At 68.2% G+C, this 57,671-nt stretch carries 53 protein-coding genes and 2 tRNA genes (2 of these 55 only partly in view); 32 read left to right on the top strand and 23 right to left on the bottom strand.

Annotated features, from left to right (window positions below; genetic code table 11):
* A protein-coding gene (locus tag ACKTSN_RS23635) for an LppU/SCO3897 family protein (protein WP_409470945.1) crosses the window boundary here: on the top strand, positions 1-307 show its 3' portion. Its footprint begins 206 nt before the window's first position; only the last 307 of its 513 coding nucleotides appear in the window; the start codon falls outside the window, past its left edge; it ends in the stop codon at positions 305-307.
* Between the two features lie 162 nt (positions 308-469).
* Here ACKTSN_RS23635 and ACKTSN_RS23630 read toward each other — a convergent pair whose 3' ends face one another.
* A complete protein-coding gene (locus ACKTSN_RS23630) occupies positions 470-1,909 on the bottom strand; it encodes a CCA tRNA nucleotidyltransferase (protein ID WP_409470944.1) in 1,440 nt (479 codons plus the stop codon).
* 268 nt (positions 1,910-2,177) lie between these two features.
* Between ACKTSN_RS23630 and ACKTSN_RS23625 the strand changes: the two genes are divergently transcribed.
* The 7 genes from ACKTSN_RS23625 (at position 2,178) to trxA (ending at position 12,012) form a co-directional block, all read left to right on the top strand.
* On the top strand, positions 2,178-4,568 hold the full coding sequence (locus tag ACKTSN_RS23625) for a DUF6049 family protein (protein WP_409470943.1): 2,391 nt from the start codon (positions 2,178-2,180) through the stop codon (positions 4,566-4,568).
* 43 nt (positions 4,569-4,611) lie between these two features.
* Positions 4,612-6,945, top strand: a complete 2,334-nt coding sequence (murJ, locus tag ACKTSN_RS23620) for a murein biosynthesis integral membrane protein MurJ (protein ID WP_409470942.1) — start codon at positions 4,612-4,614, stop codon at positions 6,943-6,945.
* 139 nt (positions 6,946-7,084) lie between these two features.
* Complete coding sequence (locus tag ACKTSN_RS23615; RefSeq protein ID WP_409470941.1) at positions 7,085-8,809, top strand: protein kinase family protein; 1,725 nt, start codon at positions 7,085-7,087, stop codon at positions 8,807-8,809.
* A gap of 26 nt (positions 8,810-8,835) precedes the next feature.
* A complete protein-coding gene (gene sigM, locus ACKTSN_RS23610) occupies positions 8,836-9,561 on the top strand; it encodes an RNA polymerase sigma factor SigM (protein ID WP_409470940.1) in 726 nt (241 codons plus the stop codon).
* Complete coding sequence (locus ACKTSN_RS23605; protein WP_409470939.1) at positions 9,558-10,487, top strand: anti-sigma factor family protein; 930 nt, start codon at positions 9,558-9,560, stop codon at positions 10,485-10,487. Before sigM ends, ACKTSN_RS23605 begins: the two co-directional genes overlap by 4 nt.
* 181 nt (positions 10,488-10,668) lie before the next feature.
* A complete protein-coding gene (trxB, locus tag ACKTSN_RS23600) occupies positions 10,669-11,637 on the top strand; it encodes a thioredoxin-disulfide reductase (RefSeq protein WP_224737503.1) in 969 nt (322 codons plus the stop codon).
* A 42-nt stretch (positions 11,638-11,679) separates the two neighbouring features.
* Positions 11,680-12,012: a thioredoxin gene (trxA, locus tag ACKTSN_RS23595; protein WP_003991504.1), complete on the top strand. Its 333-nt coding sequence runs from the start codon at positions 11,680-11,682 to the stop codon at positions 12,010-12,012.
* 93 nt (positions 12,013-12,105) lie between these two features.
* Here the strand turns inward: trxA and ACKTSN_RS23590 are convergent, their stop codons facing one another.
* From ACKTSN_RS23590 to rpmH, 9 genes are all read right to left on the bottom strand, one after another.
* The gene (locus tag ACKTSN_RS23590) at positions 12,106-12,723 is read right to left on the bottom strand and encodes a GNAT family N-acetyltransferase (RefSeq protein WP_409470938.1); all 618 of its coding nucleotides are present in this window, start codon (positions 12,721-12,723) and stop codon (positions 12,106-12,108) included.
* A 325-nt stretch (positions 12,724-13,048) separates the two neighbouring features.
* Entirely contained in the window at positions 13,049-14,149 is a 1,101-nt protein-coding gene (locus ACKTSN_RS23585; protein WP_409470937.1) for a ParB/RepB/Spo0J family partition protein, read from the bottom strand.
* Positions 14,146-15,219, bottom strand: coding sequence for a ParA family protein (locus ACKTSN_RS23580; RefSeq protein WP_385510668.1), 1,074 nt, complete (start codon positions 15,217-15,219; stop codon positions 14,146-14,148). Before ACKTSN_RS23580 ends, ACKTSN_RS23585 begins: the two co-directional genes overlap by 4 nt.
* A gap of 375 nt (positions 15,220-15,594) precedes the next feature.
* On the bottom strand, positions 15,595-16,311 hold the full coding sequence (gene rsmG, locus ACKTSN_RS23575; protein ID WP_409470936.1) for a 16S rRNA (guanine(527)-N(7))-methyltransferase RsmG: 717 nt from the start codon (positions 16,309-16,311) through the stop codon (positions 15,595-15,597).
* A gap of 108 nt (positions 16,312-16,419) precedes the next feature.
* Positions 16,420-16,932 (bottom strand): protein jag, encoded by a 513-nt coding sequence (locus ACKTSN_RS23570; RefSeq protein WP_409470935.1) that lies wholly within the window; start codon positions 16,930-16,932, stop codon positions 16,420-16,422.
* 15 nt (positions 16,933-16,947) lie between these two features.
* Positions 16,948-18,234 carry a membrane protein insertase YidC gene (gene yidC, locus ACKTSN_RS23565; RefSeq protein ID WP_409470934.1) on the bottom strand — a complete coding sequence of 429 codons (1,287 nt, stop codon included), beginning with the start codon at positions 18,232-18,234 and terminating at the stop codon, positions 16,948-16,950.
* A 3-nt stretch (positions 18,235-18,237) separates the two neighbouring features.
* The gene (gene yidD / locus ACKTSN_RS23560) at positions 18,238-18,606 is read right to left on the bottom strand and encodes a membrane protein insertion efficiency factor YidD (RefSeq protein WP_224737497.1); all 369 of its coding nucleotides are present in this window, start codon (positions 18,604-18,606) and stop codon (positions 18,238-18,240) included.
* Entirely contained in the window at positions 18,603-18,974 is a 372-nt protein-coding gene (gene rnpA, locus ACKTSN_RS23555) for a ribonuclease P protein component (protein ID WP_129798843.1), read from the bottom strand. Before rnpA ends, yidD begins: the two co-directional genes overlap by 4 nt.
* 21 nt (positions 18,975-18,995) lie before the next feature.
* Positions 18,996-19,133 (bottom strand): 50S ribosomal protein L34, encoded by a 138-nt coding sequence (rpmH, locus tag ACKTSN_RS23550; RefSeq protein WP_003956500.1) that lies wholly within the window; start codon positions 19,131-19,133, stop codon positions 18,996-18,998.
* A gap of 375 nt (positions 19,134-19,508) precedes the next feature.
* Between rpmH and dnaA the strand changes: the two genes are divergently transcribed.
* The 9 genes from dnaA (at position 19,509) to ACKTSN_RS23505 (ending at position 32,313) form a co-directional block, all read left to right on the top strand.
* The gene (gene dnaA, locus ACKTSN_RS23545) at positions 19,509-21,428 is read left to right on the top strand and encodes a chromosomal replication initiator protein DnaA (protein ID WP_409470933.1); all 1,920 of its coding nucleotides are present in this window, start codon (positions 19,509-19,511) and stop codon (positions 21,426-21,428) included.
* A gap of 859 nt (positions 21,429-22,287) precedes the next feature.
* Positions 22,288-23,418, top strand: a complete 1,131-nt coding sequence (gene dnaN / locus ACKTSN_RS23540; protein WP_409470932.1) for a DNA polymerase III subunit beta — start codon at positions 22,288-22,290, stop codon at positions 23,416-23,418.
* Between the two features lie 189 nt (positions 23,419-23,607).
* Positions 23,608-24,483 (top strand): phosphogluconate dehydrogenase (NAD(+)-dependent, decarboxylating), encoded by an 876-nt coding sequence (gene gnd / locus ACKTSN_RS23535; protein ID WP_385510455.1) that lies wholly within the window; start codon positions 23,608-23,610, stop codon positions 24,481-24,483.
* Positions 24,484-24,522: 39 nt separating this feature from the next.
* A complete protein-coding gene (recF, locus tag ACKTSN_RS23530) occupies positions 24,523-25,644 on the top strand; it encodes a DNA replication/repair protein RecF (RefSeq protein WP_409470931.1) in 1,122 nt (373 codons plus the stop codon).
* On the top strand, positions 25,641-26,168 hold the full coding sequence (locus ACKTSN_RS23525; RefSeq protein ID WP_409470930.1) for a DUF721 domain-containing protein: 528 nt from the start codon (positions 25,641-25,643) through the stop codon (positions 26,166-26,168). Before recF ends, ACKTSN_RS23525 begins: the two co-directional genes overlap by 4 nt.
* 438 nt (positions 26,169-26,606) lie before the next feature.
* Positions 26,607-28,667 carry a DNA topoisomerase (ATP-hydrolyzing) subunit B gene (gene gyrB, locus ACKTSN_RS23520; RefSeq protein ID WP_409470929.1) on the top strand — a complete coding sequence of 687 codons (2,061 nt, stop codon included), beginning with the start codon at positions 26,607-26,609 and terminating at the stop codon, positions 28,665-28,667.
* A gap of 42 nt (positions 28,668-28,709) precedes the next feature.
* Positions 28,710-31,301, top strand: a complete 2,592-nt coding sequence (gene gyrA, locus ACKTSN_RS23515) for a DNA gyrase subunit A (protein ID WP_409470928.1) — start codon at positions 28,710-28,712, stop codon at positions 31,299-31,301.
* An 18-nt stretch (positions 31,302-31,319) separates the two neighbouring features.
* The gene (locus tag ACKTSN_RS23510; protein WP_409470927.1) at positions 31,320-32,114 is read left to right on the top strand and encodes a DUF3566 domain-containing protein; all 795 of its coding nucleotides are present in this window, start codon (positions 31,320-31,322) and stop codon (positions 32,112-32,114) included.
* A gap of 125 nt (positions 32,115-32,239) precedes the next feature.
* Positions 32,240-32,313 (top strand) — tRNA-Ile (locus ACKTSN_RS23505).
* Between the two features lie 157 nt (positions 32,314-32,470).
* Here the strand turns inward: ACKTSN_RS23505 and ACKTSN_RS23500 are convergent.
* Positions 32,471-32,815 carry a hypothetical protein gene (locus tag ACKTSN_RS23500; RefSeq protein WP_409470926.1) on the bottom strand — a complete coding sequence of 115 codons (345 nt, stop codon included), beginning with the start codon at positions 32,813-32,815 and terminating at the stop codon, positions 32,471-32,473.
* Positions 32,816-32,821: 6 nt separating this feature from the next.
* On the opposite strand from ACKTSN_RS23500, the gene ACKTSN_RS23495 reads away from it, so the two are divergent.
* Entirely contained in the window at positions 32,822-32,947 is a 126-nt protein-coding gene (locus ACKTSN_RS23495) for a hypothetical protein (protein WP_409470925.1), read from the top strand.
* A gap of 130 nt (positions 32,948-33,077) precedes the next feature.
* On the opposite strand, the gene ACKTSN_RS23490 is transcribed toward ACKTSN_RS23495, so the two are convergent.
* Positions 33,078-33,461, bottom strand: a complete 384-nt coding sequence (locus ACKTSN_RS23490) for a DUF6344 domain-containing protein (protein WP_409470924.1) — start codon at positions 33,459-33,461, stop codon at positions 33,078-33,080.
* A 300-nt stretch (positions 33,462-33,761) separates the two neighbouring features.
* On the opposite strand from ACKTSN_RS23490, the gene ACKTSN_RS23485 reads away from it, so the two are divergent.
* Together ACKTSN_RS23485 and ACKTSN_RS23480 are read left to right on the top strand one after the other, a co-directional pair.
* The gene (locus ACKTSN_RS23485; RefSeq protein ID WP_003999697.1) at positions 33,762-33,890 is read left to right on the top strand and encodes a DLW-39 family protein; all 129 of its coding nucleotides are present in this window, start codon (positions 33,762-33,764) and stop codon (positions 33,888-33,890) included.
* 235 nt (positions 33,891-34,125) lie between these two features.
* Positions 34,126-35,445 carry a hypothetical protein gene (locus ACKTSN_RS23480; protein ID WP_409470923.1) on the top strand — a complete coding sequence of 440 codons (1,320 nt, stop codon included), beginning with the start codon at positions 34,126-34,128 and terminating at the stop codon, positions 35,443-35,445.
* On the opposite strand, the gene ACKTSN_RS23475 is transcribed toward ACKTSN_RS23480, so the two are convergent.
* Both ACKTSN_RS23475 and ACKTSN_RS23470 read right to left on the bottom strand, forming a co-directional pair.
* Positions 35,446-37,086: a serine/threonine-protein kinase gene (locus ACKTSN_RS23475; protein ID WP_409470922.1), complete on the bottom strand. Its 1,641-nt coding sequence runs from the start codon at positions 37,084-37,086 to the stop codon at positions 35,446-35,448. It abuts the gene before it with no gap.
* Between the two features lie 160 nt (positions 37,087-37,246).
* A complete protein-coding gene (locus tag ACKTSN_RS23470; RefSeq protein ID WP_224734936.1) occupies positions 37,247-37,795 on the bottom strand; it encodes a helix-turn-helix domain-containing protein in 549 nt (182 codons plus the stop codon).
* Between the two features lie 183 nt (positions 37,796-37,978).
* Here ACKTSN_RS23470 and ACKTSN_RS23465 point away from each other — a divergent pair.
* Positions 37,979-38,051, top strand: a tRNA-Ala gene (locus ACKTSN_RS23465).
* A 654-nt stretch (positions 38,052-38,705) separates the two neighbouring features.
* Here the strand turns inward: ACKTSN_RS23465 and ACKTSN_RS23460 are convergent.
* Entirely contained in the window at positions 38,706-39,407 is a 702-nt protein-coding gene (locus ACKTSN_RS23460; protein WP_409470921.1) for a DUF5324 family protein, read from the bottom strand.
* A gap of 315 nt (positions 39,408-39,722) precedes the next feature.
* Between ACKTSN_RS23460 and ACKTSN_RS23455 the strand changes: the two genes are divergently transcribed.
* Positions 39,723-40,256, top strand: coding sequence for a peptidylprolyl isomerase (locus ACKTSN_RS23455; RefSeq protein ID WP_409470920.1), 534 nt, complete (start codon positions 39,723-39,725; stop codon positions 40,254-40,256).
* Positions 40,257-40,391: 135 nt separating this feature from the next.
* Positions 40,392-41,318: a rhomboid family intramembrane serine protease gene (locus ACKTSN_RS23450; protein WP_409470919.1), complete on the top strand. Its 927-nt coding sequence runs from the start codon at positions 40,392-40,394 to the stop codon at positions 41,316-41,318.
* 300 nt (positions 41,319-41,618) lie between these two features.
* Here ACKTSN_RS23450 and crgA read toward each other — a convergent pair whose 3' ends face one another.
* Positions 41,619-41,873: a cell division protein CrgA gene (crgA, locus tag ACKTSN_RS23445; RefSeq protein ID WP_129798863.1), complete on the bottom strand. Its 255-nt coding sequence runs from the start codon at positions 41,871-41,873 to the stop codon at positions 41,619-41,621.
* Positions 41,874-42,026: 153 nt separating this feature from the next.
* On the opposite strand from crgA, the gene ACKTSN_RS23440 reads away from it, so the two are divergent.
* The 6 genes from ACKTSN_RS23440 to ACKTSN_RS23415 are packed head-to-tail and all read left to right on the top strand — an operon-like array spanning position 42,027 to position 46,144.
* Positions 42,027-42,806 (top strand): DUF881 domain-containing protein, encoded by a 780-nt coding sequence (locus tag ACKTSN_RS23440; RefSeq protein ID WP_409470918.1) that lies wholly within the window; start codon positions 42,027-42,029, stop codon positions 42,804-42,806.
* A gap of 20 nt (positions 42,807-42,826) precedes the next feature.
* Complete coding sequence (locus ACKTSN_RS23435) at positions 42,827-43,513, top strand: class E sortase (RefSeq protein WP_409470917.1); 687 nt, start codon at positions 42,827-42,829, stop codon at positions 43,511-43,513.
* A 4-nt stretch (positions 43,514-43,517) separates the two neighbouring features.
* A complete protein-coding gene (locus ACKTSN_RS23430) occupies positions 43,518-43,727 on the top strand; it encodes a hypothetical protein (RefSeq protein WP_409470916.1) in 210 nt (69 codons plus the stop codon).
* Complete coding sequence (locus tag ACKTSN_RS23425) at positions 43,724-44,362, top strand: aminodeoxychorismate/anthranilate synthase component II (protein ID WP_409470915.1); 639 nt, start codon at positions 43,724-43,726, stop codon at positions 44,360-44,362. Before ACKTSN_RS23430 ends, ACKTSN_RS23425 begins: the two co-directional genes overlap by 4 nt.
* Positions 44,281-45,375 carry a class E sortase gene (locus ACKTSN_RS23420; protein WP_409474903.1) on the top strand — a complete coding sequence of 365 codons (1,095 nt, stop codon included), beginning with the start codon at positions 44,281-44,283 and terminating at the stop codon, positions 45,373-45,375. The genes ACKTSN_RS23425 and ACKTSN_RS23420 overlap by 82 nt, the downstream gene beginning before the upstream one ends.
* A gap of 19 nt (positions 45,376-45,394) precedes the next feature.
* Complete coding sequence (locus ACKTSN_RS23415; RefSeq protein ID WP_409470914.1) at positions 45,395-46,144, top strand: class E sortase; 750 nt, start codon at positions 45,395-45,397, stop codon at positions 46,142-46,144.
* Positions 46,145-46,231: 87 nt separating this feature from the next.
* Here the strand turns inward: ACKTSN_RS23415 and ACKTSN_RS23410 are convergent, their stop codons facing one another.
* Together ACKTSN_RS23410 and ACKTSN_RS23405 are read right to left on the bottom strand one after the other, a co-directional pair.
* Positions 46,232-47,263 carry a restriction endonuclease gene (locus ACKTSN_RS23410; protein ID WP_409470913.1) on the bottom strand — a complete coding sequence of 344 codons (1,032 nt, stop codon included), beginning with the start codon at positions 47,261-47,263 and terminating at the stop codon, positions 46,232-46,234.
* Between the two features lie 199 nt (positions 47,264-47,462).
* Entirely contained in the window at positions 47,463-47,669 is a 207-nt protein-coding gene (locus ACKTSN_RS23405) for a hypothetical protein (RefSeq protein ID WP_409470912.1), read from the bottom strand.
* A 699-nt stretch (positions 47,670-48,368) separates the two neighbouring features.
* Here ACKTSN_RS23405 and ACKTSN_RS23400 point away from each other — a divergent pair.
* The 3 genes from ACKTSN_RS23400 to ACKTSN_RS23390 all read left to right on the top strand — a co-directional run bounded on the left by ACKTSN_RS23400 (position 48,369) and on the right by ACKTSN_RS23390 (position 50,403).
* Positions 48,369-48,791 (top strand): hypothetical protein, encoded by a 423-nt coding sequence (locus ACKTSN_RS23400; RefSeq protein ID WP_409470911.1) that lies wholly within the window; start codon positions 48,369-48,371, stop codon positions 48,789-48,791.
* Between the two features lie 392 nt (positions 48,792-49,183).
* Positions 49,184-49,501 (top strand): transposase, encoded by a 318-nt coding sequence (locus ACKTSN_RS23395; RefSeq protein WP_409469760.1) that lies wholly within the window; start codon positions 49,184-49,186, stop codon positions 49,499-49,501.
* Positions 49,498-50,403, top strand: a complete 906-nt coding sequence (locus tag ACKTSN_RS23390; RefSeq protein ID WP_409469761.1) for an IS3 family transposase — start codon at positions 49,498-49,500, stop codon at positions 50,401-50,403. Before ACKTSN_RS23395 ends, ACKTSN_RS23390 begins: the two co-directional genes overlap by 4 nt.
* 30 nt (positions 50,404-50,433) lie before the next feature.
* Here the strand turns inward: ACKTSN_RS23390 and ACKTSN_RS23385 are convergent, their stop codons facing one another.
* The 5 genes from ACKTSN_RS23385 to ACKTSN_RS23365 all read right to left on the bottom strand — a co-directional run.
* A complete protein-coding gene (locus ACKTSN_RS23385; RefSeq protein WP_409470910.1) occupies positions 50,434-50,823 on the bottom strand; it encodes a hypothetical protein in 390 nt (129 codons plus the stop codon).
* 310 nt (positions 50,824-51,133) lie between these two features.
* Positions 51,134-53,116 (bottom strand): Stk1 family PASTA domain-containing Ser/Thr kinase, encoded by a 1,983-nt coding sequence (gene pknB / locus ACKTSN_RS23380; protein WP_409470909.1) that lies wholly within the window; start codon positions 53,114-53,116, stop codon positions 51,134-51,136.
* Between the two features lie 171 nt (positions 53,117-53,287).
* Positions 53,288-54,760, bottom strand: a complete 1,473-nt coding sequence (locus ACKTSN_RS23375; protein WP_409470908.1) for a penicillin-binding transpeptidase domain-containing protein — start codon at positions 54,758-54,760, stop codon at positions 53,288-53,290.
* Positions 54,757-56,205, bottom strand: a complete 1,449-nt coding sequence (locus tag ACKTSN_RS23370; RefSeq protein WP_409470907.1) for an FtsW/RodA/SpoVE family cell cycle protein — start codon at positions 56,203-56,205, stop codon at positions 54,757-54,759. The genes ACKTSN_RS23375 and ACKTSN_RS23370 overlap by 4 nt, the downstream gene beginning before the upstream one ends.
* Positions 56,206-56,232: 27 nt before the next feature.
* Positions 56,233-57,671: the 3' portion of a Stp1/IreP family PP2C-type Ser/Thr phosphatase gene (locus ACKTSN_RS23365; protein WP_409474902.1), read on the bottom strand. The gene runs 106 nt beyond the window's last position; the window shows 1,439 of its 1,545 coding nt (coding positions 107-1,545); the start codon falls outside the window, past its right edge; it ends in the stop codon at positions 56,233-56,235.

Raw genomic sequence — 57,671 nt, 5'->3', positions numbered from 1 at the left:
GATCAAGAACGTCGCCATCGTCATCGCCGTCCTGACCGCAGTCATCGGCGGTTGGATCGCGAGCCGGGACGACGCCGATCAGGCCGCGGTGGGCGACTGCCTCAAGTCCGCATCGTCGTCCTCGGACCGCATGGAGGTCGTGGACTGCACCTCCTCGGAGGCCGAGGTCAAGGTCCTCAAGAAGGTCCCCGGCCACTACACGGAGCTCACCGCCGAGACCGAGTGCCGCAAGGTTGACGAGGCCACTGGCTTCTACGCCGAGACGGGCGACGGGGAAGAATTCCTCCTGTGCCTCACTGAGGTCTGATCTGAAGCAGCCGGTTCCACGGAACGATGTTTCACGTGAAACATCGTCGGGACTGCCGCACGGCGCCGCATCAACACCACGATGCGGCGCCGTTTCCCGTAGGGCTCGTCCGCAAGGTTGCGGGGTCATGTTTCACGTGAAACATGACCCCGTTTCACCACCTCAGCCCTGCGCGGCCCACCACTCCTTGAGCGCCGCGACAGCCGCATCGTGCTCCATGGGCCCGTTCTCCAGGCGCAGTTCCAGCATGTGCTTGTAGGCGCGACCCACAGCAGGACCAGGCTTGATACCCAGGATCTCCATGATCTGGTTGCCGTCCAGGGCGGGCCGGATGGCGTCCAGTTCCTCCTGCTCCTGCAACTGGGCGATCCGCTTCTCCAGACCGTCGTACGCCCGCGACAGCGCCGCCGCCTTGCGCTTGTTCCGCGTCGTGCAGTCCGAGCGGGTCAGCTTGTGCAGACGGTCGAGAAGGTGCCCCGCGTCCCTTACGTAACGCCGGACCGCGGAGTCGGTCCACTCCCCGGTCCCGTAGCCGTGGAAGCGGAGGTGGAGCTCGACCAGGCGTGAGACGTCCTTCACCAGTTCGTTGGAGTACTTCAGGGCCGTCATGCGCTTCTTGGTCATCTTCGCCCCGACCACCTCGTGGTGGTGGAACGAGACCCGGCCGTCCTTCTCGAAGCGGCGGGTCCGCGGCTTGCCGATGTCGTGCAGCAGCGCAGCCAGGCGGAGGATCAGGTCCGGGCCGTTCTCCTCCAGCGCGATCGCCTGCTCCAGGACGATCAGGGTGTGGTCGTAGACGTCCTTGTGGCGGTGGTGCTCGTCACGCTCCAGCCGCAGCGCCGGCAGTTCCGGCAGCACATGATCGGCGATCCCGGTGTCGACCAGCAGAGCCAGCCCCTTGCGCGGGCGGGCGGAGAGGATCAGCTTGTTCAGCTCGTCCCGCACCCGCTCGGCCGAGACGATCTCGATGCGCCCGGCCATCTCCTTCATCGCCGCGACGACCTCGGGGGCCACCTCGAAATCGAGCTGGGCCGCGAAACGGGCCGCCCGCATCATCCGAAGCGGGTCGTCCGAGAAGGACTCCTCGGGCGTGCCCGGAGTGCGCAGGACCCGCGCCGCCAGATCGTCCCGCCCGCCGTACGGATCGATGAACTTGTTCTCCGGGAGCGCGACGGCCATCGCGTTCACGGTGAAGTCACGCCGGACGAGGTCCTCCTCGATGGAGTCGCCGTACGACACCTCGGGCTTGCGCGACGTCCGGTCGTACGCCTCAGACCGGTAGGTGGTCACCTCGATCTGGAAGCCGTCCTTCTGGGCACCGACCGTGCCGAAGGCGATGCCCACGTCCCACACGGAGTCCGCCCACGGCCGCACGATCTTCAGAACGTCCTCGGGGCGGGCGTCGGTTGTGAAGTCCAGGTCGTTGCCGAGCCGGCCCAGCAGCGCATCCCGGACCGAGCCGCCGACCAGGGCAAGTGAGAATCCCGTCTCCTGGAAGCGGCGGGCGAGGTCGTCGGCGACCGGGGCGACCCGCAGCGGCTCACTCACCGCGCGGTGCCGCACCTGGCTCAGGGCACTGGTGTCATCGTTGGCGTTCGGCACAACAGAAGAGGGTACGTGGCCCGGACGACCGCGAGCGCCTCGATTGATCGCACGCGAACACCACCGTCGATACGGGCACAAGGTCATCCCTCACGACGTACGCAGGCGTTCCTCTTGATACGCGCATTTATACGCGCACATACGGGACGCCGCCCCGCCTTCCCCGATCCTGTGAGCAGTCCGCGGCACTTCCCCTCAGCGCGCATCGTTACCATGCGTGGACGCACATTCCGACGACCACTGACGACGACGAGGGACGGACCAGCGCGTGGCCGAGGCGGCAGACTTCCAGGGGATGAGTCCCTCACCTGCCCGCCGGTGGATGAGGCGCACCGCGGCGCTGCTGGCCAGTGCGCCCCTGCTGGCGGGCCTGCTCCAGCTCCCCGCCGCCCCTGCCGCGGACGCCGCCGGACAGACCTCCGCGCGGGCTGCCTCCGGCTCCCGCACAGTGACCGTCGCCCTCGATTCGCTCAGCCCCAGCTCACCCACTGAGGGCGACACGCTGACCGTCTCCGGCACCGTGACCAACAACGGCAAGCAGGCGGTCACCGACGCCCATGTGGATCTGCGTGTGGGCCCCGAGCTGACCACCCGATCGGCGATCGACACCGCTGCCAAGCGCACCGGGTACGTACCAGGCGCCGACGGCACGGCGATCGGCGGCTCGTTCACGCAGGAGTTCGCCAAGCTGACTCCAGGCGTCGGCGAGCGCTTCAGCATTTCCGTACCGGTCGACGACCTGGACCTGGGCGGAAGCGGTGTCTACCAGCTCGGCGTCTCGCTGTCCGGCGAGACGGCCGCGCAGCCCTGGGAGCAGGTGCTGGGCATCGAGCGGACGTTCCTGCCGTGGCAGCCCGACGAAGCGGACACAAGGACGAGGACCACGGTCCTGTGGCCGCTGGTGTCCACCCCCCACATGACGGCGGAGACGGGTTCGAACGAACAGCAGACGCGGGTCTTCCGCGACGACGACCTGGCCAGGGAGATCTCCCCGGGCGGCCGTCTGGAGCAGCTCGTGTCGCTGGGCAGGGATCTCGACGTCACCTGGGTGATCGACCCGGACCTCCTGGCCTCCGTCGACGCGATGGCCCGCGGCTACCGCGTACAGGGCGAGGGCGACGCCACCGCGGCGGGCACGCACCAGGCGGCCGCCAAACAGTGGCTGGCCGATCTGCAGAAGGCGGTGGCCGACAAGGAGGTCGTCGCCCTGCCCTACGCCGACCCGGACCTGGCCTCCCTCGCCCACAACGGCACGAACGTCACCGGCTCGCTGAGCCGCCTCAAGGAGGCCACGGACGTCGTCGCCAACACGGTGGAGCCGATTCTCCACGTGAAGCCGAACACCGACTTCGCCTGGCCCGTCGACGGCGCCGTGGACCCGTCGATCGTCAAGGTCGCCACCTCCGCCGGCGCCGACAAGGTGATCGCCCGCAGCGACAGCCTGGAGGAGACCGACGGCCTGCCGTACACGCCCTCCGCGGCCCGTCCCATCGGCGGCGGCACGACGGCGGTGGTCGCGGACGCGCGGCTGTCGACAGCTTTCCAGGGCGACCTGACCAAGGCGTCCGCCAACACACTGGCCGTACAGAAGTTCCTCGCCCAGAGCCTCGCCCTCAACCTCCAGACGAATCAGCAGCGCAGCATCGTCATCGCCCCGCAGCGCATGCCGACCGCCAGCCAGGCCCGGGCCACGGCCGAAGCGGTCACGGCCCTGCAGGCCGGCACCTGGACGGAGGCCCAGGAGCTCACCGCGGCCGCCAAGGCCAAGCCGGACCCCGGCGCCACCACGAACGTGCCGTCGCCCTCCGACTACCCGTCCTCGCTGCGCAAGCAGGAACTGCCCCGCTCGGCCTTCGAACAGATCGCGCAGACGCAGGACAAGCTCGACAGCTTCAAGGTGATCCTCACCCAGCAGTCCCGGGTGGTGACCCCCTTCGGGCGGGCCATAAACCGCGAGATGTCCACGTCGTGGCGCGGCCTGGCCACCGAGGCCCGGGGTTACCGCGATGGCGTGGAGTCGTATCTCGACGACCTGTCCGAAGGGGTCACGCTGATCGACAAGTCGGAGACCAAACTCTCCGGCCGCAGTGCCATGATCCCGGTGACCGTGCAGAACAACCTGGTCCAGGGCGTCGACAACCTGGTCCTGCGGCTGACCTCGACCAGTCCGACCCGCCTCGAGATCGACGGCAAGGCCTATGACGAGCAGCCCGTCGCCGTCTCCGGCGGCCACAGCCAGTCCGTGAAGTTCACCACGTCCGCCAACGCCAACGGCCGGGTGACCGTCTACGCCCAGCTGTTCACGGAGGACGGCCATCCGTACGGGGCACCCGTCCGCTTCGACGTGAAGGTCACCGAGATCACGGCCACGGTGATGCTGGTCATCGGCGGCGGTGTCCTGCTGCTCGTCCTGGCCGGCTTCCGGATGTACACCCAGCGCAAGCGCGCGGCCGCCCACGAGGCCGACGGGGACGCCCCCGAGACCGCGGACGAGCCCGACGACGGTCCGCAGAACCCCGAAAGCCCCGAACACCGTCTCAAGGAGGAGTCGGGCACCCGGCCCGGGGCAGGCGCCCCGGAGCAGCCGAGTGACCCGACACCGGACACCTCAGCGGAAAGCGCCGACCCGTCCGGGACGGGTGAGAGAGTGGACCGTTGACATGTCGTGGCCGGTGGGCCCGGGACGATGAGGTGGGGTAACCATGAACGCGCCGTACGACGGTGACCGCGGCCAGGCCGCGGGCAGCTCGGGCCACCCCGAGGGCCCGCCGCCCGAGCACGGCCAGGCGCCGCCGCAGCACCCCGCGGACATGTACCTCCAGGACGCCTACGACCAGGACCCCTACCGGGACCGGGACCTCTCGGCCCAGGACCCGGTCGTCGAGGCGCTCTACGACCGCGCCGCACACCCCCCGCCGCCCCCCGGCACGTACCAGTCGCCGCAGCAGCTGTACGCCCAGCCGCCCCAGTCGCCGTACGCCCCCGACCCCCGCGTGTGGGCCCAGACCCCGCCGCCCGAGCCGGAGGGCCCCACCCAGTACCTGCCGTACGGCGACGATCCCCGCACGACCCAGTACGTCGGCGTCGACGACCTGGTCACCCAGGTCGGCGGCGAGCGCCACGAGCCGGACGCCTTCGCGCATCTTTTCCGGGACCAGCAGCAGGGCGGTGCCCATCCGTCGATGCAGCACCCCGGTGTGCCGGGTCCGAGCGCCGCGCCCCGCACGGACCAGGGGCCGGCGGGACAGTACAGCGGGCCCTACGCAGCAGCAGGGCCGTACGGCGGTACCCAGACGTCTCCGGAGCAGTACCAGGCACCTGCCGGGCAGTACGAAAAATCGGCCGATCAGTACCAGGCACCCACGTCCCCGCCCGCGGACGAGACGCCCGCAGCAGCGAAGAAGAGTGGACGTGCTGGAGGCCTGCTGAAGTCCAGCGCCGTCATGGCGGCGGGCACGATGGTGTCCCGTCTCACGGGGTTCGCCCGGTCGGCAATGATCGTTTCTGCGCTGGGACTCGGACTGCTGGGCGAGTCGTTCCAGGTCGCGTACCAGTTGCCGACAATGATCTACATCCTGACCGTCGGCGGCGGCCTCAACTCGGTCTTCGTACCCCAGCTCGTGCGCGCCATGAAGGAGGACGACGACGGCGGCGAGGCCTACGCCAACCGGCTGCTCACCCTGGTCATGGTGATCCTCGGTGGCCTCACCGTGCTCGCCATGTTCGGCGCCCCGCTCCTGGTCCGCGCCCTGTCGAACCCCCTCGCAACGGATCCCGCGGCCAATGAGACCGCCGTCACCTTCACCCGTTACTTCCTGCCTTCGATCTTCTTCATGGGCATCCACGTGGTGATGGGTCAGATCCTCAACGCCCGCGGCCGGTTCGGCGCGATGATGTGGACTCCGGTCCTGAACAACATCGTCATCATCGTGACGCTCGGCTTGTTCCTCTGGGTCTACGGCAGCGCGGCCGACTCTGGGATGACGGTCCAGAACATCCCCCCGGAGGGCGAGCGGCTCCTCGGTATTGGCATCCTCCTCGGCCTTGTCGTCCAGGCCCTCGCGATGATCCCGTATCTGCGCGAGACCGGGTTCAGGCTCCGCCTGCGCTTCGACTGGAAGGGCCACGGCCTCGGCAAGGCCGCGATGCTCGCCAAGTGGACGATCCTGTTCGTACTCGCCAACCAGGCGGGCGCGCTCGTCGTCACCCAGCTTGCCACCGCCGCGGTCTCCGACACCGGGATCCCCGGCACCGGCTTCAGTGCCTACGCCAATGCCCAGCTGATCTGGGGTCTCCCGCAGGCCATCATCACCGTCTCCCTGATGGCGGCCCTGCTGCCGCGCATCTCCCGCTCGGCCGCCGAGGACGACACGGGCGCCATCCGCGACGACATCTCCCAGGGGCTGCGCACCACGGCCGTCGCGATCGTGCCCATCGCCTTCGGCTTCCTCGCTCTCGGCGTCCCGATGTGCACGCTGATTTTCGGATCCTCCGGCACCAACTCGGCCACCAACATGGGCTACATGCTGATGGCCTTCGGCCTCGGCCTGATCCCGTACTCCGTGCAGTACGTCGTCCTGCGCGCGTTCTACGCGTACGAAGACACCCGCACGCCCTTCTACAACACAGTGATCGTGGCCGCGGTCAACGCCGGCGCCTCGGCCCTGTGCTTCTTCCTGATCCCGTCCCGCTGGGCCGTCGTAGGCATGGCCGCCTCCTACGGCCTCGCCTACGCGATCGGCGTCGGAGTCGCCTGGCGCCGACTGCGCAAGCGGCTGGGCGGTGACCTCGATGGCACCCGCGTGCTGCGCACGTACGCGCGGCTGAGCATCGCCTCGGTCCCCGCGGCGCTGTTGAGCGGTGCCGCCTGCTACGGCATCACGCAGGCCCTCGGCCAGGGCGTCGCCGGTTCCTTCGCCGCGCTGCTGGCCGGCGGTGCCATCCTGCTGGGCATCTTCTACGTCGCCGCCCGCCGCATGCGGATCGCGGAGCTGAACTCGCTCGTCGGCATGGTCCGCGGGCGTCTGGGTCGCTGAATCGGGGGGTACGCGCACAACCATCGTCCGCCACCGTGTGTCGTGCATAGCGGCGGACTGTGGGCACAATTGGTTTCGGCGTCGGACGGCGCGCAACGGAGTCGGCCGGCGCGCAACGAATGGGGAGGCAGGAACGACGGTGGCGGAACGGAGCACGGCTGCCGTCGACGTGGCAGACAACAGCGGCGATGAGCCGCTGACCGCCAAGGCGGACCAGTCCACGGCCGACGGGGTGGCCAACAACCGGGAGCGGGACACGGAGCGCGACGAGGCACAGGGGAGTAGCGGGGCCGAGGATCCGGGAACGAAAGCCTCGCCGCCCGAGCTGCACAGCGGCCACAAGCTCGCCAGACGCTACCGCCTCGAGGACTGCGTCACCCGTCTGGACGGTTTCAGCAGTTGGCGTGCGGTCGACGAGAAACTCCGCCGCGCCGTCGGCGTGCACGTGCTGCCCGCGGACCACTCCCGGGCCCGCTCCGTCCTGGCCGCAGCCCGTTCCTCCGCGCTGCTCGGCGACCCCCGCTTCGTGCAGGTCCTCGACGCCGTCGAGGAGAACGACCTCGTGTACGTCGTGCACGAATGGCTGCCGGACGCCACGGAGCTCGCCACGCTCCTCTCCTCCGGTCCCCTGGAGCCGCACGACGCCTACCAGATGGTCAGCCAGGTCTCCGCCGCCATGGCCGCCGCCCACCGTGAGGGTCTGGCCCACCTACGGCTGAACCCCAACGCCGTGCTGCGCACCTCCTCCGGGCAGTGGCGCATCCGCGGTCTCGCCGTGAACGCCGCGCTGCGCGGCATCAGTTCCGATACCCCGCAGCGCACCGACACGGAAGCCATCGGCGCCCTGCTCTACGCGTCGCTCACCCAGCGCTGGCCGTACGAGGACGACGCCTACGGACTGGCCGGGCTGCCCAAGGACGTCGGTCTCATCGCCCCCGACCAGGTGCGCGCCGGCGTCCACCGTGGCCTGTCGGAGCTCGCCATGCGCGCGCTCGCCAACGACGGCGCGACCGCCTCCCGGCACGAGTCCCCCTGCACGACGCCGGAGGAGCTGGTGAAGGCGATCGGCGAGATGCCCCGCATCCGTCCGCCGGAGCCCGCGTTCACCGCACCGCCGGAGTATCAGCGCACGACGTACCAGCAGGGCACGTACGGCCGCCAGACGTCCCACCCGAGCGCCACGCGGCCGGTACCCACCCCACCGCCCCCGCTTCAGAGCCGCACCGGCAAGGCACTGAAGTGGGCGGTGTCGGCCCTGCTGATCGCCGCGCTCGGGCTGGGTAGCTGGCAGCTCGCAGACGCCCTCATGGAGCGGGGCGGCACCTCGTCCGACGACACGAACCAGCCGCAGAACCCCGAGGGCAACGACAAGGACAAGAAGCCTGAGACACCGAAGCCGATCGCCATCCAGGGTGCTGAGGAGTACGTGGCCAAGGGCGGCTCCCAGCATCCCGCCGACGTGGACAAGACCTACGACGGCGACACGTCCACGGGCTGGCGGACCAGCAGCTACCTGGATGGACCGAAGATGGTGATAAAGCCCGGCGTCGGCATCGTCTACGACCTCGGCTCCACCAAGGAAGTATCCGCCGCTACGTTCTCGCTGCGGTACGGCGGCGACCACACAACGGTCGGGCTGTACGCCACCGACTCCCTGAGTTCCTCCACGCCGCTGAGTTCCATGACGAATCTCGGTACCACGACAACGAGCAGCACCTCCGCGAAGGTGACGGTCGACAAGCGGGTCAAGAGCCGGTACGTCCTGGTGTGGCTGACGGCGCTGCCGTACTCCGGTGACGATCCGGCCAACTACAGCAACCCGGGCTACAAGCAGGCCATCACCGAAGTGAAGTTCACGGGCTGACGTCTCACCGAAGGGGGAGGGGGCCGATGGCGGAAGGCGCCGGGTACGACGCGGTGAGCGATCGGGATCTGCTCGCCCGCCATGTGGAAGGCGACCCCGACGCCTTCGGTGAGCTCGTGCGGCGGCACCGCGACCGGCTCTGGGCGGTTGCGCTGCGGACGCTGGGGGACCGCGAGGAGGCCGCTGATGCGGTCCAGGACGCCCTTGTCTCCGCCTACCGGGCCGCCCACACCTTCCGCGGCCAGTCGGCCGTCACAACCTGGCTGCACCGGATCACGGTGAACGCCTGCCTCGACCGCGCCCGCAAGGCGGCCTCCCGCAAGACCTCGCCGGTGGACGACACCGAGCGGCTGGAGCAGTTGCTGGAGCCGCACGAGTCGGCGTCGGCCCCCGCCGAGCGAAACGACCTGCATCGCCAGCTCCTCGAAGCACTCGGCACGCTCCCGCCCGACCAGCGCGCCGCCCTCGTCCTCGTGGACATGCAGGGCTACCCGGTCGCCGAGGCCGCCCGCATGCTCGACGTCCCGACCGGGACGGTGAAGAGCCGCTGCGCACGCGGCAGAGCCAGACTCCTCCCGCTGCTCACCCATCTACGTCCGGAAAACGCCGGTCGCGGCGAAGAGCCGGCCGCGGGACGGAACCGGGCGCAGGGGACATCCGTCCCACCGGCAGCGGGACCGCACGGTGCGGGACCACGGAGTGCAGGGCCAAGCGATTCAGCTGCTGTGAAGGGCGGAGGTGGGCGAGCGTGACATCCACGACGGACACGGCCGGGCACCCGGACGTCACGGAGATCTCCGACCTCGCCGAAGGCCTGCTCCCCCCGAACCGGACCGCAGACGTACGACGGCATCTGGACGAGTGCGAACTCTGCGCTGATGTCTTCGCGTCGCTGGAAGAGATCCGGGGGCTGCTCGGCACACTGCCGGGTCCGCCGCGTATGCCCGCCGACGTCGCCGAACGGATCGACGCTGCTCTCGCCGCTGAGGCTCTCCTCAACGCCACCGCACCCGACGCGATGAGCGCCTCAGCACCCGTCGACGCGGCCCGCGCGACCTCCGACACGGACGACGGCACGCGTGTTTCACGTGAAACATCGGCAGCCACGGTTCGTCCCTCTGGCCACGCAGGCACCTCCACCACCGGTCCCGGGCGTAAGAACCGCAGGCGGGGCGGGCGCCGCAGGGTGGCTGTCCTGGGTGCGGTCTTCTCTGCCGCCGCTCTGGGGCTCGGTTCCGTCCTCGTGTCCTCGCTGACCGGGTCAGAGCCGGGCACCACGGCCCACGAGCAGCAGTCCGCCTCCACGGACACCTTCTCCGAGGGGAAGCTGGAGCAGCAGGTCGTGGATCTCCTCGCCAAGGGCCAGAGCTCCGGGAACGGCTCCCGCACTCCCGACGACTTCGGTGTGGAGTCCACCCCCAGCACCGACCGGAACCGCGTCCTTCAGCAGCCCACGGTCCGGGTCCCCGAGTGCGTCCAGCAGGGCATCGGACGCAGCGATGCCGCCCTGGCGACCGAGCCCGGAACCTATCAGGGCACGAGCGCCCTGCTCGTGGTCCTGCCCGACGCCTCGAACCCCGCGCGGGTCACGGCCTACGTCGTCGACGCGACCTGTGTGGATCAGTCGTCGTCCGCTACGGCCAAGGTTCTGCTGGAGCAGTCCTACACTCGCCCCTGAGGACACACCGTCTCCTCCTGTCGCCCGGCCTCTGCTCCCGCGGGTATCTCCTCGAGGGAGCACTCCGTGTGCCCGGGCACAGCGGGAATGCGCGCCCCTTAGGATCCGTTGGGTGGGGTGAGAGTTCTGAAAGGGGCTCCCCCCGGTCTAACGACGCAGTCCAGAGACGAGGAACCAAGCCGTGAGCGACGTCCGTAACGTGATCATCATCGGCTCCGGGCCCGCCGGCTACACGGCGGCGCTCTACACCGCGCGCGCGTCGCTGAAGCCACTGGTCTTCGAGGGTGCCGTCACCGCAGGTGGTGCGCTGATGAACACCACCGATGTGGAGAACTTCCCGGGCTTCCAGGACGGCATCATGGGCCCCGAGCTCATGGACAACATGCGCGCCCAGGCCGAGCGGTTCGGCGCCGAGCTCGTTCCGGACGACATCGTCTCCGTAGACCTGACCGGTGAGATCAAGACCGTCACCGACACCGCGGGCACGGTACACCGCGCGAAGGCCGTCATCGTCGCCACCGGCTCCCAGCACCGCAAGCTCGGCCTGCCCAACGAGGACGCGCTCTCCGGCCGCGGTGTCTCCTGGTGCGCCACCTGCGACGGCTTCTTCTTCAAGGACCAGGACATCGCCGTGATCGGCGGCGGCGACACCGCAATGGAGGAGGCCACCTTCCTCTCGCGCTTCGCCAAGTCCGTCACGGTCGTCCACCGCCGGGACACCCTGCGCGCCTCCAAGGCGATGCAGGAGCGCGCCTTCGCCGACCCGAAGATCTCGTTCGTCTGGGACAGCGAGGTCGCCGAGATCCAGGGCGATCAGAAGCTCTCCAGCCTGAAGCTGCGCAACGTCAAGACCGGCGAGCTGTCGGACCTCGCGGTGACCGGCCTGTTCATCGCGATCGGCCATGACCCGCGCACCGAGCTGTTCAAGGGCCAGCTGGACCTGGACGAGGAGGGCTACCTGAAGGTCGACGCGCCCTCCACCCGCACCAACCTGACGGGTGTCTTCGGCTCCGGTGACGTGGTCGACCATACCTACCGACAGGCGATCACGGCGGCTGGCACCGGCTGCTCCGCCGCCCTCGACGCCGAACGCTTCCTCGCCGCCCTCGCGGACGCGAAGAAGGCCGAGCCCGAGAAGACCTCTGTCTGAACCCTCAATCCGCCCCACGCACCAACCAGTTAGGAGCCCGCCGTGGCCGGCACCCTGAAGAATGTGACCGACGACTCCTTCGAGCAGGACGTCCTCAAGAGCGACAAGCCCGTACTGGTGGACTTCTGGGCCGCCTGGTGCGGTCCGTGCCGCCAGATCGCGCCGTCCCTCGAGGCGATCGCCGCCGAGTACGGTGACAAGATCGAGGTCGTCAAGCTGAACATCGACGAGAACCCGGGTACGGCCGCCAAGTACGGTGTCATGTCGATCCCGACCCTGAACGTCTACCAGGGCGGCGAGGTCGCCAAAACGATCGTCGGTGCCAAGCCGAAGGCCGCGATCGTCCGCGACCTCGAGGACTTCATCGCTGAGTGACGCTGTGCCGTCGAGCAGACGGCACCATGTTTCACGTGAAACACGAATGGGCCAGCCCGAGAGGGCTGGCCCATTCGTTTGATGCGCGGCGTTCTAGAGCGGCCTCAGGACTGGCTCCTTCTGCACCGCCCCCAGCAGCCGGTCCAGGGCCAGCTCCACGTCTTCCTTCCAGGAGAGCGTCGTGCGCAGCTCCAGCCTCATCCGCGGATACGTGGGATGGGAGCGGACGGTCTTGAAACCGACCGCGAGCAGATGATCAGCGGGCAGCACACAGGCGGGTTCCTTCCACTGTGCGTCCCCGAACGCCTCGATCGCTTTGAAGCCGCGCCGCAGAAGATCCTTGGCGACTGTCTGGACCATCACTCGGCCCAGCCCCTGCCCCTGGTAACCCGGCACGATGAACCCGGTCATCAACTGCACGGCGTCGGGCGAGACGGGGCTCGTGGGGAACGCCGTGGAACGGGGAGCATAGGCCGGAGGCGCGTAGAGCACAAAGCCCACCGGTACCTCATCGACATAGACGACCCGCCCGCAGGATCCCCAGTCCAACAGCACAGCGGAGATCCAGGCCTCCTTCTCCAGCGCGGACGTGCCCGCCTTTACCGCGGCCTCACCGCTGACTGGATCCAACTCCCAGAAGACGCACGTGCGACAGCGCTTGGGAAGGTCCGGAAGGTTGTCCAGCGTGAGCGGTACGAGCCGACGCCCCATGAAAGCTGTTCCTCGCTTCCTTCGCCCGCCGCATCGCGGGCGGCCGTCAGTGCGCTCCGTTCCCTGAGCAGGCTGCCGACGAACCCGCCGACCGCGCCCAGTCCCAGTCCCACACTCACCAGTCCGGTCCGGCTCATCGGTCGCATGACCCCGCCTCCCCTTAGAGCCTACTCCCAAGTGGATGCGCCATATCCGAACGCATCGTATCCACGATGCGATTCCATCGATACCGCCAAAAAGCAAAGCGCGGGCCGCGTTCCGGCACACACCGGACACGGCCCGCACTGATGGCACTGCTGGGCGGAAGCACCCCGCCACCCGAGGCTCAGTCCTCTGTCTCCTCGGAGTCGTCCTCCAGAAGGCTCTTCTGCAGGACTGGCCCCTCACCGGGCGCGAGCGAGCTGAGGATCCGCTCGAGGTCCTCCATGGAGGCGAACTCCACGGTGATCTTGCCCTTCTTCTGCCCCAGGTCGACCTTCACCCGCGTCTCGAAGCGGTCCGAAAGACGAGTGGCGAGGTCGGTCAGTGCCGGAGAGACCCGGGTCCCGGCCCGGGGGCCCTTGGAGCGCTGAGCCGCCTTGGGCCGCGATCCCATCAGGGTCACGATCTCCTCGACGGCACGCACCGAGAGCCCCTCGGCCACGATCCGGTGCGCCAGCCGGTCCTGCTCCTCCGAGTCCTCGACCGAGAGAAGGGCCCGCGCATGTCCAGCGGAGAGCACTCCGGCGGCCACCCGGCGCTGGACCGCCGGCGACAGCTTCAGCAGACGCAGCGTGTTGGAGACCTGCGGGCGGGACCGACCGATGCGGTCCGCCAACTGGTCATGCGTGCAGTTGAAGTCCTTCAGCAACTGGTCATAGGCGGCCGCCTCTTCGAGGGGGTTCAGCTGGGCCCGATGCAGATTCTCCAGCAGGGCGTCCAGGAGGAGCTTCTCGTCCTCCGTGGCCCGCACGATCGCCGGGATTGCCTCAAGTCCCGCCTCACGGCAGGCCCGCCAACGCCGCTCACCCATGATGAGCTCGTAGCGGTCGATGCCCAGCTGCCGTACGACGACCGGCTGGAGAAGTCCGACCTCCTTGATGGAGGTGACGAGCTCGTGCAGCGCATCCTCGTCGAAGACCTCACGCGGCTGCCGCGGGTTCGGCGTGATGAAGTCGAGGGGGATCTCAGCGAAGTGGGCGCCCATGGGAGGTGCAGGCGTCTCCACGGCGCCGCTCACCGACGGCTCCTCGGTTTCACGTGAAACAGGCGGCAGCGTGGCCACCTTCGCCGCGGCCACCCCGCGCTCATTGTTCAGCACCGGCACCGCCGTGGGGGACGTGGAAGCAGCGCCTCCCACCGCAGTCTGCGCCGGCGTCCTCTCGGTCGGGGCCGCAGGGATCAGCGCGCCGAGACCACGTCCCAGCCCTCTCCGTCGCTCGCTCACTGGATCCCCTCCACCATGCTCTGGTCGCTCTGAGCGCCGATATGGGCGTGCGTCCCGTCATAGCTGACGCCGACACCCTTCAGCGCGATTTCTCGTGCCGCCTCAAGATAGGAGAGGGCACCGCTCGATCCTGGATCATAAGTCAGTACCGTCTGCCCGTAGCTCGGCGCCTCGGAGATACGGACCGAGCGGGGAATGCTCGTCCGCAGCACCTCGTCGCCGAAGTGGTTGCGCACCTCGTCCGCGACCTGTGACGCAAGCCGCGTCCGACCGTCGTACATGGTGAGCAGGATCGTCGATACATGCAGCGAAGGGTTGAGGTGTCCCCGCACCAGGTCGACGTTGCGCAGCAGCTGACCCAGCCCCTCCAGCGCGTAGTACTCGCACTGGATCGGGATGAGGACCTCCTGGCCGGCCACCAGCGCGTTGACCGTGAGCAGACCGAGCGACGGCGGGCAGTCGATAAGGATGTAGTCCAGTGGCTGCTCGTAGGACTGGATCGCTCGCTGGAGACGGCTCTCCCGCGCCACCAGGGACACCAGCTCGATCTCCGCACCGGCGAGATCGATCGTGGCGGGCGCACAGAAGAGACCCTCGACATCGGGGACCGGCTGAACGACCTCCGAGAGCGGCTTGCTCTCGATCAACACGTCGTAGATGGAAGGAACTTCGGCGTGATGGTCGATCCCCAGAGCAGTGGACGCATTGCCCTGCGGGTCGAGGTCGATCACCAGGACACGGCCACCGTGCAGAGCCAGCGAAGCGGCCAGGTTGACGGTCGTCGTCGTCTTGCCCACCCCACCCTTCTGGTTGGCGACGACGATGACACGGGTCTGTTCGGGTCGCGGCAGACCCTCACCGGCCCGGCCCAGAGCCTCGACCGCCAGTTGGGCAGCACGACCGATGGGAGTGTCGTCCATCGGGGGCGGTGTTTCACGTGAAACATCCTCCCCCGGCGACTCGGTACGGGGACCGGGGACCGGATCGGTCATCGGTCCCGCGATGTTGGCGTCGGACCGCAAGGATTCACTCTCCTCGACTTCAGGCTCGCAATGAACAGAGCCTCCCATGTCTTCGGGGTCGCGAACCAGTGAGGCCTGTCGTTCTGTGGAGAAATCCACCTCTGTGGACAACTCCGTGCCCCTGGAGGGGGGCGGAGTGTCATCCGAATCGGGAGGAGCCTCCCCGCCCAGGGAACCGAGAGGCTTGCGGTCACGAGGTTCGGCCGCGGCGCGGCCGCGGCCGATGATGCCGTGGAGCAATGAGCGACGTTTCACGTGAAACACGATGCACAGCGGTCGGGGCCGGACCGTCGCGACACTCCGTCATGCATAGGCTTGGCAGCTTGTGTGGAGTACGTCTCGTCCTCAGGAGGGATCTGCAAGCACCTCAGGCGGACGGCACCACGGACCAGCACACGCTCCACGGCCCAGCACCCACCGATCTCAGCGCCGCCGCCGCGCCCGCCCCATACGTGCCGCCTTCGCACGCTTCGCCGCGAACCGCACACCGCCCGGGCTCTCCCCGACCTCCACACGCACGACCGTGGACATCGGATCCACCACACCCTCGCCGACATGCAGGATGGACGTCTGAACCGCACCGAGCTTACTCAGAGCAGTGGCCGCGCTCTTCAGCTCCTCCTCCGCGGTGTCGCCCTTGAGCGCGAGCATCTCGCCGTACGGGCGCAACAACGGAATCCCCCAGGTGGCCAGCCGATCCAGCGGGGCCACGGCCCGCGCCGTCACCACATGGACCGGCGGCAGCTTGCCCATGACCTCCTCGGCACGGCCACGCACGACGGTCACATGATCGAGGCCCAGCAGCTCCACGACCTCGGTCAGGAAGTTCGTTCGCCTGAGCAATGGCTCGAGGAGCGTGATCTTCAGGTCGTCCCGCACCAGCGCCAGGGGAATCCCAGGCAGACCGGCACCGGAGCCCACGTCGCACACAGTCACGCCCTCGGGGACGACCTCCGAGAGCACAGCGCAGTTCAGCAGATGCCGCTCCCAGAGACGGGGCACCTCACGCGGGCCGATGAGCCCACGCTGCACCCCGGCCTCGGCCAGGAGCTCGGCGTACCTCACCGCATCCGCAAAGCGCTCACCGAATACGTCGCGTGCCTGCTCGGGCGCAGGGGGGAGCTCCGCTGCCTCCATCACGGGGACCGTCCTTCCATACCGCAAAAGCGCACTGGGCGCTGACCACCAGGCTGACAAAGTTCGGCCCCGTCTGCGCAACAGACGGGGCCGGTGGAGCGTAGGAACCGATCAGGCGGGCAGCACGACGACGAAGCGCTCCGGCTCCTCGCCCTCGGATTCGCTGCGCAGACCTGCGGTCTTGACCGCGTCGTGGACGACCTTGCGCTCGAACGGCGTCATCGGCTTGAGCTTCACGGGCGAGCCGCTGCTCTTGGCCTCGGCGGCGGCCTTGGCGCCCAGCTCGGAGAGCTCGGAGCGCTTCTTGGCCCGGTAACCAGCGATGTCCAGCATCAGCCGGCTGCGATCGCCGGTCTCCCGGTGCACGGCCAGTCGCGTGAGCTCCTGAAGCGCCTCCAGCACCTCACCGTCCCGGCCAACCAGCTTCTGCAGGTCACGGCTCCCCGTGTCGCTGATGATCGAGACAGCAGCGCGGTCACCCTCGACGTCCATGTCGATATCGCCGTCGAGATCGGCGATGTCCAGCAGACCCTCGAGGTAGTCCGCCGCGATGTCGCCCTCCTGCTCCAGGCGGGTCAGGGTGTCTGCACCCTCGGCAGCGGCGGAGGTGGTGCCTTCCGTCACGGGATGGACTCCTTCTTACTTCTTGGACGAGGACTTGGGCCGCTGCGGACCCTTGCGCTGGCCGGACTGGGCCCGGCTGCGGGAACCGCCTCCGGACTTGGGATTCGCCTTCCCGGCGGACCCCGCCGGCTTGGCGTCCTCCGGATCACCCGACTTGCTCAGCGAGGTCGACGGCGAGGAGGTCTTCTCGGCGCCGCCGGCAGGCTTTGGTCCGCCGGACTGACGCTTGGACTTGGGCTGCCGCTTGGGCTGCTGCCGCCTGGGAGCGGTGATGGCCGGCGTACCGTCTTCGGTCACGATGGCCACGGGGGCCTCGCTCTTCACAACGGAGCCGTCGGCCTGGGCCGCGAGGCCCGCCTTGCTCAGTCCGTTGATGAACTTGCGCTCGTAGTCGTTGCGGTCGCGCCCCTTGGCCACGATGGCCTTCACGATGGCACGCTCACGCCGGTTGCGGGCCTTGCCGTGGTGCGTGACGTGCTTGTACAGGCGGTCCAGGTAGGCGGCCTGCGCCTTGGAACCCGGGGTCGGGTTGTTGCGGATGACGTACATCTGCTGGCCCATGGTCCACACGTTGGTGGTCAGCCAGTAGACGAGGACACCGACCGGGAAGTTGATGCCGAAGACGGCGAAGATGACGGGGAAGACGTACATCAGCATCTTCTGCTGCTGCATGAACGGCGTCTTCACCGAGGTGTCGACGTTCTTCGTCATCAACTGGCGCTGCGTGTAGAACTGCGACAGCGACATCAGGATGATCATGATGGCGGTGACGACCCGCACATCGGTGATCGAGGAGCCGAGCGCCTCGACCGTGCTCGAGCTGTCCGTGAACTTCGCAGCCAGCGGGGCACCGACGATGTGCGCCTTCTGCGCGCTCTGCAGCAGCCGCTCGTTGATCACGCCGATGGTGTCGTTCGACGCGATGCTGTTGAGCACGTGGTACAGGGCGAAGAAGAACGGCGACTGCGCCAGGATGGGAAGGCACGAGGAGAGCGGGTTGGTGCCCGTCTCCTTGTACAGCTTCATCATCTCTTCGGACTGACGCTGCTTGTCGCTCTTGTAGCGCTCCTGGATCTTCTTCATCTCGGGCTGGAGCGTCTGCATGGCCCGGGTCGCCTTGATCTGCTTCACGAAGAGCGGGATCAGGCAGATACGGATCAGGACCACCAGAGACACGATGGACAGGCCCCAGGCCCAGCCCGTGTCAGGGCCGAAGATCGCACCGTACAGCGAGTGGAACTGAACGATGACCCACGAAACGGGTGTGGTGATGAAGCTGAAGAGGCTGGCAATCGTGTCCACTAATCATGCTCCTTGGGCATGGGACGGGGTCTCTGCGGCCGGGCTCGAAGGAACGTTGCTCGAAGGAACATTCTCTTCGGTGGCCGTTTCGGCGGCGGAGGGCCCGCCCTTGCGTGCGCGCCATGCGTTGCGCAGCAGTTCGTGCCACCGCGGACGCTTGCGCGGCGGGACATGGTCCACACCACCCAGCGACCACGGATTGCAGCGCAGGATGCGCCAGGCCGTGAGTGCGGTGCCCTTGAGGGCACCGTGCCGGTCAATAGCCGTGTAGCCGTAGTGGGAACACGACGGGTAGTACTTGCACACCGGCCCGAGCAGCGGGCTGATGGTCCACTGGTACAGCTTGATCAGCGCCAGCAGCGGGTACTTCATCGCGCGCCCCCTCCCAGCAACCGCTGAAGAGCGGCATCCAGGTCTCGGGCCAGCTGTGCATGTTCAGCGTCACCCGCACCGGGCAGCGCTCGTACGACTACCAGGCTACCGGGGGGCAGCTGGTCGACTCGCTCACGCATCAGATGGCGAAGTCTGCGCTTGACTTTGTTGCGCACGACAGCGCCACCCACGGCCTTGCTCACGACGAAACCCGCACGCGTCGGGGGAGCGCTCTCCCCAGGCGCGTGCGGGTCCGTGGCACCGCTACGAAGGTGAACGACGAGAAGTGGGCGTCCAGCCCGGCGTCCTCGTCGAACAGCGGTCGCGAAGTCCTCGCGCCGCCTCAGCCGGTTCTCGGTGGGCAGCACGACGTCATGACCTGACCGGGATCAGGCGGACAGACGGGCGCGACCCTTGCTACGGCGGGACGCGAGAATCGCGCGGCCGGCACGGGTGCGCATACGCAGCCGGAAGCCGTGGGTCTTCGCGCGACGACGGTTGTTCGGCTGGAAGGTGCGCTTGCTCACTCGGGGGCTCCAGAAAGAAATCGGTGGTGGCGGGGTGCCGTCCTGGCTGTCACCGTGCGCCCACGAGTAGCTCGCGTTACGCCCGAGTGCACCGCTTTCCGATCACCTTGACGCGATCTGTGCCCATCGGAGGCAGGCGGCAGCAGCCATCGACAACTCGACCTGGTTACGGTACGCGGGGCTACGCCATCCGGTCAAACCGACGGCCACCGGGAGACACTATCCACAGGCTGGGGACAATAACTTGAACCACAGCGGTCGCCCTGACTACCGTGGCTGGACTCCGATTCGTTCCCTTATCCCTGCGGAACCCGACTTACATCCCGACCCGTCCCACAACCACACGTTCGTGGGACCCGTGAGAGAGCGTGCCCTGTGGCTGACGTACCTGCCGATCTTGCCGCAGTGTGGCCACGAGTTCTCGAGCAGCTTCTCGGTGAGGGCCGCGGGCAGGGCGTCGAGGCCAAGGACGAGCACTGGATCCGGCGCTGCCAGCCCCTCGCGCTGGTCGCCGACACCGCCCTGCTGGCCGTACCGAACGAGTTCGCGAAGGGCGTGCTCGAGGGCCGCCTCGCCCCGGTCGTGAGCGAGACGCTGAGCCGTGAGTGCGGCCGCCCGATCCGCATCGCGATCACCGTCGACGACTCCGCCGGCGAGACCCCGGCCCCGCCGGCGCCCCCCACCCAGCCCCAGCCGCGCTACGAGGAGCCGGAACTCCCCGCTCCGTCCGGCCAGTACGAGGGCTACGGCCGGCGCCGCTCCGAGCAGCGCCCCGGAACGTCCGGCGACCAGCTCCCCACGCCCCGCCCCGCCTACCCGGCGGAGTACCAGCGCCCCGAGCCGGGCGCCTGGCCACGGTCGGCGCAGGACGAGTACAGCTGGCAGCAGCCGCGGCTCGGCTTCCCGGAACGGGACCCCTATGCAACGCCGTCGCAGGACACGTACGGCTCACCGTCGCAGGACACCTACGGATCACCGTCCCGCGAGTCCTACGGCTCCCCGTCGCAGGACTCGTACGGATCGCCCTCGCAGGAGTACCGCCAGCAGGGCAGGGAGCGCCCGTCGTACGACCAGCAGCGCTCCGACTACGAGCCGTCACGCGGCGACTACGACCAGCGCGACGCCCGGCGGGAACTGCCCGAGCCGCAGGGCGGCGCCGGGCCCGCGCACCGCGGCCCGGCGGGCACCTCGCTGCCCGCGTCCAGTGGCGCGCCAGGCCCGCTGGCGGCGCAGCCCGCGCCGGCGACCGGCCCCGGTGAGCCGACCGCGCGGCTGAACCCGAAGTACCTCTTCGACACGTTCGTCATCGGCGCCTCGAACCGCTTCGCGCACGCGGCTGCGGTGGCCGTCGCCGAGGCGCCGGCCAAGGCGTACAACCCCCTGTTCATCTATGGGGAGTCGGGTCTCGGCAAGACGCACCTGCTGCACGCGATCGGACACTACGCGCGGAGCCTCTACCCGGGCACGCGTGTGCGGTACGTGAGCTCGGAGGAGTTCACCAACGAGTTCATCAACTCCATCCGCGACGGCAAGGGCGACAGCTTTCGCAAGCGGTACCGCGAGATGGACATCCTGCTCGTCGACGACATCCAGTTCCTCGCGGACAAGGAGTCGACGCAGGAGGAGTTCTTCCACACCTTCAACACACTCCACAACGACAACAAGCAGATCGTGCTCTCCAGCGACCGGCCGCCCAAGCAGCTGGTGACACTGGAGGACCGGTTGCGGAACCGTTTCGAGTGGGGCCTGATCACCGACGTCCAGCCGCCCGAGCTGGAGACGCGGATCGCGATTCTGCGCAAGAAGGCAGTACAGGAGCAGCTCAACGCCCCGCCGGAGGTACTGGAGTTCATCGCCTCGCGGATCTCGCGCAACATCCGCGAGCTGGAGGGCGCGCTGATCCGGGTGACGGCGTTCGCGTCGCTCAACCGGCAGCCGGTGGACCTGGGCCTGACGGAGATCGTCCTGAAGGACCTGATCCCCGGCGGCGAGGACACCGCCCCCGAGATCACCTCGACGGCCATCATGAGCGCGACCGCCGACTACTTCGGCCTCACGGTCGAGGACCTGTGCGGAACCTCGCGCGGACGCGCGCTGGTGACGGCCCGGCAGATCGCCATGTACCTGTGCCGCGAGCTGACGGACCTGTCCCTGCCGAAGATCGGCGCGCTGTTCGGCGGCCGCGACCACACAACGGTGATGCACGCCGACCGCAAGATCCGCAATCTGATGGCCGAGCGGCGCTCCATCTACAACCAGGTCACCGAACTGACGAACCGCATCAAGAACGGCTGACGACAGCCGTCCTACGCCTCTGAGGGCGCCCCGGGACGAGGTCCCCCGGGGCGCCCTTCGTCGTTCGCCGGCCACCCGCGGTTCGATTACGAGCCGAGTTACGGCCGCTCTCCACAGATTCGGTGACTTTCTGCCGTCCACATCCTGGGGACTGCGAAGTTGTCCAGATCGCGTCCACAGACAGACCTGTTGAAGAACCATCAGACCAGGTCAGGTGGTTGTGGATCGGTGGACGAAGGATCTCCACAGACTGTGGACAGGCAAGTGATCCACAGACTGTGCGCGGAGTTGTCCACCGGCAACCCACAGGCCGGGGCAGGTTGTCCCCAGTGACGCCTATCTTCTCCACAGCTCTGTCCACTGTTCGGCAACGCGACGCGCCTGGTCACCGGGCCGAGTGAAAGGCGTCACACAAAGCTGCCGGGTTGGGCTGTGGGAAACATGGGTAAAGCTGGGGACGGCGCTGGGGAGAACTCGCCCCACCCTGTGCATGGGGTGTGCAGAACTTTCCGTTCTCCACAGAAGCGCTCAGTTGTCCACTGCTCCCGCCCACAGGCCCCGTGGACAAAATTTCCGCCCTGAGCTGGGATAACGTAGTTATCCACGGTATCCACAGGCCCTACTACTACTCCCAACTAGAGAGAGCTGGGAATCCGTTTCGAAGAGGGCCCTGTGCACAACTCGCTCTTCGGCGCCCTGCTGCCCCTCGTCACGACTTGACCCCGAGAGGCACCTACTGTCAGTGCAGTGCGTCAGACTGTTCCCCGGTGTCCTTCCCGTCCCAGGGGCCTGCGACACCGAGACAGACGACGAAGCCAGGCAGGGCGAGAAGCGCCGGCAACAGCAGGAGGCGGCAACAGTGAAGATCCGGGTGGAACGCGACGTACTCGCGGAGGCAGTGGCCTGGGCAGCGCGCAGCCTTCCGGCCCGTCCGCCGGCGCCTGTCCTCGCCGGCCTGCTGCTGAAGGCCGAGGACGGCCAGCTGAGCCTGTCCAGCTTCGACTACGAGGTCTCCGCGCGCGTGTCGGTGGAGGCGGAGGTCGATGAGGAGGGCACGGTCCTCGTCTCGGGCCGACTGCTCGCCGACATCTCCCGCGCCCTCCCCAACCGGCCGGTGGAGATTTCCACAGACGGTGTACGGGCGACGGTGGTCTGCGGCTCCTCGCGCTTCACACTCCACACCCTGCCCGTGGAGGAGTACCCGGCGCTGCCGCAGATGCCGAACGCCACGGGCACGGTCCCCGGCGAGGTCTTCGCCGCCGCGGCCGCCCAGGTCGCCATCGCCGCCGGTCGTGACGACACGCTGCCCGTCCTCACCGGTGTGCGCATCGAGATCGAGGGCGACCGGGTCACCATGGCCTCGACCGACCGCTACCGCTTCGCGGTCCGCGAGTTCCTCTGGAAGCCGGAGAACCCGGACGCCTCTGCGGTCGCCTTGGTGCCCGCCAAGACGCTCCTGGACACGGCCAAGGCGCTGACCAGCGGCGACAGCGTGATCCTGGCGCTGTCCGGCTCGGGCGCGGGCGAGGGTCTGATCGGCTTCGAGGGCGCCGGTCGCCGTACGACGACCCGCCTCCTGGAGGGCGACCTCCCGAAGTACCGCACGCTGTTCCCGACCGAGTTCAACTCCGTCGCCGTGATCGAGACCGCGCCCTTCGTGGAAGCCGTCAAGCGTGTGGCCCTGGTCGCCGAGCGGAACACCCCTGTGCGGCTCAGCTTCGAGCAGGGCGTGCTCATCCTGGAGGCCGGCTCCAGCGACGACGCACAGGCTGTGGAACGGGTGGACGCCCAGCTGGAGGGCGATGACATCTCGATCGCCTTCAACCCGACGTTCCTGCTGGACGGACTGAGCGCCATCGACTCCCCGGTGGCCCAGCTGTCGTTCACGACGTCCACGAAGCCCGCGCTGCTCAGCGGCAAGCCGGCGCTGGATGCCGAGGCGGACGAGGCCTACAAGTACCTGATCATGCCGGTGCGCCTGAGCGGCTGACGCTGCCGACGGTTGTCCACAGGCTGTGAGGTCCGAGTGGACGACCGGGCCGCCCGTCCGTCGAAAGCCGCAGGTGAGGGGCTACGTATGAGCACGTATGCCCACAAGTGTGCGTGACAGTCCGGGTTTAGGCTCGGACATGGGTACGAAGGTGCCTCACACGCCACAGCAACCTAAGGAACACAACTGATGGAGCTCGGTCTCGTCGGCCTCGGCAAGATGGGTGGCAACATGCGCGAGCGGATCCGCCGCGCGGGCCACACCGTCGTCGGATACGACCGCAACCCGGACCTCGCGGATGTCCACAGCCTCGAAGAGCTCGTGGGCAAGCTGACGGGCCCGCGGGTCGTGTGGGTGATGGTCCCGGCCGGTGCACCCACCCAGTCGACCATCGACGAGCTCGCCGAGCTGCTGGAGCCCGGTGACGTCGTCGTGGACGGCGGGAACTCGCGCTGGACGGACGACGAGAAGCACGCCGAGGAGCTGGCCGCCAAGGGCATAGGCTTCGTCGACTGCGGTGTCTCCGGCGGCGTCTGGGGCCTGGAGAACGGCTATGCGCTGATGTACGGCGGCGACGCAGAGAACGTCGCCAAGGTGCAGCCGATCTTCGACGCGCTCAAGCCGAAGGGCGACTTCGGGTCGGTGCACGCCGGCAAGGTCGGCGCGGGCCACTTCGCGAAGATGGTCCACAACGGCATCGAGTACGCGATGATGCAGGCCTACGCCGAGGGCTGGGAGCTGCTGGAGAAGGTCGACTCCGTGACCGACGTCCGGGAGGTCTTCCGGTCCTGGCAGGAGGGCACTGTCATCCGATCCTGGCTGCTCGACCTTGCGGTCAACGCCCTCGACGAGGACGAGCACCTGGAGCAGCTCAAGGGTTATGCACAGGACTCCGGCGAGGGCCGCTGGACTGTGGAGGCCGCCATCGACAACGCCGTGCCGCTGCCCGCGATCACGGCTTCCCTCTTCGCGCGGTTCGCGTCGCGCCAGGAGGACTCTCCGCAGATGAAGATGATCGCGGCGCTGCGGAACCAGTTCGGCGGCCACGCGGTCGAGAAGAAGTAGCGAATAACACAGGACACCGGGGGAGGCCGGCGCACCACCATGCACGTCACGCATCTGTCGCTGGCCGACTTCCGCTCGTATGCCCGGGTCGAGGTCCCGCTCGACCCGGGCGTCACCGCCTTCGTCGGGCCCAATGGGCAGGGCAAGACGAATCTCGTCGAGGCCGTCGGCTACCTCGCCACTCTCGGCAGCCACCGGGTCGCCTCCGACGCCCCCCTCGTCCGCATGGGTGCCGACCGCGCGATCATCCGCGCGCAGGTCCGCCAGGGCGACCGGCAGCAGCTGGTGGAGCTGGAGCTGAACCCCGGCAAGGCCAACCGCGCCCGCATCAACAGGTCCTCGCAGGTCAGGCCCCGTGATGTGCTCGGCATCGTGCGCACCGTGATGTTCGCGCCCGAGGACCTCGCCCTGGTGAAGGGCGACCCCGGGGAGCGGCGCCGCTTCCTCGACGAGCTGATCACCGCCCGTTCGCCGCGCATGGCCGGCGTGCGCTCCGACTACGAGCGTGTCCTCAGGCAGCGGAACACGCTGCTGAAGTCGGCCGCGCTGGCCCGCCGACACGGGGGCCGCTCGATGGACCTGTCCACCCTCGACGTATGGGATCAGCACCTCGCGCGCGCGGGCGCCGAGCTGCTCGCCCAGCGCCTCGATCTGATCGCCGCGCTTCAGCCGCTCGCCGACAAGGCGTACGAGCAGCTGGCCCCCGGCGGCGGCCCGGTCGCCCTGGAGCACAAGGCGTCGTCTCCGGGCGACGCGCACACCCGCGAGGCCCTCTTCGAGCAGCTGATTGCCGCGCTCGCCGATGCCCGTAAGCAGGAGATCGAGCGGGGCGTCACCCTCGTAGGACCCCATCGGGACGATTTGATTCTCAAACTCGGTGAGCTGCCTGCCAAGGGGTACGCCTCCCATGGGGAGTCCTGGTCCTACGCGCTGGCACTGCGCCTCGCGTCGTACGACCTGCTGCGCGCCGAGGGCAACGAGCCTGTGCTGATCCTCGACGACGTCTTCGCGGAGCTGGACACCCGCCGCCGCGAGCGCCTGGCCGAGCTGGTTGCGCCCGGCGAGCAGGTGCTGGTGACGGCAGCAGTCGACGACGACGTACCGCATGTGCTGGCGGGGGCGCGGTACGCGGTGTCGGACGGGACGGTGGAGCGCGTATGAGCACCGATGAACCGGCACCCAAGGGGACCCCTTCCGGCGTCGACCTCGCGCGGGTCGCGCTGCGGGCGGCGAAGGAACAGGCACGCGCGCGTGGGGACGCGGCGCAGCAGAAGAAGCAGGCGCGGCGTGGCGGCCTGCGCTCCGGGGCGCGCGCCGACGGCCGCGACCCGATGGCGCTCGGCGCGGCGATCAACCGGCTGATCAGCGAGCGGGGCTGGGAGGCCCCGGCCGCGGTGGGCGGCGTGATGGGCCGCTGGCCGCAGATCGTCGGCGAGGACGTGGCCAAGCACTGCGTTCCGGAGAAATACGACGAGGATGAGCGGGTGCTGATCGTGCGCTGCGACTCCACGGCCTGGGCGACGAACCTGCGGCTGCTCGCGCCCGCGCTGGTCGCCCGCCTCAACGAGGACCTCGGGCACGGCGCGGTGAAGCAGATCAAGGTGTACGGGCCCGGCGGCCCCGCCCGCCGCTACGGCCCCTTGCGTGCGCCCGGCAGCACGGGCCCCGGCGACACCTACGGGTGAGCCGGCCGACCAGGTCTGCCGGGAGTGACCGACATCACGTCGGTGCCGTCGGCGGGGCGGTCGTACGTGCGTCGGTGTGACCGCGGGACGCCTACTGCCGCATGACCGGACACAGTTGCGAATATCGGCCTGCCCTCGGAGTAGCAAAGGGTTGACATCCGGAAGCGCTGAGTGCCTCTGTGAGCCTCTTGGAGCCCCCTTCCGCATATCGGGACCCGGCCGAGGATGGTTCAGGGCGGCACATGCGGACTCAGGTACCGGCAAACCCCCATCACTGTCGGCGCTACCGGTAGACTGGGAGACAATCCCGCCCCGATCGTGGGGACCGTCCGGGAAAAGCTGAGCAACGCTGAACAAGGCTTACCAACGCAACATGCCGCAGCCGCTCCGGCAACCCGCCGACGAGCCCGGCTCGTGCTGTGCCAGAAAGGGCGCTTCGTGGCCGATTCCGGCAACCCCAACGAGAACATCCCATCCACCGACGCCGGCGTGAACGCCGTGGCCAACGCCTCGAACGGCGAGGTCACGGCCTCGTACGACGCCAGCGCCATCACCGTCCTCGAGGGTCTGGACGCGGTCCGCAAGCGACCCGGTATGTACATCGGCTCGACCGGTGAGCGCGGACTGCACCACCTTGTGCAGGAGGTCGTCGACAACTCCGTCGACGAGGCGCTGGCCGGGCACGCGGACACCATCGATGTCACGATCCTCGCCGACGGCGGGGTGCGGGTCGTCGACAACGGCCGTGGCATCCCGGTGGGCATCGTTCCCTCCGAAGGCAAGCCGGCCGTCGAGGTCGTGCTGACCGTGCTGCACGCGGGCGGCAAGTTCGGCGGCGGCGGCTACGCGGTCTCCGGTGGTCTGCACGGTGTCGGCGTCTCGGTCGTGAACGCCCTGTCGAGCAAGGTCTCCGTCGAGGTCAAGACCGACGGCTACCGCTGGACGCAGGACTACAAGATGGGCGTCCCGACCGCCCCGCTCGTCAAGCACGAGGCCACGGAGGAGACCGGCACGTCGGTGACCTTCTGGGCCGACCCGGACATCTTCGAGACCACCGACTACTCCTTCGAGACGCTCTCGCGGCGCTTCCAGGAGATGGCGTTCCTCAACAAGGGTTTGACGATCAAACTCACTGACGAGCGCGAGTCGGCCAAGGCCACGGCCGGTGCGGACGAGGCGGGCGCGGACGAGAAGGCCGAGCCCAAGACGGTCGCGTACCACTACGAGGGCGGCATCGTCGACTTCGTGACGTACCTCAACTCCCGCAAGGGAGATGTGGTGCACCCGTCGGTCATCGACCTCGAGGCGGAGGACAAGGAGAAGAACCTGTCCGTCGAGGTCGCGATGCAGTGGAACAACGGCTACACCGAGGGCGTGTACTCGTTCGCCAACATCATCCACACCCACGAGGGCGGTACCCACGAAGAGGGCTTCCGCGCCGCGCTGACCTCGCTCATCAACAAGTACGCGCGCGACAAGAAGCTGCTGCGGGAGAAGGACGACAACCTCACGGGTGACGACATCCGCGAGGGTCTGACGGCGATCATCTCGGTCAAGCTGAGCGAGCCCCAGTTCGAGGGCCAGACCAAGACCAAGCTGGGCAACACGGAGGCGAAGACCTTCGTCCAGAAGGTGGTCTACGAGCACCTCAACGACTGGCTGGACCGCAATCCGAACGAGGGCGCGGACATCGTCCGCAAGGGCATCCAGGCGGCCACCGCGCGCGTGGCGGCCCGCAAGGCCCGCGACCTGACCCGCCGCAAGGGGCTGCTGGAGAGCGCGTCGCTGCCGGGCAAGCTGTCGGACTGCCAGTCGAACGACCCCATCAAGTGCGAGATCTTCATCGTCGAGGGTGACTCCGCCGGCGGCTCGGCCAAGTCCGGCCGCAACCCGGAGTACCAGGCGATCCTCCCGATCCGAGGCAAGATCCTCAACGTCGAGAAGGCGCGGATCGACAAGATCCTGCAGAACCAGGAGATCCAGGCGTTGATCTCCGCCTTCGGCACCGGGGTCCACGAGGACTTCGACATCGAGAAGCTCCGCTACCACAAGATCATCCTCATGGCGGACGCCGACGTCGACGGCCAGCACATCAACACCCTGCTGCTGACCTTCCTGTTCCGCTTCATGCGGCCGCTGGTCGAGGCGGGCCATGTGTTCCTGTCCCGTCCCCCGCTCTACAAGATCAAGTGGGGCCGGGAGGACATCGAGTACGCGTACTCCGACCGCGAGCGCGACGCGCTGCTGGAGATGGGCCGCCAGCGTGGCAAGCGGATCAGGGAGGACTCGATCCAGCGCTTCAAGGGTCTCGGCGAGATGAACGCCGAGGAGCTGCGCATCACCACGATGGACCAGGAGCACCGCGTCCTCGGCCAGGTCACCCTGGACGACGCCGCCCAGGCCGACGAGCTGTTCTCGGTCCTGATGGGCGAGGACGTCGAGGCGCGCCGCCAGTTCATCCAGCGCAACGCCAAGGACGTCCGCTTCCTCGACATCTGAGTCGGTCTCAGCTGACCGCACCAGGAAGGATCTTCACCAGCTATGGCCGACGAGAACACTCCAGTCACGCCTGAAGAAGAGGGCCTGACCCTCCGCGTCGAGCCCGTCGGGCTCGAGACGGAGATGCAGCGCTCCTACCTCGACTACGCGATGTCCGTCATCGTCTCCCGCGCGCTGCCGGACGTCCGGGACGGCCTCAAGCCCGTCCACCGCCGCGTCCTGTACGCGATGTACGACGGCGGCTACCGCCCCGAGCGCGGCTTCTACAAGTGCGCGCGTGTCGTGGGCGACGTCATGGGCAACTACCACCCCCACGGCGACAGCTCCATCTACGACGCGCTGGTCCGCCTGGCCCAGCCGTGGGCGATGCGCATGCCGCTCGTCGACTCCAACGGCAACTTCGGCTCCCCGGGCAACGACCCGGCGGCGGCCATGCGCTACACCGAGTGCAAGATGGCGCCGCTGTCGATGGAGATGGTCCGCGACATCGACGAGGAGACCGTCGACTTCACGGACAACTACGACGGCCGCTCCCAGGAGCCGACCGTCCTGCCCGCCCGTTTCCCGAACCTGCTGATCAACGGCTCGGCCGGTATCGCGGTCGGCATGGCCACCAACATCCCGCCGCACAACCTGCGCGAGGTCGCGGCCGGCGCCCAGTGGTACCTGGAGCACCCGGAGGCCAGCCACGAGGAGCTGCTGGACGCGCTCATCGAGCGCATCAAGGGCCCCGATTTCCCGACCGGCGCCCTTGTGGTGGGCCGTAAGGGCATCGAGGAGGCCTACCGCACCGGCCGCGGCTCGATCACCATGCGCGCGGTCGTCGAGGTAGAGGAGATCCAGGGCCGCCAGTGCCTGGTGGTCACGGAGCTGCCGTATCAGGTCAACCCCGACAACCTCGCGCAGAAGATCGCCGACCTGGTGAAGGACGGCAAGATCGGCGGCATCGCGGACGTCCGCGACGAGACGAGCTCCCGCACGGGCCAGCGCCTTGTCATCGTCCTGAAGCGGGACGCGGTCGCCAAGGTCGTACTGAACAACCTCTACAAGCACACCGACCTGCAGACGAACTTCGGCGCCAACATGCTGGCGCTGGTCGACGGAGTGCCGCGCACGCTGTCCCTGGACGCGTTCATCCGCCACTGGGTGACGCACCAGATCGAGGTCATCGTCCGCCGTACGCGCTTCAGGCTGCGCAAGGCCGAGGAGCGGGCGCACATCCTGCGCGGTCTGCTGAAGGCGCTGGACGCCATCGACGAGGTCATCGCGCTGATCCGGGCCAGTGACACGGTCGAGATCGCGCGTACCGGCCTGATGGAGCTCCTGGAGATCGACGAGATCCAGGCCAACGCCATCCTCGAGATGCAGCTGCGCCGACTGGCCGCCCTGGAGCGCCAGAAGATCGTCCAGGAGCACGACGAGCTCCAGGCGAAGATCAACGAATACAACGAGATCCTCGCCTCGCCGATCCGCCAGCGCGGCATCGTCAGCGAGGAACTCGCCGCGATCGTCGAGAAGTACGGCGACGACCGCAAGACCCAGCTGATCCCCTACGACGGTGACATGTCCATCGAGGACCTCATCGCCGAGGAGGACATCGTCGTCACGGTCACGCGCGGCGGTTACGTCAAGCGGACCAAGACGGACGACTACCGGGCGCAGAAGCGCGGCGGAAAGGGCGTACGCGGTACGAAGCTGAAGGAAGACGACATCGTCGACCACTTCTTCGTCTCGACGACCCACCACTGGCTGCTGTTCTTCACCAACAAGGGCCGGGTGTACCGGGCCAAGGCCTACGAGCTGCCGGACGCCGGCCGGGACGCGCGCGGCCAGCATGTCGCCAACCTGCTGGCCTTCCAGCCGGACGAGGCGATCGCCGAGATCCTCGCGATCCGCGACTACGAGGCGGCGCCGTATCTGGTCCTGGCCACGAAGGCCGGTCTGGTCAAGAAGACGCCGCTGAAGGATTACGATTCGCCTCGCTCCGGCGGCGTGATTGCGATCAACCTCCGTGAAAAGGAGGACGGTTCCGATGACGAACTGATCGGAGCCGAACTCGTGTCGCCCGACGACGATCTGCTGCTGATCAGCAAGAAGGCGCAGTCGATCAGGTTCACCGCGACGGACGAGTCGCTGCGCCCCATGGGCCGCGCGACCTCGGGTGTCAAGGGCATGAGTTTCCGTGCGGGAGACGAACTGCTCTCGATGAATGTTGTTCGACCCGGTACGTTCGTGTTCACTGCCACCGACGGCGGGTACGCGAAGCGGACCGCTGTTGACGAGTACCGCGTCCAGGGTCGCGGCGGCCTCGGCATCAAGGCCGCCAAGATCGTCGAGGACCGTGGATCGCTCGTCGGCGCGCTGGTGGTCGAGGAGACCGACGAGATCCTCGCCATCACGCTGTCCGGCGGTGTGATTCGCACGCGAGTCAACGAGGTCAGGGAGACGGGCCGTGACACCATGGGCGTCCAACTGATCAATCTGGGCAAGCGCGATGCCGTGGTCGGTATCGCACGTAACGCCGAGGCGGGACGTGAGGCGGAGGAGGTTGACGGCGCCATTGCCGTCGACGAGACCGTCGAAGGTGCCGCGACCACCGGCACGGACGAGGGTGAGGCGCCCTCGGCCGAGTAGCACGAGGAGTGAGTCAGCGTGAGCGGAGCCACGGGCGCCGGATCTGCCGGTATCCCTGCCGGTACCTCGACCGGTACGGAAACGGACGGCGGCGGCCGTGGCTCCGCCGCGCCTGCGACGGACTCCCACACGACCAACCTGCAGGCGATCAAACCCCACGCGACCGACTCGCACTCGCCTGACACTCATGGATCCCAGGGGGGAACTGTGACGGACACCCGAGGCCCGCAGACCCAGCAGTACGCGGCTGGAGCGGGCTCGGCCGCTCCGGGCGCCCAGCCGCCGGCCCAGTCGGCCGGGGCACAGCAGGCGGCGTCCCCGCTCCCCGGGGAGCGCCAGCCTCAGCAACCCACCGGGCCCTACCACCCGCCGCAGGCGTACCAGACGCCCGCTCCCGCCGACGCGGTACGACGCCCGCGCACCGGCGCACGCACCACACCCCGGGTCCGCAAAGCCCGGCTGCGGGTGGCCAAGGCCGACCCGTGGTCCGTGATGAAGGTCAGCTTCCTGCTCTCCATCGCGCTGGGCATCTGCACGATCGTCGCGTCCGCCGTGCTGTGGATGGTCATGGACGCGATGGGCGTGTTCTCGACCGTCGGCGGCACGATCTCCGAGGCGACCGGCTCGAACGAGTCCAACGGCTTCGACCTGCAGGCGTTCCTGTCGCTGCCCAACGTCCTGCTGTTCGCCACGATCATCGCGGTCATCGACGTCGTCCTGGCGACGGCCCTCGCGACACTCGGCGCGTTCATCTACAACCTCTCCGCGGGCTTCGTCGGCGGAGTGGAGCTGACACTGGCCGAGGACGAGTGAGGCCGGACGAGCCGGTTCGTTGACGGGCCGCTTCAAACCTCCACCGATTATCGATTTTGGGACTGCCCCGGTCGTGCGCTAATCTTCAGGAGTCAGCGCGCGGGACACACACCGCAAAGCGCGGCGGGGCTATAGCTCAGTTGGTTAGAGCGCATCCCTGATAAGGATGAGGCCACAGGTTCAAATCCTGTTAGCCCCACAGACACAGAACGAAGGCAGAGGGCGTCTCCCCAGGTGGGAGGCGCCCTCTCCATGTTTTCGGTCGGTCGTCACGGAGCCGTCCGTGATGCGCCCGCGCTCGGCGACGCGAAGAGCGGGCACCTCCAGGGGAAGCGCCCGCTCCTGGCCGACGAGGGTCAGGCGACCAGCTGGGGTTCCTGCGGGGCGGTGGCCTCCGTCGGCTGCTGCGGCTTGCGGTCGCGCATCACCAGCGTGGCCAGGACGGCGGCGGCCAGGACGCCGATCGCGCTGAGTGTGAAGGTGGTGGTCATCGAGGCGGTGAAGGCCTCGCGGGCGGTGCCGATCAGGGCGCTGTCGGTGGTGGCCAGGGCGCCGGTGATGGACTGCCTGGCCTGCTCGGGGGCGTCGGCCGGCATCTCGGCGGCATAGCCGCTGGTGAGGAGGGAGCCGAGGATGGCGATGCCGAGGGCGGTGCCGGCCTGCTGGATGGTGTCGTTGCGGGCCGAGCCGACGCCCGCCACGACCACTTGGCAGCCGCGCAGGACGACGCCGTCGTCGCCACCACCGATCCCGTCGCCCTGCGCGACGCCAAGTTCTCGTGCGGCCTGGAGGTCGTCCTCGACGGGCTGGCGCTACGGCTGCCGGATGCCTGACCGGCGGATCCGCCCGAGACGGGCGCGGAACGCGTGAAGGCCCGGCCACTGATCCAGTGGCCGGGCCTCGTCATGAGGGCGGTGTACGCAGGTTCGCCGTGACGACAGGGTTGACGGAGTCCAGAGGAACTCAGGTGAAGGGGACTGATGAGAGAGGGAGCGTGACGGGATCGTCCGGGGCCGACGTCCGGGAGCCGCAGTCGCCGGCCGTCGGATCAGCGCCGGTCTGGTCCGTGTCCGTCTTTGTGAGCGGGCGGTGGCGGCAGGTCGGGGCCTTGCCGTGTGCCTCGGCCTGGATGCGCTGTTTCATCGTGGGGGGCAGGGCCGTGGCGTGGGGCCGGGCCCAGCGGGACATCGTCGGCGCCGTGTTGGGTCGTGCGGTGCTGTTGCGCGAAGCCTCGGTCTGCGGTACCGCCGCGCCGGCGGTCGTCGTGGCGAGTCCGAGCGCCGTGCACAGCGCGAGGAAGGCGGTGATGATGACGTTCCACAGCTTCATGACCTTGTTCCGGGCCATGGCCCCTCACTTTCGGGTTGGGCGATTTGCGTACTTTGCCCATCATGTGTATGAGGCTCGGGAAGTGGTGGACCGACGCCCGTGGCGCAGCGATCTTCAGATCAACACCACCCGGATGGTCGCAAGAGGCCCGAAAAATGCGGGGGTGTGAGCACCGTCAGATCGGAGCGGCGCCGTCCGCGCGGAGTGGGCTGCGCCGCCGGGGAGTTGGGGCCCGGCGCAGGTCACCGATCGATATCGGGCGGTGTGTATAGTCGGGCGCCAGAGGTCCCCTACGTCAAGGAAAGACGAGGTCGCGCGGTGAAGAAGCTTCTCCTGGTCGCACTGGCCGCCATCGGCGGGCTCCTCGTGTACCGCCAGATCCAGGCGGATCGCGCCGAGCAGGATCTGTGGACGGAGGCGACTGACTCCGTGCCCACGGGTTCGTGAGTACCGACATCCGATACTGAACAGACCCCGGCCGCCTTTGCGGTCGGGGTTTTGCGTGTCCGCGGACTGTTTTTGGTACGGACGCTCTCGGTACGGACGCTCTCTGGCACGGGCGGTTCCGTCGTGGGCTTTCGGACGCTCGTACGGATTGCGCCGATGAGCCGTGGCCTTGCGGGGCAGGATGGGCCAGGGTACGGACGGTTCGATGATTCGGCACTTCCAGGGGTGGCGCGTGATGGGGCGACGTACGGCAGGGTCTGAGGCGTACCGGCGCCGTTTTCCGTCGGCACGTGCGCGTGCCGCCCTCCTCGCGGCGACGGTGGTGACGGCGGCCGCCCTGCCCGGTCCCACGGCGATGGCTGACGGTACGGTGAGCGGCACCGCCTACGCCTTCGCCGAGGACGCCCGGTCCGTACCGGGCGCCACGGGCACCACGGACGCCGCACGTCTCCAGCCCGGCAGGACGTACAAGAGCACCCTGCCGAGCAGCGGAAAGGCCTACTACCGCCTCGCACTCGATGCCACCTCGAACACGTACGTCTCCGCCACCGCCGTACCCGCCCCGGACGCCACCGTCTCCGCCGTGGAGGGGATCAAGGTGACGGTGCAGGAGACGGACGGCAGCTCCTGCTCTTTCGACACGACGACCTTCGGCGCCGGCCGCAGCCCGCACCCGATCGCCGCCTGGGGCGCGCGCGAGTCCGGCACAAGCCGGTGCCAGGCCGAGGGCATGTACTACGTGGTCGTCGAGCGCGTCGGTGCGAAGGACCCCGCGCCGGCTGCCTGGGACTTGGAGCTGGCCGTGGTCGAGGAGCCGGGCCTTGCACAGCCCGATGCCACCAGGGCACCGCTGGCCTGGGACTCCGCCACGCCCGCGCCGCCCACCGACGAGCCCGAACGGCGGCCGGGCGGCGCCGGCTTCGCCACGGCGACCTCGCTGGACCAGGGCGTCTGGACCGACGACATCGAACCCGGACAGACCCTCTTCTACGAGGTTCCGGTCGACTGGGGCCAGCAGCTGTACGCCACCGCCGAACTCGGCACCGCCGGTTCCGGTTCCGGTTACGTGGTCGGAGCGCTCGACGTGTCCCTCTACAACCCCGCGCGCGGGCCGGTCGAGGACGCGGGCGTCGGTTACGACGGGAAACAGCGATCGGCCGCACTCGATCCGCTTCCGCCGGTCGCACACGCCAACCGCCACTCCTTCACGGACCGGGTGGCCGGCATGCGGTTCGCCGGTTCGTACTACCTCGTGGCGCATCTCTCCGCGAAGGTGGCCGAGGACTTCGGCGACGGTCCGTTCAGGCTGACGTTGCGCGTACGGGTGGCGGGGACGGCGCAGGAAGGGCCCGCCTATGCCGGGCAGTCCGTGCCGGACGACGTCTTCGAGGTCACAGGCCAGGATCGTGGAGCTGCCGGCTCCGGCGGTGCGGCGGGCGGCGACGCCGCGATGACGGCGCTCGCGGCGGGCGGGATCGGCGGCGGCACGGTGATTCTGGTGGGGCTCGGGGTCTGGACGGCGGTGGCGCGGCGGAGGGCCGGCCTTGCCGGGTAGTCAGACCTGGGTCAACGCCCAGAAACCCACAGCGTAGCAGGCCAGGGCCAGCAGGACCAGGGGGACCGCCACCTTCGCGGGCGGGCCGGGGCGGCGTCGGCTGGGTTGGCGGTGGCCGGGGTGGCGGCGGCTGGAGTGAGGGGCGCTCGGCTGGGGGCCGCTCGGGCTGCCGGTGAGCGGGTGGTGGGCGGGCTGGTCGGCAGGGTGCCGCGAAATTGGTGGTGCGGAGGGTGGAACCTGCGCGTCCTGAGCGGTGTACGAAGCAGTAGAGGCGTCAGCGCGCTGGGGCATCGCCGGGGGCGGTGCCGGAGTGGGGTACAGCGGTGCTTGCGGCTGGGGGGAGGACAGCACGTGCGTGGTCTCGTGAGGGGAGGTGAGGAAAGGTTGCTGTGGAGGCAGCTGTGGCTCTGGCTGTTGCTGTGCTTGTGGAGGCCGCTGATGCTGTGGCTGTGGTGTGCCCTGCCGTGCCGGTGCGGGTGCCTCTGCGGACCGGGCCTCGGGGGCGGTCGCCCGAGGGGAGCCGACCGTGGGCTGCGGAGGCGGGAGGTGAAAGCTGCCGGTGTCCGACATGCTGGCCGGCTGCGAAGGAGTGGAGGGCTGCTGACGGGGATCCGCGACCACGTCCTCCCCGCGCGCCCCAGAACGTACGGAGCCCGTGCCGGACCGCGAGGACACCGAGTCGGCTGCGTTCCCGGCGCCCGGAGGGACTGCCCCGATTCCGGACCCCGCACCCGCCGGCGTGCGCGTCCCGGACGCCGAAGCGAGTGGCCCCGCGGGCCCGAACCCCGAGGGAAGCGGCCCGAGTTGGTCGAAGATCTCGATCTGCTCGTCGTCGGGGCCGGGGTCGGGCAGGAGCTCGGCTGCCGAAGCGAGCGCCTTGCGCGCACCCGTGGCGGTGCGGAAGCGGGCCTGCGGGTCCGGCTGCAGCAGTGTGGCCACGACCTGCCACAACGGCTCCGGAATGCCCGTGGGCGCACTCGGAGTCCCGTGCGCCGCGAAGTACTGCACGAGCGCCTTGGCGTCCGGCTTGGCGCCCTCCAGCAGATACAGCGCGACCAGTCCCACGGCGAACAGATCCGCCGGGAAGTCCGGCTCGGCACCCATCATTTGCTCCGGCGCCAGATACCCCGGCGTTCCCACCACGAGGTTGGTCTCGGTCAGCCGGGGCTCGCCCAGCCGCATCGCGATGCCGAAGTCGGACAGGCGCAGCTTGGGCCTGCCCGTGCCGGTGGCTTCCAGCAGCACGTTGGCGGGCTTGATGTCCCGGTGGACGACGTCCTCGGCGTGCACCGCGGCCAGCCCCGACAGGAGCTGGTCGAGGAGGGTGCAGACGAAGGACGGCGGCAGAGGGCCGTAGTCCCCGACGAGATGGACCAGCGAACCGCCGGTAACCAGATCCATGGTGAACAGGACCTTGTCGTCGTCGGCGGCCCAACTGGCCGGCGCGAGAACATGGGGGTGATCGATCCTCAGCGCCTGTTCGCGTACGAAGCGCAACAGCGAGTGCGCGTCGCTCTGCTGCAGGACCTTGGCGGCCACATAGCGGCGTCGGCGGTGGTCCCAGGCGCGCCAGACGGCGCCGACTCCTCCGCGCCCGATCGGGTCGACCAGTTCGTACCGTCCGGCGAAGACCTCACCCATCGCTGTGCGCCGCTCCTCCCCTTACGATCCCAGGGCTTCCCCCTTGCCTGCCCCTCGACGAGTGATACGACCCCTCTCGCGACCTCTCCTCGCGCCGCTCTCACGGCCGCCATGCACAGGCCCGACTGCCGCACCCCCATGCGGCGACCGGGCCGTGCGGTCAGCTCTGGTGGGCCTGGTAGTGCGCGACGGCGTCGGAGGTGCGGCCCGCGCCGTACACCCGGAGGAACTCTGCCAGTTCCGGATGGGTCGGGGCGAGGGTGTCCGCGGCCTCGATGATGTCTCCCGCGGCCGCCACCGAACGCAGCAGCGACTGGATCTCGCGGACCACCCGCTTGACCGTGGGCGCTCCCGAGCTGTTCGTCGTCTGTGTGCTGTTGCTGAGCACCGAGCCCCCCTGCGACTTCTTGATCTCCTCCATCCGATCGGTGGCCTCCGCCGCGCTCACACTGCCGTCCGCCACCTGTGCGGCCAGGTCCTGCAGCAACTGCACCCGCTGGACCACGGCAGGGTTTCCGATCTTCGCCCGCTGACCGCTCATCAGCTGGGACAGCATCGGCGCGGACAGTCCCAGCACCCCCGCGAGACGAGCCTGGTTGAGTCCAAGATCGTCTATGAGCTTACGGAAGAGCGCCCCCAGCGGCTCCCCATACCAGTTCCGCTGCAGTTCCCGCGCTCTTGCGGTGGCTTCCTGCTGTGCGGCGTCCATTGCGTCTCCCCATCGCTTTCCCCAAAACCGCGGTTCGCTGTAGCGAACCACGCCGAGCATCTTACGGAGAGTGGTCGTTCACGGGGACCCCCCAATCTTTTTGCGAGATACCGGGGGTCACCCGCTACTCTGGTCTGCGGCGCCCGCCGGTACGCGGTTCTTCCGGCCGGACGTCTCCCTTCCGGGGCCTTAGCTCAGTTGGTAGAGCGCTGTCTTTGCATGGCAGATGTCAGGGGTTCGACTCCCCTAGGCTCCACTGGTAAATGCCCTCTGACCTGCGGAAACGCGGTTTCAGGGGGCATTTTTCGTGTGTCGGGACACGCGGAACACACGTGTGCGCACGGGGAGCGGCAGCGGCGCCTCGAAGCACGCCGACCGGATCGGTCAGGCTTCCGCGCGTCCCGCTTCAGCCCAGGCGGACGCACCCCGGCCCTCGACGTCGCGGACTCTGCCAGTCTGTGGGACGTCGACCTGCCCGACCCGGCCCAGGCGCTGCGGCCGGCGGATGACGGATCCGGCGTGGCGGACCCGGCTGAGCCACTCACGCCGGGGGATCGGTGCCCCGGTGGATGTCCCAGCTCAACTGTTGACGGCCGGTGCACCTGCGACAGCTCATTGCAGGCGCAACCGGACTCATCCTCGTGCGCAGGGATGAACGGTGCCCCCACGCTTCGGACGCACGGTGCCGTTCTTGGCATTCAGCGCCGCAGCTCGCGCATGTGACAGGTGGGGTACGGCTGTGCCACGTGATCGTCAACCAAGTGCAATAGCAAGCAAGTTACGGCCGTACGGCGCAGGGCGCGCGCCGCTCGCCGGTTTCCCGTGAAACGCCGTTCCACAGGAAGCATCCGCGTGAATCATCACCGTGGGGCGGGAGACCCACGAGTCTCCCGCCCCACGGTCAGGCGGCTCAGCCACGGTCCTCGCGGTCCGCGGCCTCCTCCTCGGCCTCCTTGGCCTGCACCTCGGGATCGAGCACGGACTGTCCGCTGCCGTCCACCGACGTGAGCCGGCCCGACTCGGAGACCTCGGTCGCGGCGGGCGGCTCGACCAGCCAGTCGGGGTTGGCCTGCTTGTCCCACCACTTCCAGGCGGCGAAAGCGCCGCCCGCGAGAACGCCGAGAACCGCCAGCACCTTCATGGCACGGCCGGCCTTGGCCCGCCGTTCATGCTTGCGGACCAGCTTGTGAATCTCCTCGGCCGAGACCTGGCCACGCAGCGCGGCCAGCGCGGCGGCACCACGCGACGCCGCCTCGTCCTTGACGGGCCCGGCCGCGGCCACTGCCTGCTCGATCCTCGGCCGGGAGTAGCCGGCAGCCTGCCGGGCAGCCATACGGGTACGGAAAGCGGCCTCGTGGGCGGCGTGGTCCACCCTCGGCGGCACATGCGAACGGGCCTGTTCCAGGCGCGGCGCGAGATGCGACTCGTACTGGACGCGGGCCTGCCCGGCGGCCTGCGACACCCTGGGCGCGAGCCGTACGCGTGCCTCATGTGCGTAGTGCGCGGCCCGGTCCTTCGCCGTGTCGGCGTACGGCGCCACCACTTCCGCGGCGTGCAGCACGCTGTCCTTCGCCGAGCCGGTCGCGGCGCGCACGCTGTCGATGCGGGTCACGGGTTCCTCCTCCTCGGTGGCGTACGTATTTCGACTTTCCACCCTTTTGCGGATCATGCCTGCCCCAGCATGACGTGGCATGTGAGGGCGGGCATCCGGGTCATGGTCGGCGCGCAATAGCGGATGAATACGGCAACAGGAGCTTGTCATCGACAATGCCACGGATCGCCGCTCCGCGCTCCCGCCACGGAACGACTCATCGGGAAATCTGCAAGCCCTCCGCCCGGATTCCCGCCCGAAACAGCACGTCGGGCGACGTACGGCGCAGGCCGTGCGAGGATCGTGGAGTCACAGGAAGACAACGGAAGGCAGATCGTGGCTGAGCAGCTTTACGCCACCCTGAAGACCAACCACGGCGACATCCAGGTTCGGCTCTTCCCGAACCATGCGCCGATCACGGTCAAGAACTTCGTCGAGCTCGCCAAGGGCGAGCGTGAGTGGACCCACCCGGCCACGGGCCAGAAGTCCACGGACAAGCTGTACGACGGCACGGTCTTCCACCGGGTCATCAGCGGCTTCATGATCCAGGGCGGCGACCCGCTGGGCAACGGCACGGGCGGCCCCGGTTACCAGTTCGCGGACGAGTTCCACCCGGACCTGCAGTTCGACAAGCCCTACCTGCTGGCGATGGCCAACGCCGGCCCGGGCACCAACGGCTCGCAGTTCTTCATCACCGTCGCCCCGACGGCCTGGCTGAACCGCAAGCACACCATCTTCGGCGAGGTCACGGACGCGGCCAGCCAGAAGGTCGTCGACTCGATCGCGAGCGCCCAGACCAACCCGCGCACCGACCGCCCCCTCAACGACGTCGTCATCGAGTCGGTCGTCGTGGAGACCCGCGAGGGCTGAGCCGGAAGGCCCGCGAGGACCGAGTCGGAGGACCCGCAAGAGCCGAGTCCGAGACCTCCCGTAGGGAACCAAACGCCCCGCTCGTCCGTAAAGAGAGCGGGGCGTTTCTGTCGGACTCGACGATGAGGGGACCTCATGGACCAGGCGCCAGGCAGCCCGAACGGCCCGCACAACCACGGCCCGGACAACCAGGGTCCGCAGGGCGCCGCCAGCACGCCCGTCTGCTACCGCCACCCCGGCCGCGAGACCGGCGTGCGCTGCACCCGCTGCGAACGCCCGATCTGCCCCGACTGCATGGTCAGCGCCTCCGTCGGCTTCCAGTGCCCCGCATGCGTCCGCGACGCCTCCGGTACCGGACACGCGCCGGGCGCCTCCCGCCCCCGCACCATCGCAGGCGGCACCGTCGTCGCCGACCCTCGACTCCTCACCAAGATCCTCATCGGAATCAACCTCGCGGTATTCATCGCCGGCCGGGCCGAACCATCCCTCCTCAACCACATCGTTCTCATCGGCGAATGGCCACCAGCGCCCTGGGGACCGACAGAGGGCGTCGCAGAGGGCGAGTGGTACCGCCTGTTCACCTCGATGTTCACCCACGAAGCCATCTGGCACATCGGCTTCAACATGCTCAGCCTCTGGTGGCTCGGCGGCCCCCTCGAAGCCGCCCTCGGCCGCGCCCGCTACCTCACGCTCTACCTCGTCTCGGGCCTCGCCGGCAGCGCCCTGACCTATCTGCTGGAAGCCCCGACGACGGCCTCGCTCGGTGCCTCGGGTGCGATTTTCGGCCTCTTCGGCGCGACAGCCGTGCTCATGCGCCGGCTCAACTACGACATGCGCCCGGTCATCGCCCTGCTCGCGATCAACCTGATCTTCACGTTCAGCCCGGGCTTCGACATCGCCTGGCAGGCCCACATCGGCGGACTCGCCGCCGGCCTGGTCATCGGCTACGCCATGGTCCACGCCCCGCGCGAACGCCGGGCACTGGTCCAGTACGGCACCTGTGCCCTGGCCCTGGCGGTCGTGGTGGGGATAACGCTGCTGCGGACCGCCCAGCTCAGCTGAGCCGGGCGGTTATCCACTGAGCTGTCAAGTTGTCCACAGTGCGTGGTGAATCTTGTGCACGCTGTGTGGGAACAACTGCGCCCTCTGTCGGTGACCCGCGTTTCCGCAGGTCAGACAGGGGATGAACAAGGTTTCGGGGATGGTGTGGCTAACGTACCGGTGTCAACGTCCGATGCGTTATCCACAGATCGTCGTCTTTTCCCCAGGTTGGCTGTGGAAATTCTCACGGCTGTGGATAACTCAGCGGATAGCCGTGGGCAGAGCTGTGTTCACCGCCCGCTCGCCTGGTCTTCGACCGGCCTACTTCCACTGGGTGGAGACGCCGAATCCGGCCGCGATGAAGCCGAAGCCCACCACGATGTTCCAGTTGCCCAGGGAGTCGATCGGCAGTGAACCGTCGGTCACATAGAAGACGACGATCCAGGCCAGCCCGATGAGGAACATGGCGAGCATGACCGGTGCGACCCAGGCGCGGCTGTTCAGCTTGATGCTGGTCGCCTGCTTCGACGGCGGCGGCGTGTAGTCGGCCTTCTTGCGGATACGTGACTTCGGCACGAGGGTCTCTCCTGTCGATGCGCTGCGTGGCCGCGCAGGGAACTGGGTCGGGCTCGGGGCAACGTCCGGGGGCGTGTGCAAAGGGGCTCAGAGCGCTCCCCCGGGCGTCCGTTAGCGTAGTGCTTCCGTGGCGCCGAAGGAGATAAGGGTACGTTGAGCAATTCTGCCGACTCCCCCGGGACGGGATCCAGCCCTGCCCGCCGGTGGGCTTTCCGGCCCGTGCGGCTGCTCACGGTGGGCGTCTTCGCTCTCGCGGGGCTCATTTTCTTCACCAGTTTCCATACGGCCAAAGGCACCAATATCCGTACGGATGCGTCTCTGCTGAAGCTCTCCGACCTGATTGAGGAGCGCAGCCGTAACAACGGCGAACTGGACGAGTCCAACGCGGCTCTGCGTGAGGACGTCGAGTCCCTCGCCGAGCGCGACGACGGCAGCACCAAGGCGGAGGACGACAAGCTCGCCGCCTTGGAGAAGAACGCGGGTACTCAGAAGCTCACTGGTGAGGCACTCACGGTGACGCTCGACGACGCTCCGCCGAACGCCACCGCCAAGCTCCCCGGTTATCCGGAGCCGCAGCCCGACTACCTGGTCATTCACCAGCAGGACCTGCAAGCCGTGGTGAACGCCCTGTGGGAGGGCGGCGCCGAGGGGGTCAAGGTCATGGACCAGCGGCTGATCTCCACCAGCGCGGTGCGCTGTGTGGGCAACACCCTGATCCTCCAGGGCCGGGTCTACTCACCGCCGTACAAGATCACGGCGGTCGGCAACCCGGAGAAGCTGCAGCAGGCGCTTTCGGCGTCGCCGGCGATCCAGAACTACATGGTGTACGTCAATGTCTACGGTCTGGGCTGGAAAGTGGAGGAGAACGGGACGGTGACTCTGTCCGGCTACTCGGGCACAGTGGACCTGCACTACGCGAAGCCCGTGGAGTAAGCGCCGCTCAGGAGCCGCCGGTGCGCGTGATCGTCAGGACCGTCAGCGAACTGTGCATCACCGTCGGCACTGTGATCGTGCTCTTTGTCGTCTATGTGCTGTTCTGGACCGGCGTGAAGGCCGACAACGTCATGGACGACGAGATCGACCGGCTCCAGGAGCAGTGGTCGCAGGGGGCCGTGCAGCCGGGCGCAGCCCCCGGCGCCTCCGCGAGCCCCCCGAAGCCGGCGACGTACGAGAACGGGAAACCGTTCGCGATCATGTACATCCCGCGTCTTGGTTTCACGTGGAACAAGCCCGTGCTCGAGGGCACCGCCACCGACACCCTGAAGAAGGGCCTCGGTCACTACGCCGGCACCGCGCAGCTCGGTCAGAAGGGGAACTTTTCGGTGGCGGGTCACCGGCGCACGTACGGTGATCCCTTCAAGGATTTCCCCCGGCTGCGTCGCGGCGACGCGGTGGTGCTGACCGATGGGGCGACCTGGTTCACGTACCGGATCGGCAAGGGGCCGTACAAGACGGTGCCCACGGATGTGGCGGTGATCGACCCCGTGCCCCGCTCGTCCGGGTACACGCGTGCGGGCCGCTATCTGACCTTGACGACCTGCGAACCGGAGTGGGGTCACAGCCACCGGTTGATCGTCTGGGCGCATCTCGATTCCACCCAGCCTGTGGAGGCCGGGAAACCAGCGGCCCTGCGCCGTTAGTCTGGTGCAGTACGGCGTAAGTCTGGTGCCGTGGTGCGACGGAAGGGACGGCATGTACGGCTGGATCTGGCGGCATCTGCCGGGGAACGCGTGGGTCAAGGCGCTGATCTCGCTGGCATTGATCCTGGCCGTGGTCTACGTCCTGTTCCAGTACGTCTTTCCGTGGGCCGAACCGCTGCTTCCCTTCAACGATGTGACGGTGGACAACCAGTGAGCGCGCGCATTCTCGTCGTCGACAACTACGACAGCTTCGTCTTCAACCTGGTGCAGTACCTGTACCAGCTGGGTGCCGAGTGCGAGGTCCTGCGCAACGACGAGGTCTCGACCGCGCACGCCGATGACGGTTTCGACGGTGTGCTGCTGTCGCCCGGTCCCGGCGCCCCCGAACAGGCGGGTGTCTGTATCGACATGGTCCGGCACTGTGCGGCCGGCGGGGTGCCCGTCTTCGGTGTCTGCCTCGGTATGCAGTCCATGCAGGTGGCGTACGGCGGTGTGGTGGACCGTGCGCCGGAGTTGCTGCACGGCAAGACGTCGCTCGTCGAGCACGAGGGCAAGGGCGTCTTCGCGGGTCTGCCCTCGCCGTTCACGGCGACTCGCTACCACTCTCTCGCCGCCGAGCCGGTCACTGTGCCGGCCGAGTTGGAGGTCACCGCGCGGACGCACGACGGCATCATCATGGGCCTGAGACACCGTGGACTCCCGGTCGAGGGTGTGCAGTTCCATCCCGAGTCGGTGTTGACCGAGCACGGTCACCGGATGCTGGCCAACTGGCTGGTGGAGTGCGGCGACCACGGCGCGGTGGCGAGGTCGGCGGGGCTCGCCCCGGTGGTGGGCAGGGCCACGGCGTGACCGCGGCGCCCGGTACGGACTGGTACGGCACGGAGGGGTATCCCCCGTCCCAGGAGCCGTATCAGGCGCCGTACGAGCCTCCCGTCGACGAGGAGACCGTCGCGCTGCGGATACCCGAGCCGCCGGGCGAGGTGCGTCCCGACGGCGAGTCCATATCGGCTTCTCCCGCCCCGTCGGCCCCTTCCGCCGCCGGACCCGCCACCGGTGGCCGTGCGGCCCGCAGAAAGGCCGCCAAGCGGCGTCACGGACGGCACGGAGGCTCCCGTAGGCCCGCCGACACCGACGCCATGACGCGTCCCCTGTCCCGGGTGGAGGCGCGGCGGCAGGCGCGGGCGAGCAGACCGAGCCCGGCGGTGGTCGCCAGCCGGGTGATCGGTGAGGTGTTCATCACCACCGGCGTGCTGATGCTGCTGTTCGTCACCTACCAGCTGTGGTGGACGAACGTCCGGGCGCACACGCAGGCCGGCAACGAGGCGAGCCAGCTCCAGGACGACTGGGCGAGCGGCAAGCGCAACCCGGGCACCTTCGAGCCGGGCCAGGGCTTCGCCCTGCTGTACATTCCCAAGCTGGACGTGGTCGTGCCGATCGCCGAGGGCACCAGCAACAAGAGGGTGCTCGACCGCGGCATGGTCGGCCACTACGCGGAGGGCGCGCTGAAGACGGCGATGCCGGAAGCGAAGACCGGTAACTTCGGGCTGGCCGGCCACCGCAACACGCACGGCGAGCCGTTCCGGTACATCAACCGGCTCGACCCGGGCGATCCGATCGTCGTCGAGACGCAGGACACGTACTTCGTCTACTCGATGGCGTCGATTCTTCCGGTGACCTCGCCGAGCAACGTCAGTGTCCTGGATCCGGTCCCCAAGGACTCGGGTTTCAAGACGCCCGGCCGGTACATCACCCTGACGACCTGCACGCCGGAGTTCACGAGCAAGTACCGGATGATCGTCTGGGGCAAGATGGTCGAGGAACGGCCGCGCAGCAAGGGCAAGCCGGATGCGCTCGTCAGTTAAGGGCAGGGGCAGGGGAACAGTGGCAGCGACCACCGATCGCGAAGAGCACACCGACACCGGCCCCGCTGCGCCCGCGCCGCGGCGCCGCGGCCCCGGCCGGATCGCCATGGCGGTCAGCTTTTTCGGTGAACTCCTCATCACCGCAGGTCTCGTTCTCGGCCTGTTCGTCGTCTACTCGCTGTGGTGGACGAACGTCCTCGCGGACCGCAAGGCGGACAAGGAGGGCGACAAGGTCCGCGACAACTGGGCCAGCTCCGCGCCCTCCGGCCCCGGCGCGCTGGACACCAAGGACGGCATCGGCTTCCTGCACGTACCCGCGATGGACAAGGACGAGATCCTGATCAAGAAGGGCACGTCCACGGAGCTCCTCAACGACGGCGTCGCCGGCTACTACACCGACCCCGTCAAGGCGGCCCTCCCCACCAGCGGCAAGAACGGCAACTTCTCCCTCGCCGCCCACCGCGACGGCCACGGCGCGAAGTTCCACGACATCGACAAGCTGAGGAAGGGCGACCCGATCGTCTTCGAGACGAAGGACAAGTGGTACGTCTACAAGGTCTACGCCGTCCTTCCTGAGACCTCGAAGTACAACGTCAAGGTCCTCGACGCGATCCCCAAGGAGTCCGGGAAGACGAAGGCGGGCCGGTACATCACGCTGACGACGTGCACGCCGGTGTTCACGAGCCGGTACCGGTATGTGGTGTGGGGGGAGCTGGAGCGGGTGGAGAAGGTGGACGGGGAGCGGACGGTGCCGGAGGAGCTGCGTTAGCGTGACGTGCTGGCACGCTTAAAATTAGCGGGCCCGAAGCCGCAACTATCTCTTGCGGCTTCGGGCCTCTTTGCGTCATGCCATGCCCTACTCCAGGATCTTCAGCGGTTCACCGGCGCTCCACTCCTCCAGCACGCCGCGGTGTACGGCGGTGATGCCGGCCTCGGCGGCGATGCTCAGGGCCTCAGGGGTGAAGGGGCACGTCGCCACATAGAGCGCCACGTCCGCGCCGTACAGAACCTTCGCCGACCCGATGAACTTCTGGACGTCCGGGCTGGTGATGTTGAGGTAGGGCGCGAACCTCTTGCACTGGGCGACGAGGCGTCGCCCGTCGGCCGTGAGCGCGATGATGTCGACGCCCCGGTCTCCGTGACCGCCTTGTACGACGACGTTGGTGCAGCCGTCGCGTTGCAGCAGTTTGGCGATGTGGCGCTCGAACGCGCGGCCGTTCATGGCGTCCATGGCGGCCATGACTCCGACGGCGGGGCGGTCGTCTCGCACCCCTTCGAGCCGCTTCAGCCGGGCGTGGTGCTGGTGGAGCCGACGCTCGATGCGCTGGACGCCTGCGCGGAGCGCGATCAGCTCCCTGCGGTGCTCGCCCGATGTCTCGATCAGGGCGTTGAACATCGGCACGACCGTCTTGCCGAGGATGTGGGTGATGCGTTGGTCGATGCGGTCGTCGAGGGAGACGCCGTCGGCGTGAACGAGGTTATCCACAGGTTGTGTACGCGCCAGGTACTCCATGTCGAGGAGGTAGACACGCACCTGACGTGCGACTTCGCTGTCGCGGAGCAGCATGGCGACGTTGAGGACGGCGCGGCGGGAGAACAAGGCGAGGGATCGGGAGCGCGATTGGACCCCACTGACTTCCTTGAAGGAAGTCAGTTCTGTACCTGTCAGAACTCGGTAGCCGCTGGCTTCCAACTCCTGACGGTGATCATGCACCAGAGAGGTGATGGCGGTCAGACCCACCTCAAAGTACGCCGCCACCATCGCCGTCGTCACATGCATCCCGTCCGGAAGCAGCGACAGCGCCTTCACCCTGTCGAGCACGTCGGTTCGTTCCAGCACGCTGTCGCGCAGGCTCTTCGATTCCAGCAGCACCGATTCGTTGATCACGCTCTGCCCTTCCGTTCGCGGGTTGGCCGTATGGACGGGGCAGGGTTCTGACTCCCCACCCCACCCGATCAACGAGTCGTGAAAAGTGAAGACACGATCTACGCACGTGTGGGTGTGCGGTTGTGGTGCTTCGTCGAAGCGTCGGCACACCCACATTGCACATCAGCGACATGAGACGGACGGCCGTCTCAGGGCCCGGCTAGCGGGCGCGCGGGCCGTACCCGGTGCGGCAGTGCGGGCACTCGCAAGGGGGCCAGGCGAGGGAGTCGGCGACCCGTTCCGGGTCCGGGGTGGCCTTGATCGTGCGCCGCCGCGTCCGGCCGACGCGTTCCCCGTCCGGGGTGAGCCGGTAGGTCTCGATGGTCAAATGCGACTTGCCGAGCTCCGGCGGAGTGCCGGCGTTCACCTCCCACCCCCAGCCGTGTGGCAGTGGCAGCCGCAGCGACGCACCAGCAGCAACCCCAGGCTGTGGGGCAGAGGCACATCCTTGGTCTGTCGGCACTTGCGGTGCAGACCTCGGTACTCCGGCATCTGCGCCAGCGTGCATTCCGCCGACAGCGTGGTTTCCATGGCGTGGGTGCTCATCACGCCACCCCCGCAGCGGGGACGACGTGCCGGTCAAGGTTGATACCGAAGTCAGCAGAGAGCACTAGGGCGACAAGGTGCCGGTTCTGCCGCGCCAGCTCACTCTCGTCCTCGATAACGAAGGGGCGCAGGAGCCGCAGGGCGTCACTGTCGATGGGCGCGTAACACCCGCATGGATAGCGGGGCGGTAGGGACCACGGTGTAGGCGTACGGGGGGCCTCCGGCCTGCGTGCGGCGGCCGGTCCGGCGGGGCGCTCGCCCCGCCGACACCCGCCGGTACCGGGCACAAATACGCCCAACATCCGCCGCAGGGACGCGTGGATAATGCTCACCGTCGTCAGCTCCTCTACAGCTGGTGGCCACGTCCCGGACCGGTCGCACGGCCGCGGGGGTCTGGACGCTTCAAAGTTCCACCGCTGCAGGGCTGTTGACTTCCCTCTCTTGGGTATCCCTCTCATGGGTGCTCTGGCAGTCAGGTCAGTTCGGCACGCTGTCACTGGCAGGCGCATCGGGGCATCTCATGACCACTTACGAACCGCCGACCGCGCTACCTCGTGCTCTCTTGGACCGCGCGGATATGAAGGCAGCGATCACGGCTCACGACTTCGGCACGGTTTTCGCGCTGGCCCGCCGCGAGGCTGGGATCAGCTACTCGCAAATCGCAGCTGAGTGCGACATCAAGCCAGAGCGCGTAGGGACCCTGGCGCGTGGCCATGGCAACGTGACCACCTTCGAGAAGATCACACGCATTTCTGACGCGCTGCGCATCCCAGGGCACATGCTTGGTCTCGCTCCGCGCGAGTGGGAGACACAACCACCGATGTTCCGCGTTCTCTCCGCTCCTGCGTGTGCCACCGCCACCGATGGAGACGGAGACGACGTGCAGCGCAGGGAATTCTTCAAGGCATCAGCCGGGGGCCGGGCTCGCCGTAGGCCTTCCTGACTTGACCCGTCCTCTGACGGGCCGTCGGATCGGGAGCGACTTCCCCCAGCGGTTACGGGAACGTACAGCTCGTCTGCGTCGCCTTGACGACTCTTGGGAGGCGGGGACACGTACAGGGTCTACCTCGGGGAGTACCAGGTCACGAAAGCTCTCATTCGCGAAGCCACTTACACCCTGGAGACCGGCCGTGCTCTGCTCTCCGTGCTCGCCGAACAGGCGCAGCAAGCCGGTTGGGCCGCGTTTGACAGCGGCATGCACGCCGACGCAACCGAGCTGTATGAGGAGAGCCGCAAGGCCGCCGTGGAGGCTGGGGACGCGGCTCTCGTGAAGCTTCCCCTTGATCGCGGACACCTGGAGACTGGGACGTGTGAGCCCAGAGGAAGCAGTGCCAGGTGGGAAGTAAGTACACGAAGCGGTACTCGGAGGAGTTCAAGCGGGACGCGGTCGCGCTCGTGGCGTCTTCGGGCCGGACGGTGACCGAGGTCGCCCGGGAACTGGGCATCAGCTCGGAGAGTCTGCGGGGCTGGGTGAAGAAGACGAACGGCACCGGGCAGACCGGAGCGGGGACGTTGGTGGCCGCCGGGAGCGGGCTGGATGCGGCCGAGCGGGAGGAACTCAAGCGACTGCGCAAGCTCGCCGCCGACCAGGCCAAGACGATCGAGATTCTGAAAAAAGCGACGGCCTTCTTCGCGAAGGAGAGCGACCGGTGAGCGAGATATACCGGTTCATCCGCGTGGAGAAGGCCCACTTCACCGTCGTCCTGCTGTGCGCCGTCCTCGGCGTGGCCCGCTCCTCGTACTACGCCTGGGAAGCCGGAGAGCAGGCCCGCGAGGTACGCGAGCGCGAGGACCTCGCCCTGGTCCACGAGATCACCGTCATCCACGTCGCGTCGAAGAAGACGTACGGCGTTCCCCGGGTGCACGCCGAACTACGCCGCCGGGGGCGCCTGGTGAACCGCAAGCGCGTCGAGCGGCTCATGCGCGAACACCGCATCGCCGGTCACAGCCGCCGCACCGGGCGTCGCAGCCTCACCCGCGCCGACCGCAAGGCCGCTCCCGCTCCGGACCTGATCGGGCGCGACTTCACCGCTACCGCCCCGGGCCTGCGGGTGGTCGGCGACATCACCTATGTCCCTACCGCCGAGGGCTGGCTGTACCTGGCGACCTGGCTCGATCTGGCGACCCGTGAGGTGATTGGCTACTCCATGGCAGATCATCACCGCGCCGGCCTGGTCGTCGACGCCCTGGACATGGCTGCCGGCCTGGGCCTCCTGGAGGACGGCTGCATCATCCACACCGACCGCGGATCGGAGTACACCTCGGCCCAATTCCGGGACAGGCTGGGCGAGTTGGGGCTACGGCAGAGCATGGGGCGGACCGGGATCTGCTTCGATAACGCCGCTGCCGAGAGTTTCTTCGCCGTCCTCAAGGAGGAGATCGGCACCCGCATCTGGAATGACCGGGCGAGCGCGCGAGCCGACATCTTCACATTCATCGAGACCTACTACAACCGCAGGCGCCTGCGCAGACATCCCGACTGGGGCTACCTCACGCCCCACGAGACCCGCCAGCGCCACCACGGAACGAAACCAGAGCACGCCCTCGCCGCGTGACAGAACCGTGTCCAAGATCACGGGGAAACTTCAGTTGTGGATGACCCCGTTCAACGTGACGCAGCGGTTCGCGGTACCTGTGACAGAGCGGGGTCCCGCGTACCACGTGTAGTTACCGGAATCCGAAGTGTACTGATCCTGACTGCATGCGCTGCCAGGAGTGCTGCCAGCAGCGCACCGGCCGATGAAGATGGCCATATGCTTGGTGGTGCTGGTACCGAAGTAGGTGTCCACCGTGACGGCACAGTTGGTGCCGCCGTCGGCAGTGCTGTAGTACAGGTAAACCACCCCGTACTTGACGACGCTACTGGTCTTGACATTGTAGGTGTCGATCAGGTTGCCGGAACAGCCGTAGCCTGCTGCGCTGGCCGTGGGGGCGATTGCCATTCCGCCGATGAACAGCGCGAATGTGGCGAGCACTGCATTGCCTGCTTGCTGTCGCAGCGTAGCTCCGAGGGGACTGACGGCAGCTGCTGCACTCGGCAGACACGGCGGGTGGTAGGTCCGCCACCGCAAGGTGATCAATAGGAGCCGGTGGTTACCGGGCACTCGGGTCGGCCCAAACCTCGGCCGACCCCAGCCTGAGGGTGGATGGCGAGCGCACCCTGCCGAAAAAACTCGGCTGAGATGACGGAGCCCCGGTACCCCCTTCGACGAGGGTGCCGGGGCTCAGTGGTGCCCTGGATCGGTAGGAGGTCAGTCCTCCGTGCGGGCCGCCGTTGCGGCGAGGTCAGTCGGAGTTGTTGCCTCCGATGATGCCGCCATTGTTACCGCCGTTCTGCTGGCCGCTTCCAAAGGCGAAGAGGGTGACCTTGTCGCCCGTCTTGACCTCCTGTCCTTCCTGCGGGTTGCTCTGGAACACAATGGCGTTGTCGTCGTCTGAGCCCTCGACTTTCTCGAGTTGTAGACCGCTCTGGGCGAGGACCTGCTTGGCCTGAGCGACCGTCATCTGGGTCACCTTCGGCATCGGGAACTTCTGGTTCTGCGGTGCCTTGGCGATCTTGACGTTGATCGTGGTGCCGCGGTCGACGTCCTGACCGGCGACGAAGCTTTGCTCGAAGATCGTGCCCTCCGCCTGGGCGGTGGACTCCTCCTCCGTCTGGGTGCCTAGGACCAGGCCCTTGGATTGGAGCAGGGTCTGCGCCTCCTCGGGAGTCTTGCCCGACAGGTCGGGGACGGTGACCTGGGCCGTCTCCTTCGCCACCGTGAGGGTGACGGTGGAGCCCTTCTCCAGCTCCGTCCCGCCCTTGGGGTTCTGGGCGAGCACCGTACCCGGCGTTTCGGTGGACTCCTGGGCCTGCTGCTCGACCTCAAAGCCCTTCTCTGTCAGCGTCGACTTCGCATCGTCGAAGAGGAGGTCCTCAACGTCCGGGACTTCGACCTTCGGCGCACCCGTCGACACCACGATGTTGACGGTGGTGTTCTTGTCGACCTCCGTCTTGGGCTGCGGGTCCTGCGAGCAGACGTTGCCCTTCTTCTCCTTCTCGCAGGGCTCCTGCGTGACGGTTCCAACCTCCAGATCGCTGTTGGCCAACAGCCTTCTGGCATCGGCTTCGGTCTGGCCAACGAGGTTCGGTACCGGCACCGTGTCGTTCCCCACACCCCCGCCCTCGAACGCCCACCGCCCGATCAGGATCGCGCCGACCAGGACCAGGACAGCTGCGACGACCAACAGGATCGTGGAGGTGTTGGACTTCTTCTGGCGGCGCCGGTCGGGGCGGTCGTCGTAGCCGAAGCTGCCGTCGTCCGGGTTGGCCGGGGGGAGCAGGGTGGTGGCGCCGGCGTGGCCGTCGGAGCGCAGGGCGGTGGTCGGCTGGTCGTCGGGGTAGCCGCCGTAGCCGACCGAGCCCATGGCTGCCGTGGCCGCGACCGGTTGGCCGTCGAGGCAGGCCTCGATGTCGGCGCGCATCTCGTCGGCGGACTGGTAGCGGTAGTTCGGGTCCTTGACCAGTGCCTTCAGGACGATGGCGTCCATCTCGGGCGTGATCTCGGGGTCGAACACCGAGGGGGGCTGGGCTTCCTCGCGGACGTGCTGGTACGCGACGGCGACCGGGGAGTCGCCGACGAACGGAGGACGGACGGTCAGCAGCTCGTACAGCAGACAGCCGGTCGAGTACAGGTCGGATCGCGCGTCGACCTGCTCGCCCTTCGCCTGCTCCGGGGAGAGGTACTGGGCGGTGCCGATGACGGCCGAGGTCTGGGTCATCGTCATGCCGGAGTCGCCCATGGCGCGGGCGATGCCGAAGTCCATCACCTTGACCTGGCCGTTGCGCGTCAGCATGACGTTGGCCGGCTTGATGTCGCGGTGGACGATGCCGTTGCGGTGGGCGTACTCCAGGCCCTGGAGGATGCCGATGGTCATCTCCATGGCGCGCTCCGGCAGCAGCTTACGGCCGCTGTGGAGGAGCTCACGGAGCGTGGAGCCGTCGACGTACTCCATGACGATGTACGGGATCGAGACCCCGTCGATGTAGTCCTCGCCCGTGTCGTAGACCGCCACGATTGCGGGGTGGTTGAGCGAGGCGGCCGACTGGGCCTCCCGGCGGAAGCGGGCCTGGAACGACGGGTCGCGTGCGAGGTCCGCGCGCAGCGTCTTCACCGCCACGGTGCGGCCGAGGCGGGTGTCATGCGCGAGGTAGACCTCCGCCATGCCACCACGGCCGAGCACCTGGCCCAGCTCGTACCGGCCGCCGAGGCGACGCGGCTCTTCCATAAGCTACCTACCAGCCCTCTCCGTCGGTCCCGACCGGCACGTCGTGCGGCCGGAGGCTGCCGTCCGGGCCTACCGTACCCGGCTCGCTTTGTGTGACCTGGCCAAGCCCGTCAGCCGATACAGGACCGGTATAGCAACGTGCACCGATGTGAAGGTGACGTGACGGGACTCTCACTGCTTGCTCTTGATGACCGCCTCCATCACGCTCTTGGCGATGGGCGCCGCGAGGCCGCCGCCGGAGATGTCGCCGCGGTCCGCCTGCTCGTCCTCGACGACCACGGCCACGGCGACCGGCGAGCTGCCGTCGTCGAGCTTGGCGTACGAGATGAACCAGGCGTACGGCTTCTCACTGTTGTCGACGCCGTGCTGGGCGGTACCGGTCTTGCCGCCCACGGTGACGCCGCCGATCTGCGCGTTGGTTCCCGTGCCCTTGCTGACGACGGTCTCCATCATCGACTGCAGGATCTGTGCGTTCTCCGGCGACATCGGCTCGCTCATCGGCTCCGGCTCGGTCTTCTCGACGGGGTCGAAGTCCGGTCCCTGGAGCTCGTCGACCATGTACGGCTTCATCAGCGTGCCGTCGTTGGCGACGGCGGAGGCGACCATGGCCATCTGCAGGGGGGTCGCGGCGGTGTTGAACTGGCCGATGGAGGACAGCGCCACCTCGGAGGGGGCCATGTCGTCGGAGAAGACGGACGCGTTGGCGCGGACCGGGGTGAACTGCTCGGAGGTGAAGCCGAACTTCTTCGCCGTCTCGAGCATCTTGTCGTTGCCGAGGTCGGAGCCGACCTTGCCGAAGACGGTGTTGCAGGAGTACTGCAGGGCGACTCGCAGAGTCGCGTTCTCGCAGGGGATGTTCCCCTCGTTCTTCAGCGGCCTGGTGGTGCCCGGCATGGTCCACGGCAGCGGGGTCTTGGTGGCGGCGTCCGGGTCCGTGTACAGGCCGTGCTCGAGGGCCGCGGCCGCGGTGACCACCTTGAAGGTGGAGCCCGGCGGGTAGGTCTCGCGCAGCGCCCGGTTGAGCATGGGGTCGTCGGCGTTGTTCTTCTTCTGGAGCTTGTTCCAGGCCTTCGCGTCGTCGCCGGAGTATCCGGCGATTGTCGAGGGATCGTACGACGGGTAGGAGGCCAGCGCGAGGATCTTGCCGGTCTCCGGGTCGAGGGCCACCACCGCGCCCTTGCCGCGCTTGGCGAGGCCGTCGTAGGCGGCCTTCTGGGCGGCGGAGTTGAGGGTGGTGACGACGTTGCCGCCCTCCTTCTTCTCGCCCGTCAGCATGTCGAGGGTGTTGCGGAAGAAGAGCCGGTCGTCGTTGCCGGTGAGGATGCCGTCCTCGAGGTTCTCCAGCTGGTTGGTGCCGAAGGCCTGGGAGGCGTAGCCGGTGACGGGCGCCCACATGGGGCCGTCCTTGTAGGTGCGGACGTACTCGAAGTCGCCGCTGGAGGCCTGCTTGGAGCCGGTGACGGCCTTGCCGTCGACGATGATGTCGCCGCGTGGGGTGGCGTATCGCTCTATGGCGACGCGGCGGTTGTCGGTGTCGCTGGCCAGCTCGTCCGAGCGGAGGTACTGGAGCCAGTTGTCGCGGATGAGGAGTGCCAGGACGAGGAGTCCGCAGAAGATCGCGATCCGGCGCAGGGGCTTGTTCACGGGCGGACCACCTGGGTCATCTCGGCGTCGGGGTTGGGCGCGGGGGCGGGCGCCGGGCGGCGTGCGGTGTCGCTGATGCGCAGCAGGATGCCGATCAGGGCCCAGTTGGCGATGACGGAGGAACCGCCGTACGCCACGAACGGCAGCGTCATACCGGTCAGCGGGATGAGGCCCATGACACCGCCGGCCACGACGAAGACCTGGAGGGCGAAGGCGCCGGACAGGCCGACGGCCAGCAGTTTCCCGAACGGGTCGCGGGCCGCCAGCGAGGTACGGATGCCGCGCTCGATGATCAGGCCGTAGAGCAGCAGGATCGCCATGACGCCTGCCAGGCCCAGCTCCTCGCCGAAGGTGGCGAGGATGAAGTCGGAGTTGGCGGCGAAGCCGATGAGGTCGGAGTTGCCCTGCCCGAGGCCGGTGCCGAGGGTGCCGCCGGAGCCGAAGGCCCACAGGGCCTGCATGGCCTGCTCGGAGTGGACGATGCCGTCCTGGACGCCGGCGCGGGAGAGCTCGAACTCGCGCATCGGGTCGAGCCAGGCCTGCACACGCGTCTGGATGTGCGGCTCGAAGCTCGCCACGCCGACGGCGCCGACCGCGGACATCAGCAGACCGAAGACGATCCAGCTGGTCCGCTCGGTGGCGACGTACAGCATGATGACGAACATCCCGAAGAACAGCAGGGACGTACCGAGGTCGGTCTCGAAGACCAGGATGAGGATCGACATCACCCAGACGACGAGGATCGGACCGAGGTCGCGGCCGCGCGGCAGGTACAGGCCCATGAAGCGGCGGCTGGCCAGAGCCAGGGCGTCTCTCTTGACCATGAGGTAGCCGGCGAAGAAGACCGCGAGGGCGATCTTCGCGAACTCACCGGGCTGGAGCGTGCCGAGGCCGGGGATCTTGATCCAGATCTTGGCGCCGTAGACGTTCGCGCCGAGTCCGGGCACGAGCGGCAGGATCAGCAGGAACAGTGCACTGGCCATGGAGATGTACGTGTAGCGCTGGAGGACGCGGTGGTCCTTGAGCAGCATCAGCACGCCCACCAGCAGGGCGACGCCCATCGCCGAGTACAGCAACTGGCGGGGTGCCGCCTCGACGTAGGTGCTGCTCTGCTGGAGGAGCTTGGACTGGTCCAGACGCCAGATGGCGACCAGGCCGAGCCCGTTCAGCAGGGTGGCCAGCGGCAGCATCAGCGGATCGGCGTACGGCGCGAATTTCCGGACGACGAGGTGGCCGACGCCGGCCAGCAGGCCGAGGCCGAGGCCGTAGCTCAGCAGGCCGGTCGGCACCTCGTCCTTGATGGCGAGTCCCACGTTGGCGTAGGCGAAGACCGGGATGAGGACGGCGAACACCAGGAGTCCGAGCTCGGTGTTGCGCCGGCTCGGTGTGCCGATCGAGCCGATCGTGGAGGTGTGCTGTGTCGACGTGTTGGTAGTACTGCTCATCGTGTGACGGGGCCTCTCACGGCTTGCCTACTGCTTACCGCACAGCGAGACGACCTTCTGCTCTTCCTCCGAGAGGCTGGGGCCGGGGCTGGGAGTGGCGGTCGCGGACGGGGTCGGGGTCGGGGTCGGGGTCGGTGATCCGGAAACCGAAGGACTCGGCGTGGCCTTGGACGTGAGGGAGGTACGGGTGGTTCCCGTGGTGCCGCCGGCTTCGCCCTGGCCGGTCTGTGCGTTGTTCTCGGTTTCGGCGGTGCGCCGCTCCGCCTCCTTCCGGCACGCGGAGGTCTGCACAGCCAGCTCGTCGATCTTGGCCTGGGCGTTCTTCAGGCCGCCTTCGGCCATGGTCGCCTTGACCAGCTTCTGCTGGTACGGGGGCAGGTACTTGAGTTCGATCTCGGGGTGGTCCTTCTCGACCTTCGACAGCGAGACCCAGGCGAGGTCCTGGCTGATGCCCCGGTAGAGGGCGATGTGTTCGCCGTTGGTGCCGACGTAGTACTGCGTCTGTGTCCAGCGGTAGCCGCCGTAGAGTCCGCCGCCGAGCACGGCCAGGGCGAGTGCCCCGTAGACGGATCTCTTCAGCCATTTACGGCCGGGCCGGGGTTTGACGAAGTCGTCGTCGTCGTAGGCGCCGAAGCCGCTGGTCGGGATGTAGCCGGTGGTGTCGCCGGAGCCGGGCGGGCCGAACTCGCCGCCACCGCCGCCCTGTCCGGGCACCTGGCGGCCGAGGCCGGAGGCGCGGCCGGCCGGGGTCTGCATGATGCCGTTGTCGTGCAGGTGGTTCTGGTTCTCGGCGACGGCGCCGACCACGACCGGGGTGTCGGACAGCTGCCCGGCGAGGGTGTCGCTGGTGTCGAGGTCGAGGACGTCGGCGACGATGACGGTGATGTTGTCGGGGCCGCCGCCGCGCAGGGCCAGCTCGATCAGCTGCTGGACGGTTTCCTGGGGGCCCTGGTAGCTGGCGAGGGTGTCCTCCATCGTCTGGTGGGAGACGACTCCGGACAGTCCGTCGGAGCAGATCAGATAGCGGTCGCCGGCCCGGACCTCACGGATGGACAGGTCGGGCTCGACGTGGTCGCCGCTGCCGAGCGCGCGCATCAGGAGCGAGCGCTGCGGGTGCGTGGTCGCCTCCTCCTCCGTGATGCGGCCTTCGTCGACGAGTCGCTGCACCCAGGTGTGGTCCTGGGTGATCTGGGTGAGGACACCGTCGCGGAGCAGGTACGCGCGTGAGTCGCCGACGTGGACGAGGCCGAGGCGCTGGCCGGTCCACAGCAGGGCGGTGAGCGTGGTGCCCATGCCTTCCAGGGACGGGTCTTCCTCGACCATCTGCCGCAGCTGGTCGTTGGCCCGCTGGACGGCGGCGCCGAGTGAGGTGAGCACGTCGGAGCCGGGGACGTCGTCGTCGAGCTGGACGATGGTGGAGATCGCCTCGGAGGAGGCGACCTCGCCGGCCGCGGCGCCGCCCATGC

The organism is Streptomyces flavusporus (genome assembly GCF_046267975.1).
Lineage (GTDB): Bacteria > Actinomycetota > Actinomycetes > Streptomycetales > Streptomycetaceae > Streptomyces > Streptomyces flavusporus.
The sequence above is the reverse complement of the archived record's forward strand: the minus strand, read 5'-3'. Positions and strand labels throughout refer to the sequence as shown.

What these genes read in the sequence shown, in the direction of transcription:
- murJ (WP_409470942.1), top strand. Translation starts at nt 4,612, where the DNA reads ATGAACGCGCCGTACGACGGTGACCGCGGCCAGGCCGCGGGCAGCTCG.
- ACKTSN_RS23490 (WP_409470924.1), bottom strand. Translation starts at nt 33,461, where the DNA reads ATGGCCCGGAACAAGGTCATGAAGCTGTGGAACGTCATCATCACCGCC.
- ACKTSN_RS23450 (WP_409470919.1), top strand. Translation starts at nt 40,392, where the DNA reads ATGGACCAGGCGCCAGGCAGCCCGAACGGCCCGCACAACCACGGCCCG.
- gyrA (WP_409470928.1), top strand. Translation starts at nt 28,710, where the DNA reads ATGGCCGACGAGAACACTCCAGTCACGCCTGAAGAAGAGGGCCTGACC.
- ACKTSN_RS23400 (WP_409470911.1), top strand. Translation starts at nt 48,369, where the DNA reads ATGACCACTTACGAACCGCCGACCGCGCTACCTCGTGCTCTCTTGGAC.
- ACKTSN_RS23475 (WP_409470922.1), bottom strand. Translation starts at nt 37,086, where the DNA reads ATGGGTGAGGTCTTCGCCGGACGGTACGAACTGGTCGACCCGATCGGG.
- ACKTSN_RS23580 (WP_385510668.1), bottom strand. Translation starts at nt 15,219, where the DNA reads ATGGGAGGCTCTGTTCATTGCGAGCCTGAAGTCGAGGAGAGTGAATCC.
- ACKTSN_RS23470 (WP_224734936.1), bottom strand. Translation starts at nt 37,795, where the DNA reads ATGGACGCCGCACAGCAGGAAGCCACCGCAAGAGCGCGGGAACTGCAG.
- ACKTSN_RS23370 (WP_409470907.1), bottom strand. Translation starts at nt 56,205, where the DNA reads ATGAGCAGTACTACCAACACGTCGACACAGCACACCTCCACGATCGGC.
- ACKTSN_RS23480 (WP_409470923.1), top strand. Translation starts at nt 34,126, where the DNA reads ATGGGGCGACGTACGGCAGGGTCTGAGGCGTACCGGCGCCGTTTTCCG.
- ACKTSN_RS23590 (WP_409470938.1), bottom strand. Translation starts at nt 12,723, where the DNA reads ATGGGGCGTCGGCTCGTACCGCTCACGCTGGACAACCTTCCGGACCTT.
- ACKTSN_RS23525 (WP_409470930.1), top strand. Translation starts at nt 25,641, where the DNA reads ATGAGCACCGATGAACCGGCACCCAAGGGGACCCCTTCCGGCGTCGAC.
- recF (WP_409470931.1), top strand. Translation starts at nt 24,523, where the DNA reads ATGCACGTCACGCATCTGTCGCTGGCCGACTTCCGCTCGTATGCCCGG.
- gnd (WP_385510455.1), top strand. Translation starts at nt 23,608, where the DNA reads ATGGAGCTCGGTCTCGTCGGCCTCGGCAAGATGGGTGGCAACATGCGC.
- pknB (WP_409470909.1), bottom strand. Translation starts at nt 53,116, where the DNA reads ATGGAAGAGCCGCGTCGCCTCGGCGGCCGGTACGAGCTGGGCCAGGTG.
- sigM (WP_409470940.1), top strand. Translation starts at nt 8,836, where the DNA reads ATGGCGGAAGGCGCCGGGTACGACGCGGTGAGCGATCGGGATCTGCTC.
- yidD (WP_224737497.1), bottom strand. Translation starts at nt 18,606, where the DNA reads ATGAAGTACCCGCTGCTGGCGCTGATCAAGCTGTACCAGTGGACCATC.